General features: G+C 44.1%; 31 protein-coding genes (2 of these 31 cut by a window edge). 15 read left to right on the top strand and 16 right to left on the bottom strand.

Going from position 1 to position 57,671, the window contains the following annotated elements; translation table 11 throughout:
• A protein-coding gene (locus AB8613_RS15650) for a class III extradiol dioxygenase family protein (RefSeq protein WP_146489918.1) crosses the window boundary here: on the top strand, positions 1-743 show its 3' portion. The gene continues 97 nt to the left of window position 1, outside the view; 743 of the gene's 840 nt are visible here — the last part of the coding sequence; its start codon lies beyond the left edge, outside the window; the stop codon is at positions 741-743.
• A gap of 73 nt (positions 744-816) precedes the next feature.
• On the opposite strand, the gene AB8613_RS15645 is transcribed toward AB8613_RS15650, so the two are convergent.
• Positions 817-1,716 carry a LysR family transcriptional regulator gene (locus tag AB8613_RS15645; protein ID WP_146489917.1) on the bottom strand — a complete coding sequence of 300 codons (900 nt, stop codon included), beginning with the start codon at positions 1,714-1,716 and terminating at the stop codon, positions 817-819.
• Positions 1,717-2,026: 310 nt separating this feature from the next.
• Between AB8613_RS15645 and AB8613_RS15640 the strand changes: the two genes are divergently transcribed.
• On the top strand, positions 2,027-2,569 hold the full coding sequence (locus tag AB8613_RS15640; protein ID WP_372384103.1) for a DUF3332 family protein: 543 nt from the start codon (positions 2,027-2,029) through the stop codon (positions 2,567-2,569).
• Between the two features lie 141 nt (positions 2,570-2,710).
• Here AB8613_RS15640 and AB8613_RS15635 read toward each other — a convergent pair whose 3' ends face one another.
• Positions 2,711-4,180 carry a transglycosylase SLT domain-containing protein gene (locus tag AB8613_RS15635; protein WP_372384102.1) on the bottom strand — a complete coding sequence of 490 codons (1,470 nt, stop codon included), beginning with the start codon at positions 4,178-4,180 and terminating at the stop codon, positions 2,711-2,713.
• 616 nt (positions 4,181-4,796) lie between these two features.
• On the opposite strand from AB8613_RS15635, the gene AB8613_RS15630 reads away from it, so the two are divergent.
• Positions 4,797-6,005 carry a DUF3103 domain-containing protein gene (locus AB8613_RS15630; RefSeq protein WP_146489915.1) on the top strand — a complete coding sequence of 403 codons (1,209 nt, stop codon included), beginning with the start codon at positions 4,797-4,799 and terminating at the stop codon, positions 6,003-6,005.
• A 92-nt stretch (positions 6,006-6,097) separates the two neighbouring features.
• On the opposite strand, the gene AB8613_RS15625 is transcribed toward AB8613_RS15630, so the two are convergent.
• On the bottom strand, positions 6,098-6,415 hold the full coding sequence (locus AB8613_RS15625) for a Dabb family protein (RefSeq protein WP_371713759.1): 318 nt from the start codon (positions 6,413-6,415) through the stop codon (positions 6,098-6,100).
• A gap of 215 nt (positions 6,416-6,630) precedes the next feature.
• Positions 6,631-6,870 carry a hypothetical protein gene (locus AB8613_RS15620; protein ID WP_285954386.1) on the bottom strand — a complete coding sequence of 80 codons (240 nt, stop codon included), beginning with the start codon at positions 6,868-6,870 and terminating at the stop codon, positions 6,631-6,633.
• 282 nt (positions 6,871-7,152) lie between these two features.
• Between AB8613_RS15620 and AB8613_RS15615 the strand changes: the two genes are divergently transcribed.
• Positions 7,153-8,031, top strand: coding sequence for a LysR family transcriptional regulator (locus tag AB8613_RS15615; RefSeq protein ID WP_327783744.1), 879 nt, complete (start codon positions 7,153-7,155; stop codon positions 8,029-8,031).
• 96 nt (positions 8,032-8,127) lie between these two features.
• Here the strand turns inward: AB8613_RS15615 and tnaA are convergent, their stop codons facing one another.
• The 3 genes from tnaA to AB8613_RS15600 all read right to left on the bottom strand — a co-directional run bounded on the left by tnaA (position 8,128) and on the right by AB8613_RS15600 (position 13,125).
• The gene (tnaA, locus tag AB8613_RS15610; protein WP_146489912.1) at positions 8,128-9,600 is read right to left on the bottom strand and encodes a tryptophanase; all 1,473 of its coding nucleotides are present in this window, start codon (positions 9,598-9,600) and stop codon (positions 8,128-8,130) included.
• 752 nt (positions 9,601-10,352) lie between these two features.
• The gene (locus AB8613_RS15605; protein ID WP_372384101.1) at positions 10,353-12,026 is read right to left on the bottom strand and encodes a GTPase family protein; all 1,674 of its coding nucleotides are present in this window, start codon (positions 12,024-12,026) and stop codon (positions 10,353-10,355) included.
• Positions 12,013-13,125, bottom strand: a complete 1,113-nt coding sequence (locus AB8613_RS15600; protein WP_372384100.1) for a YcjF family protein — start codon at positions 13,123-13,125, stop codon at positions 12,013-12,015. The genes AB8613_RS15605 and AB8613_RS15600 overlap by 14 nt, the downstream gene beginning before the upstream one ends.
• A gap of 239 nt (positions 13,126-13,364) precedes the next feature.
• Here AB8613_RS15600 and AB8613_RS15595 point away from each other — a divergent pair, with 239 nt between their 5' ends.
• Positions 13,365-13,859 carry a peptide-methionine (S)-S-oxide reductase gene (locus AB8613_RS15595; RefSeq protein WP_372384099.1) on the top strand — a complete coding sequence of 165 codons (495 nt, stop codon included), beginning with the start codon at positions 13,365-13,367 and terminating at the stop codon, positions 13,857-13,859.
• A gap of 126 nt (positions 13,860-13,985) precedes the next feature.
• Here the strand turns inward: AB8613_RS15595 and AB8613_RS15590 are convergent, their stop codons facing one another.
• Positions 13,986-15,602, bottom strand: a complete 1,617-nt coding sequence (locus AB8613_RS15590; protein ID WP_372384098.1) for a polysaccharide lyase 6 family protein — start codon at positions 15,600-15,602, stop codon at positions 13,986-13,988.
• 85 nt (positions 15,603-15,687) lie between these two features.
• Positions 15,688-17,460 (bottom strand): transporter, encoded by a 1,773-nt coding sequence (locus AB8613_RS15585; RefSeq protein WP_102438880.1) that lies wholly within the window; start codon positions 17,458-17,460, stop codon positions 15,688-15,690.
• 542 nt (positions 17,461-18,002) lie between these two features.
• Between AB8613_RS15585 and AB8613_RS15580 the strand changes: the two genes are divergently transcribed.
• The 3 genes from AB8613_RS15580 (at position 18,003) to AB8613_RS15570 (ending at position 22,151) form a co-directional block, all read left to right on the top strand.
• The gene (locus AB8613_RS15580) at positions 18,003-18,614 is read left to right on the top strand and encodes a toxin-antitoxin system YwqK family antitoxin (protein WP_372384097.1); all 612 of its coding nucleotides are present in this window, start codon (positions 18,003-18,005) and stop codon (positions 18,612-18,614) included.
• 408 nt (positions 18,615-19,022) lie between these two features.
• Positions 19,023-20,576: a methyl-accepting chemotaxis protein gene (locus tag AB8613_RS15575; protein ID WP_372384096.1), complete on the top strand. Its 1,554-nt coding sequence runs from the start codon at positions 19,023-19,025 to the stop codon at positions 20,574-20,576.
• A gap of 825 nt (positions 20,577-21,401) precedes the next feature.
• The gene (locus AB8613_RS15570) at positions 21,402-22,151 is read left to right on the top strand and encodes an oligogalacturonate-specific porin KdgM family protein (protein ID WP_372384095.1); all 750 of its coding nucleotides are present in this window, start codon (positions 21,402-21,404) and stop codon (positions 22,149-22,151) included.
• A gap of 121 nt (positions 22,152-22,272) precedes the next feature.
• On the opposite strand, the gene AB8613_RS15565 is transcribed toward AB8613_RS15570, so the two are convergent.
• From AB8613_RS15565 to AB8613_RS15555, 3 genes are all read right to left on the bottom strand, one after another.
• Positions 22,273-23,016: a 3'-5' exonuclease gene (locus tag AB8613_RS15565; RefSeq protein ID WP_372384094.1), complete on the bottom strand. Its 744-nt coding sequence runs from the start codon at positions 23,014-23,016 to the stop codon at positions 22,273-22,275.
• Positions 23,016-24,878 (bottom strand): DUF294 nucleotidyltransferase-like domain-containing protein, encoded by a 1,863-nt coding sequence (locus AB8613_RS15560; RefSeq protein WP_372384093.1) that lies wholly within the window; start codon positions 24,876-24,878, stop codon positions 23,016-23,018. The genes AB8613_RS15565 and AB8613_RS15560 overlap by 1 nt, the downstream gene beginning before the upstream one ends.
• Before the next feature lie 213 nt (positions 24,879-25,091).
• Entirely contained in the window at positions 25,092-25,811 is a 720-nt protein-coding gene (locus tag AB8613_RS15555) for a FadR/GntR family transcriptional regulator (protein ID WP_372384092.1), read from the bottom strand.
• Between the two features lie 458 nt (positions 25,812-26,269).
• On the opposite strand from AB8613_RS15555, the gene AB8613_RS15550 reads away from it, so the two are divergent.
• Both AB8613_RS15550 and AB8613_RS15545 read left to right on the top strand, forming a co-directional pair.
• Positions 26,270-26,992 (top strand): FadR/GntR family transcriptional regulator, encoded by a 723-nt coding sequence (locus tag AB8613_RS15550; protein WP_086716218.1) that lies wholly within the window; start codon positions 26,270-26,272, stop codon positions 26,990-26,992.
• Between the two features lie 204 nt (positions 26,993-27,196).
• Positions 27,197-28,486: an MATE family efflux transporter gene (locus AB8613_RS15545; RefSeq protein ID WP_372384829.1), complete on the top strand. Its 1,290-nt coding sequence runs from the start codon at positions 27,197-27,199 to the stop codon at positions 28,484-28,486.
• A gap of 548 nt (positions 28,487-29,034) precedes the next feature.
• Here the strand turns inward: AB8613_RS15545 and AB8613_RS15540 are convergent.
• The 3 genes from AB8613_RS15540 to AB8613_RS15530 all read right to left on the bottom strand — a co-directional run bounded on the left by AB8613_RS15540 (position 29,035) and on the right by AB8613_RS15530 (position 35,189).
• The gene (locus tag AB8613_RS15540) at positions 29,035-29,916 is read right to left on the bottom strand and encodes an NAD(P)-dependent oxidoreductase (protein WP_048659511.1); all 882 of its coding nucleotides are present in this window, start codon (positions 29,914-29,916) and stop codon (positions 29,035-29,037) included.
• Between the two features lie 903 nt (positions 29,917-30,819).
• On the bottom strand, positions 30,820-32,988 hold the full coding sequence (locus AB8613_RS15535) for a heparinase II/III family protein (protein WP_372384091.1): 2,169 nt from the start codon (positions 32,986-32,988) through the stop codon (positions 30,820-30,822).
• 2 nt (positions 32,989-32,990) lie between these two features.
• Positions 32,991-35,189 carry a heparinase II/III family protein gene (locus AB8613_RS15530; RefSeq protein WP_372384090.1) on the bottom strand — a complete coding sequence of 733 codons (2,199 nt, stop codon included), beginning with the start codon at positions 35,187-35,189 and terminating at the stop codon, positions 32,991-32,993.
• A gap of 333 nt (positions 35,190-35,522) precedes the next feature.
• On the opposite strand from AB8613_RS15530, the gene AB8613_RS15525 reads away from it, so the two are divergent.
• The 5 genes from AB8613_RS15525 (at position 35,523) to AB8613_RS15505 (ending at position 41,134) form a co-directional block, all read left to right on the top strand.
• Positions 35,523-35,858, top strand: coding sequence for a cupin domain-containing protein (locus AB8613_RS15525; RefSeq protein ID WP_048659514.1), 336 nt, complete (start codon positions 35,523-35,525; stop codon positions 35,856-35,858).
• A gap of 34 nt (positions 35,859-35,892) precedes the next feature.
• Positions 35,893-36,825 carry a sugar kinase gene (locus AB8613_RS15520; protein WP_372384089.1) on the top strand — a complete coding sequence of 311 codons (933 nt, stop codon included), beginning with the start codon at positions 35,893-35,895 and terminating at the stop codon, positions 36,823-36,825.
• Between the two features lie 73 nt (positions 36,826-36,898).
• Complete coding sequence (locus AB8613_RS15515) at positions 36,899-37,525, top strand: bifunctional 4-hydroxy-2-oxoglutarate aldolase/2-dehydro-3-deoxy-phosphogluconate aldolase (RefSeq protein WP_017069898.1); 627 nt, start codon at positions 36,899-36,901, stop codon at positions 37,523-37,525.
• A gap of 783 nt (positions 37,526-38,308) precedes the next feature.
• Positions 38,309-40,075, top strand: a complete 1,767-nt coding sequence (locus AB8613_RS15510) for a sodium:solute symporter family protein (protein ID WP_017110888.1) — start codon at positions 38,309-38,311, stop codon at positions 40,073-40,075.
• A gap of 294 nt (positions 40,076-40,369) precedes the next feature.
• Positions 40,370-41,134 carry a transporter substrate-binding domain-containing protein gene (locus AB8613_RS15505; protein WP_372384088.1) on the top strand — a complete coding sequence of 255 codons (765 nt, stop codon included), beginning with the start codon at positions 40,370-40,372 and terminating at the stop codon, positions 41,132-41,134.
• 75 nt (positions 41,135-41,209) lie between these two features.
• Here the strand turns inward: AB8613_RS15505 and AB8613_RS15500 are convergent, their stop codons facing one another.
• A protein-coding gene (locus AB8613_RS15500; protein ID WP_372384087.1) for a retention module-containing protein crosses the window boundary here: on the bottom strand, positions 41,210-57,671 show its 3' portion. 1,481 nt of this gene lie beyond the right edge of the window; the window shows 16,462 of its 17,943 coding nt (coding positions 1,482-17,943); its start codon lies beyond the right edge, outside the window — the gene reads right to left on this strand; it ends in the stop codon at positions 41,210-41,212.

Genomic DNA, 57,671 nt, shown 5'->3' with positions numbered 1-57,671 from the left:
TTTTCAAGAACTTCCCAGGTATTCACGCTTGGTTAGAACAGGAACAACCCGACGTTGCGGTCGTTTTTTACAACGATCACGGACTCGAATTTTTCCTAGACAAGAAGCCAACATTCGCCATTGGTGCTGCAGCTAGCTACATCAACGCTGACGAAGGTTGGGGAATCCCTACCATTCCAGCAATTCCTGGTGACCCAGAGTTTTCATGGCACATTTGTAACCACTTAGTAGAGAGTGAATTCGACATCACTATCTGCCAAGAGATGAAAGTCGATCACGGTCTAACCGTGCCGATGCAGTTGATGTGGCCAAACAACAACTATTCACACATGAAAGTGATTCCAGTGTGCTTGAACGTAGAACAACACCCAATGCCATCACCAAAACGTTGTTATAACCTAGGTAAAGCCATTGGTGAAGCCATTGATTCTTACGACAAAGATCTTAAAGTTGTGGTACTGGGTACTGGCGGACTATCCCACCAGCTAGATGGCGAGCGTGCAGGCTACATCAACAAAGAGTTTGACCTTTACTGCATGGAGAAGTTAATCAGTGATCCAGACGAGCTAACTAAACTGACAATTCACGATCTTGTCGCTAATGCCGGCGCTCAAGGGCCTGAGTTCATCATGTGGATGGGCATGCGTGGCGCGCTGAATGGTGAACTAAACGTCCTGCAAAGTGACTACCATGCTCCAATATCAAACACAGGTGCGGGCACGATGTTGATTGAAAATAAGTAGTTGATCGACAACTCTAGATTTGATCACTATCGAGCTTTTTCTGCCTACTCTTTCATGAGTAGGCTTTTTTGTATCACGACGCCAACTTCAGCACTCCGCTGGTAAACAGTTCGCGCAGCCACAAGTTCACGATGTCGTCATTACGGTTGCTGTGCCAATACACGCTCAATGATGGTGTAAGGTATTCAAATGGCACTTCTAACAGCTTTATCTTGTCTTTATCAAAATACGCGTCCGCGACCCCTTTTGGGAAAGTTGCAATCCAATCACTGTTATAAATGGTGTCCGAAAAGTCAGCGATGGAATTGAGCTTTCTCGCCACCTTTCTTTCGGAAAAGATCGGGCTGTGAAGCTCGGTTAACTGGTTCACTCGATAGTTATCATGTGTCAACATCACGTGCTTTTCAGCTAAGTAGCGCTCTAAAGTTATCTGTTCTTCTATCTGCGAGTGGTTTTGGCTGCATACCACGCACAGTTCATCACCCCAAATCTCTTGGCTCTGCAGTGTTGGGTGAGCATTAGTAAGGTCGACGACAAGGTCGATCTTCTTCTCTCGAATATCTGTCACCATATCTTCTTTGATGTTCACCACTTCGATAACACAGTTGGGTGCTTCTTTTTGAATTCTATCCAAGATACGAGGCAGGATGACACTACTTGATATGCTCATCGCAGCAATTCTGAAGGTATAATTGCACTCTTTCGGGTCGAAATCGTGAGTTTCAGGGAGTGAGTGTGAAACCAGCTTGTGAGCTTGCTTGAAGATTGGGTACAGGTCGTTCGCGACTGGCGTAGGCTCGAGTGTGTATGATTTTCTAACGAAGAGCAGATCTCGATATTCGTCTCTAAGCTGCTTTAGGTGAGCACTGAGACTAGGTTGAGATATATTGAGCCTTTCTGCTGCGTACGTCAGGTTTCCTTCTTCATATATCGCGATAAAGTAATATATGAGGTTGAGGTTAAATCGTTTCATTCGAGCTCTTCAGGCAGTCATGTATTTAAATAAGCGATATAAATAATATCGTTTAAATGACTGTGAATTATCGCTTTCCATTCCCATATTTTAGTTATGGTTATGACAGAACATTGTTAAAACGCCAAACCAAAATAACGCGAACTAGTACGGTAGTATTCAAGGGGCGAGATCCAAATATAGATAACAGTCTGGTTTTTATAAAGATATAGGTTTTCCTGATATCTAGTATAGGCGTGACGTTATATTAGAAGACGCTTGAGTTTGACATAATTCCCGGCTCCTAAATATACACATATAGAAATAGAGAATGATGAACCGATTTGTAAAACCGATAATAATCTCAGCAAGCCTAGTGACTTTATTTGGCTGCGTAGGTAGCAACGCAGTAACAGGTAAACTAATGGAGTTTAACGTGAAAGCCGTTGATAACCGTTACGCTCGTGGTGGCCTAAACATGTTACTTGCCCCTGCTTACGGTATTACCGTTGCTGCCGATTACATCGTGTTTAACTCACTGGAATTTTGGACGGGTAAGAACCCAATCAACAAGAAGCCACACATCTTCGATTCTAAGGTTGATACTTACATTGATGTTAATGACCAACTGGATGACAGCTTAACGGAAGCGCCTATCGACCCATTGGCAAAGCATGTAATTGACCACAGTGAAATGAAAGTACTTAACCAAGACGAAATTGCAATTGAGCTAACCTACAACGACGGTACTCGCGCGACTCTAACAGGTCAACGTTTCGGCGATGAAGTTCATTACTCTATTGATAGCCAAGTGATTGCAAAAACAAGCTTGGAAGAGATGCAGATGTACGTCGCATCAGCTGAGCAGTCTTAAGCAAGTAAGCAACATAGCATTAACTGATACCCCCCCAATCAATTCAGTTAGTCAGTACCAATAAAAAGAGAGGTTAGCTTAGTCACTAACCTCTCTTTTTCGTTTGTAGTTTTTGTTTTGGCCAATGGCGAATAACCGCCATTAGTAAGCGAAATAAGGGGAGAAACGTTTAATGTTGAGCTGACGAGTCATATTACTTAACTGTTCTTCTCGGGTGTCTTGGAATTCATCCAATCTCTGGTAAATAGTGAAGTATCGATTGATGTTGGCGACGTATTTTACAGGCTCTTGGCTAATATTTTTTCTTGCGACCACTTCAACATGATTAAACCATTTATTTGGGTTGTAGCCTTGCTTGGCGGCAAGAACGCGCATTCGTCTGATCTTAGCTGGCCCAGCATTATAAGCGGCTAAGCTAAAATGAATCTTGTCGATATCCGAGATTTCCGGCAAATCGAAATATCGGTCATAGATAAAACGCAGATACTTGCTGCCCGCATGAATATTGCTTTCTAAGTCGTACACATTATCAATATCGACATACCAATCTTTGGCGGTTTTAGGCATCACTTGCATAATACCAACCGCACCACGATGCGATATTTTTGAGTGATCCAAACCTGATTCTTGAAAAGCCATGGCTAACAAAATGAACCAATCGATCTCGAACTTTTCCCCATAAACCATGAACAGCTTTTCTAGCTTATCCCGCTCTTTGTTTTGTATCGGGTTAGACGCTCTATTCATCCATGATGTGCTTTCGAGATAACGATTGTCGATGACATTACCCAGCAATGTACCCTGCTTTGAATCTTGCAAATATTGGTCGATTTTGGCTTTCAATTGCGGGCTATTTTTGCGAATCGCCCAAGCAATATCAGCATTGTGTCTAAAGGCAAGATTACGATGGATTCTGATGTCTTGCTCTAAGTTTCCCCATAGTTCAAGCTTGTGGCTATCCACAATGGTTGCGGTAATTTGTCCACGTTTAATCAAATCTAGCAATTCGAGGTCTTGGAGGTTGTCACTTAACAAATGGATATAGATGGGTGCTAAACCTTTCTTCTTTAACTGTTTATTCACGGCATGAACACTGCTGACGTAACTGGAATTCTGCTTTAACCAGACCTCTTTACCCTGTAACTGGGTGATGTCATTAATCAAAGGGGTAGAACGGCTTGTCACTAACAATTCATCAATGTCGCTACGAATGGGAATGCTGAAATCGACTAAGTGCTCACGCTGTTTGGTCACTGTTAAATTTGCGACTGCAATATCACCTTTCCCCTGATTCAAAGCATTGAGTAACTCGCTCCGCTCAACCGGAATCACCTTAACGCGCAGTAAAGGATCACGCAGCTTTAGCTCTTGATCAAAGTAATAAATCTGCTCAGCAAGAATCCCTTTCGGCTTACCATTTTCAATATGATAGAACCCCATATCACCAGAAACTAAAACACGCACAACGCCTTTTTCACGCAACGCAGAGAAATCACCCACATAGGATTCGAGTGCGTTGTCGGGTATTTCAAAACCAAGAGTTGATTTGGAAATAAGAGAAAGAAAAACCAACATCTTCGATAAACGTGAAGCGCGCTTAAAATTCGTCATATTCAGTATTCCTAATGCGTTTAAGCCAAAACCCTCAATAGTTCTAGGTATTGCGTGGGAGCTATCGGGCTAGAAGCGATTCAACGTAAAGGAACATTTCTTAACGTTGTACGATTGCAATGTACGTTGATGAACAAAATGCGTTGATGCGAAAAGTGTGTTTGATGTCCAGAGCAATTTGGTGAGCGTTATGGAACGTTTAGGCGTTGCTTTGATTCGTTACTTTTTATCAAGGGAGGCGAATTATACCGAAAACCATCAAGTTCGAAATAACGCAGTGGCTATAGTAGATATAGGGTGTTCCTATAGATCTCATTCCCCTCTAAAAGCTCCATCAGAAGTCACTCTTTACGATCCCGAATCCCTCCCCTAAATAGGCCATACACCACTAGGCTAGTTAATGATTTAATCAGTAAGCTATTGATTGGTTTATAAATTCGCATATATCAAGCCAACATCAGCTTGATATTTTATAAATTATTTAAATTGAGATCCTGTGCTGCACAACGAAATAAAAATAAGCTGTCTAACTTTTAAACACATTCACCTTACTGATAGGTTAATCCTTATAGGGCAAATGCTCTATTAATGATAAAAATTAAAATAAGGATTATTTATGAGACCATCTTTCTCTATCAGTATGGTGCTTGCAACAACAGTGGTTGGCTTCCAGTCCTATGCAAACAATATCGACACAACAAGCTCACTCTCTCTTTCGGAGAACGCCTCAGCACAAAAGCAGTCTTTGGCGTTGCAAATCAGTGCCCGCTACTCCGATCTTGAGCTTTCTTTAAAAGACCAAATAACAGAAAAGCAACTGTCTACACCGATAGACAAGCTTAACTCAGCTAAGCCCTACTCCGCATTTTCAAGCAAGATGCAAAAAGCCGATCTTAGCTACCGCAAGATGAAAGGGGTCAACGACTTCAGTGACTCTTTGCTAGAGATTCGCATGGCTGATGAAGCGATGATTGAAGCTTGGAAGAATGGTGAAAGCCCGCTGTTTGCCTTCGAACCCTCTGGTGACGATTCAAATTGGCAATACATCGAAGCGTACGATGTGTATGGACAAGTTCATGAATTAGACGTGTACCAAATGCCCGACGTTCCTGTGTTTGTTATTGATAGTAACGGCGCAGAAGAACTCAAAGCAGGCCTAATGGCGATGCAGACCGAGATGAACAAGCTGGGTACTGCAACTCAAATCAATGCCAACAGTGATAAAAGCAACGTCCACAAGTCTCAAAAACAGCCTTTAATGAACAAAGTTCGTCGCTCTATTTCAGAATCTGAACCTGAAGAACTGAACACCACCCAATTATCGAAGATTCGTTTGGCCATTGATAGAGAACCGTGGATCTCTGGCAAAGCTGAAATCTACGCTATTGTCACTGGAGTTAATGCAAGCCGTATAGAACCACAGATCGACTTGGTTGAGATGCCTTATCTGGACTACGACAAACAGACATACTACCCAAATCAAACGGTAATCTTCTGGCCTCGCTACCGTTGGGGCGCAGCAGATATGATTTTGATGGAGCACGATGACGGCACCGATTATAAAGCGTTAGCCAAACTGCTCGTTGAAGCCGCAGAAGAGATATTGAAGATGATTCCAGATCCTGAAGTTCAGGGTTATGCGATCATTCCTCAAATCACAAGTAAGATCATTGATGTGATTCCTGAAGGCGTATTAGTGAATGATGATGACTTCGTGGACGTGTATTACACCTTAATGCAAAACACTCCTTATGTTGATCGCCCGGGTGCTGGCGGTAATGCGGTTGCTTCGTTCACCCCTGTTACGATTTCACCGACAGAGTAAATCGTTCTTTATTGGTTAGGGCTTAGTCACACAAGCCCTAACTCTTCATTATCAAACGTTAGAAAAACATAAGAGACGAACTGAGAAGCTGATTACAGGGAGTAATCAAACACGATAATGTCATCTAACAAAGGACGAAACATATCTTTCAGCGCATCATGCTCTGGGTGTGGAAGGTAGTTCTGACGGCCGTCTTCGTCAGCGAACGTCATTAGCACCGAATGGGTATAACCTTGGTTCTTGTTTTCAGGGCTGTCATTTAACCCCCACTCGACTGAAGTCACCCCTTCAACTTTGCTTGGCATCGCTTCAAACAGTCCTTTGAGTTTCTCAATGTCAGACGCTTCAGCCTCTTCTTTAAACTTAATCAGCAAAATATGACGAATCATTCCCGTTTCTTTTCGATTCATTCCTAGTCCTTTTCGAATCTTCGTTTGCTTGTGTGTCATTCTGAGCCCACACCTAATCGCGAGTTAAAGTTAATAGAAAGACAAAATGCCACACGTTACACACCATGCCAAGGCTAGATCACTAGAGTTTATAAAATATTCCAAATCCCAAAACGAAAAATGCTGCACCTAAGGGCGCAGCATTTCTCATGACAATGGTAAGCACTGATTAAGCGTTAGTCGCGACGACCTGTTAACTGAATAGCTTGGTCTTGTGGCGTATTCGTTTCGAACTTCAGACCGCCAGTCGACGCTTCGTTTCTTCCTTCAAGCGTCAGATCAGACTCAACACGCTCAACATTCACTTGATTTTGGTGACTCGTCGTCATGTCGATAGTACCAGTGTAAGAACCGTCTGCAGCAAAAGCTGTATTCATTGAAATAGCCATTAAGCCTAATGCGATTAGTTTTTTCATACATCACCTCTTATCATTTTAATACTTTGAGTACTGAGGAATTGCTTCAGTACTGTTATTCGTTCATTGCGTTTCGCTTTGTTGAGGTAACTTTAACAACCGAACACAAGGCATTCGAGGAAAAGCAAGATTTACAAAATGGAAAATCAAGGGATTAGCGAATTTCTGACGCGGTGCTGTCTTATAAGGTTTTCATTGGCACTATGATATTAGAGTCACATAATTTCTGTGCGCCTACAGCACAGAGATTACTGCCCATAAAAGGATTCATTTGGAGAACCTGTGGACATCAATCTAGACATTCAAAATATCCTCGTCATCAAGCGTATGTATGAACTTCGCAATGTTGGATTGGTTGCGGAGTCGCTCGGGAAGACATCAGGGGCGATCAGTAAGAACCTGTCGAAGTTAAAGTTACAACTCGACGACCCACTGTTCATTCAAACCAAACACGGCTTTGAGCCAACGACTTTTGTTGAAAACAATATCGACAATTTTGAACAGATACTGAGCAGTGTCGAAGCCATCAAACACCAAGTTTTCTTACCTGAATCTTATCAGGGCGATATCAAGATTTACGCCAATACCCTGTTTTGGGAACGCTACGGATCTAAGCTCTACCTTGCTCTCAGTAAAGAAGCGCCACATGCCCATTTCTCGTTAGTGAGATGGGGTACCAATGTTAAAAACAGAATCATCGATGGTGAAGAAGCGATAGCCGTTCACTATTTTGACGAAAGCCTGCCACAATCCATCTCACAGAAAGAGCTTGGCAAAGGAAAAGTCGTGTTCTTCGTTCGAGAAGAGCATGAAGCGCAAACCTTTGAGTCTTTGGTCAACTATCCCATCATTCTGTTTAAAACCCCTGGGTGGAATGACAATAGATACCCAATTATCGATCGCCTCAAAAACGTCGGTTTCGATGTTACTCCGAAAGTCGAAGTCGACCACCCTGCAATGATCCACGATATTGTGTTGAAGTCAGACTATTTTGGTATCACTTTAGATGGCAGTGTGCCTGAAGGCTGTCGCAGTATTGATTTACCAGAAAAACTCATCATCGATGTTCGCTATGTAATGAGTTGTCGCCGTTCGCAAAAAGACGCACCGCTAAATCAATGGCTTTTCACTATTTTAAAGTCTGTTCTAAGTAGTAAGTAAACGTAGCTTCTTTCCAATACGTTTCTAATGCGTTTAATGAAAAAAAGGCTCCAACAGGAGCCTTTGCGATTGTGACTATTCGCTTATGTTTTTATTTTAAAATGCTTCTTCGAGCGTTTGTTCATTCTTTTTTCCTGCTTGTTTCTCGCTTATTTCTACCTCTTTCAAGCGCGCCGTAAAGTGTCTTAACACTGGCGGTTCATAGGTAAAGTCGAGCCCTTTCACTTTGCTTGCGTTCTCTTTCACTTTCTCAAACGCTTCAATAATAAAATCCATGTGTGTTTGTGTGTAAGTCGCGCGTGGAATAGTTAAGCGTAATAACTCAGCAGGACATGGATGCTGCTCGCCCGTTGCTGGGTCGCGACCTTGCAGTAAGGACCCGATTTCAACCGCTCTGATACCTGCCACTTTATACAATTCACACGCCAAAGCATGTGCTGGGAACTGACCTGCTGGAATATGAGGAAGCAATTTACCCGCATCGACAAACGCAGCATGACCGCCCGCTTGCTGACACACGATACCCATCGCTTCTAAGCCATCAACAAGGTATTGAACCTGACCAATGCGATACTCCAACCAATCTTGACGCATGCCGTCATAAAGACCAACCGCAAGGCGCTCCATCGCACCACCCTCTAAGCCACCATAGGTTGGGAAACCTTCCTGCACGACACACAAGGTTCGACACTCTGTATACACATCCATGAAAGAGTCGTCTTTAAAGCATAACAAGCCGCCCATTTGTACCATCGCATCTTTCTTGGCAGACATGGCTAAACCATCCGCGTATTTGTATGACTCACGCGTGATTTGTTCGATAGTCCAATCTTGATAACCGGCTTCACGCTGCTGGATGAAGTAGGCATTTTCAGCGTAGCGAGCAGAGTCCATGATCACTGGAATATCGTACTTCTGAGCGATTTCGTATACGGCTTTGAGGTTAGCGATCGAAACAGGTTGTCCACCAGCCGAGTTACAAGTAATAGTGCTCACGATGTAAGGAACGTTGGCCGCGCCCGCTTCTAAGATAGCTTCTTCCAATTTGACGATATCGAAGTTGCCTTTGAAGTCGGCATTCACTGAGGTGTCGAACGCTTCTTTGGTATAAACGTTCTTCGCCACGCAGCAATTTACTTGAGTGTGGCCTTGCGTGGTATCAAAGAAGTAGTTCGACAAGGCGACCATTTTACTACGATCCAACCCCTTCTCCATTTCACGCTTCTTGATCAGAACCGGAATGTAAATCTGCTCTGCGCCACGCCCTTGGTGAGTAGGAATAGTCAGCTCATAGCCGAAGATATCTTTCACCGCATTCGACAGTGCATAGTAACTGCGACTGCCGCTGTAGGCTTCATCACCCATCAACATCGCTGCTTGCATACGTTGTGTGATTGAACCCGTACCGCTGTCGGTCAGCAAATCGATGAACACATCATCACTGTCGAGTAGAAACGGGTTCATGCCCGCTTCGACAATGGCTTGTTCACGATAGGCGCGAGTTGTTCTTTTTACTGGCTCTACGACGCGAATACGAAACGGTTCTGGTAGATGTTTGAAATTTTCCATAATAGTACCTTTCAAAAATTCAGCCTAAGGCGAAAAAGCCAAATTCATTATTTTTAGATGTCACGAGTCATCACCATTAATTTCATTTCACGCACGATCACACTCGTGATAATTACGATAAAAATTAATAGTTAGAAATAAATTATTTAATCAATGACGTATTGATTAGACTCCAATTAATAATATCTAATAGACAAGATATCCATGCATAAAAACAAATACTAAACGCATGAGTTACGAGATGTCTTAAAGACGAAATTAATAGGATTGGGCAAAGCTCATGGGCTCTGCTGGCGCGTGACGCCTAGAGGGTACTACTCTGAAGAAAGGTGGAACGAGAGCTGATGATCTAAAGTATACCAAGCTAACAAGGTTAGCCATGTTGTTGATTGCCATTTCAGATACATGTTCACAATATATCCCTACGTTGAAATCAAGGTGATCCGAAATTTAAATATAGTGCAATTGTTTTATAAATACAGCGAAAGAAAGTATAAATGTGATCAATATTTAGAATGAAAATTAAATACGATAGCGTGTTATATAAACTGTGAATATCGTCAGTTTATATACTATTAAACTAGTTCACGGAATTAACTAGTGCCGACAAATAACTGTAGTGATACGGAGTTGCGGTAATAGAGGATTAATTATAACTAATGGTAAATAAAACAAGCTCTGATAATCACTGAGTTTCGTTAACTTCTTCTTCAGCTTCATCAGAGCTTGGTTACCAGTTCTGTTAGATCGGGTTACTTCTTCTTAACCACTTGTTTAATCGCCATTTCAGCTAACTTCGGTGTTGCGGCTTTCAATGCACTTGGTGCCACCTTCTTACCGGCTTTTACCGCCTTGTTCAGCTGTCCTTTAACCGACGTCCCTCTTTTCATTGCTTCAAAACGTTGGCGATTTCTCTGCACGTTATTTGCGTCAGCGATACGCTCGAGCAACGTCTGCCTTAAAACATCTAAACCAAACTGCGCCTTTTCAGGAGCAATCGCCAGTGGCAATGCAATATCGGTTTGCAGCAGTGTTTGATTGTATTCGAGCGCTTGAGCAATGATCTTCGCTTTGGCCGATGTTGGGCTCTCTAAGTCATACGGCGGTTGCCAATCGTCTACAGGCTTTAATCGGTCTACCTGATTAACAACCGAGACAACTATCGGCTTCTTACGTGAGATGTTCTTAGAATCGTCATAGAAAGCATCAAACTTATCTTTCAACTGCTTATCTAAATCACGTGCAGATTGATTAGCTTTAAGTACCCATAACACCACATCGGCTTGAGTCATTTCTTTAAGCATCAAGGCTTCGGTTTTGGCGTTGCCATCAAGCCCTTGAAGATCAACAATTCGAACGTCATTGTCATCGACAAACGCGTTGTAAACGGTTGAAGTATCGGTTGATGGCAGAACATCGACCTCGGCAACCAACTCTTGCTTAAGGGCGTTAATCAGTGAGGATTTGCCCGAACTTGTTTGCCCCACCAACACAATTCGTACAGGCTCTAATTCAGGAGCAAAACGCTTTTCGTCGGCTTCTGACACATCAGACGCTCGCAGAGATTCATCTTCAATGCTGAATCGCCCGCTATAGAGATCAATTGCTACAGCGGCTACTTCATCGAGTAAGGCTTGTTTGGCAGCGTATTGCATGTCATCTACCACACCTTTGGTCATGGTAGATGTCGCTTGCTCTCGACCTAAATCAGAAATCACCTTAAGTGGATTCAAATATAGGTTTTTAAGGTGGTTACCCCAGATAGCCGCTTTGAAGATCTTCTGCCCTAGCTCACCGTATTTGTCGTAGGCTTCGTAGCCCGCTTTGATGTAAGAAACCTTGAGATACTCAATGCCCGGAATGTGTTCTTTCACCACTAATTTGTAGCGGCGGCTGACCTCTTCGAAGAGTTTTAGGCCTTCAGGAATCGAAAAATCGAGTGATTTTTTATCAAACTTTTTGGCGACAAACTCAAGCACCTCTAAACCGGTTTGGTCTAGGTTGCCCCACTCTATCTCGCCACTTAATTGCTGACGCACGTAGTGTTTCGAGTCGTTCCAAATCAACAACTCAGCTTGGGACCATTCATCGGATGCTTTGACCATCGCATCATTGACTAACACATCATCAGTGTCAGCACTCTTAGGCGATGATTCAGTATCACTATCGCTTGCTGAGTTAGCAGACGCATTGCTATCAGTTAGTTGGCGAGAAGAACGGCTAGAAATGTATAAAGGAATGGTGAACACCAAGGTACTCACGGCAATAGCAATCGACATTTCCAACAGATAGCCGTATTTGACGGCCAAAAACAGACCAAAACCCATCATGATGAGGCTTGGGAAGATTGCCGAAATCAGCGCAATGCCCCAACGCCCGCTCGATAGGACGGCCAGTAATCGAAATAGGTTTCTAATTTTCTTCATAGCCCGACGCCGCCTTACCTTTTTTCAGGGATTCTTTGTAGATCTTTTGCATCTCTTGTTCAGACACTTCTTCGCCTTTGTTCTTATGATAGAAGTAAAAACAAGCCGCTCGACCTAAACCATAGCTGGTGCCGAAACTCATGGCCGCAGCTGCAACCGCGCCGACCGTTTGACCATAAACCGGAATCAACTTTATCAGCTGTCGAGTTCCGAGCTTCATGCCATATTGCACTGCAAAGCTGCTTCCCAAAGTGCCTATTAGCTCACTGAAGACTCTCTTGTTCCACGCAACCCCATATTGATTGGCTAAGCTATGAAGCATTTTCGCTTGAATCGCAGGCACCGACACCAAACCAACACCCGGAATCAGGTCACTCGCCGCGGCACTTCCTGCATACCAAAGCACTTCGTTTTCTACTTGGTCAAAGTTGGCTTCTTCTTGGGTGGAATGCTCTTTGTCTTGCACCATCATGCCAATAACAGGAAGCATATTAGTCAGCTGTTCAATCAAGGCTTCATAATTGTAGATTGAGCCTCCATTGTTGCTCACGTCATCCGTTTCGAAATCCACCGCGACGGATTCAAAGCTCTTACCCCAAATTTTTTCTACTTGGTTGATGTTGAACTGAATCTGCCTCGCACGGTCTGTTTCATTGGAAGACAGCACCGTAGTATGAACAAGCAACAAGTGTTTGATCTTCTTCCGTTTCTTAATCTGTTTTAGAGCCGCAAGCACAGCGGATTGTTCAGGTTCGTCGGCTTTCATCACAACGACTAACGCATTACCTGCCTGACCAATCTCTTCCAGATCTTCTTTCGCATCGTAATTCGCTTCACTTAGGCCTCTGGTATCGAGAAAGCGCATCACCGGTTTGTCTTGTGGGAATTCATAAGACATTGCCGTCATGGTGCACGGAGCAAAACCATTTCCAACTTCAACCGAAGAGTCACCCGTGACCGCCTGAATAAACGATGACTTACCCGCCCCCGTCTTGCCTAACAGCCACAATGTAGGAAGATGCTTGCGCTGATATTCATGGGCCTGAGTAAGGTCTGGGTTCTTACTCGGATTGATGAAGTCTTTTATTTGATCAAACATGTTTAGAGTAACGCTCACTTGATGTTGAGATTCGGGTTGATGACAAAGCAATACTGACTTATATAATCACAAATCATATTAAACTTATGTTTGTTCAGTCGCACAGGTTTACAATGCCTAAACACTTGTTTTATTTACGCGCTCCTTTTTTATAGACGATTTTTTATACGTGCGGGTATCATCGTATTGATTCATGTACCTAACGAACATCAACAAACACAGAGAGCTCAAAGAGAAGTATGGAACAAATTTATTTAGCTGGTGGCTGCTTGTGGGGCGTACAAGAATTTATTAAGTACGTTCCTGGCGTTATCAGCACAGAAGCAGGCCGTGCTAATGGAAACGCCCAGTTAGCAGAAAACTGGACGGTACAAAGCGATTACGATGGCTACGCAGAGTGCGTACAAATTGAATTTGATCCAAGCATCACGTCAGTAACGATTCTGATAGAACACTTGTTTGAGATTATTGACCCTTACAGCGTCAATAAACAAGGTGTCGATGTGGGAGAGAAATACCGCACAGGCGTATACAGCACTGATGCGAAACACTTAACAGAAGCTAAACACTATATTGCTTCAAGAAATGACGCCGACTGTATCGCTGTTGAGGTGTTGCCATTGACCAACTATGTTGCCAGCGACGACATCCACCAGCATCACCTAAGCCACTTCCCTGAAGATCACCACTTATGCCATATCCCTTGGGATCTGCTGCATAAGTACAAATCTTAGTTTGAGCTTCCAACCTAGCTTCTAAGATATTTAGCCTAGAATCTAGAACCTAAAAAGCCCCAGAACGCTGACACGATCTGGGGCTCGTTTTTATCGTTGCCAGTTAAAAACTGACTTTATTCCGCGTTACTTCTTTGTGTTTTCAAGCACGTAATCTGGACCTGCTGTTTCAGCCGTTACCACTGCCAGTTTAGACACATCTGCACCTTCACCTTGGTAAACGTTCATGCCGTTTTCTACCGCTACTTTTGGTAGTTCTACCGAGTAGCTTTCAATCAGCTCAGAGTCCGTAACTTGACCCACGTAAGTTTCATCTGTGTAAGTCGCACCCACTAATGGGAAGTCGTGAGTTGCACGCACACTTACAAACTCAGGTGATTGCGAATTATCAACCACGTTGTGTTTGAACGCCACATCAACACCAGCATAAATGCCTTCCACTTCTGCGTTGTCAAACAAACTTACACGGTGGCTTTGGTTGCCGTAGACAATGCCCCACTCAGTATCGACTAGAGAGTTGTTTTCGATGGTGATGTTTTTCGGCGTCCATTGCTTATTCAGCTCTTTGCCCTTCACTGATTGATCTAACTGCTCGCCATTCGCTACATCGATGATGCCGGTGTTAATAACGATACCGCCACGTAGGTCAGCGTTACCTTCAATCACACCATCACGGCCACGAGTGTTAGCAATGTAGTTGTTGCGGATCACATGGTCTTCATCGTAGATACGCATACCACCAGTTAGGCGTTTCTCGTTACCCAGAATCATGTTGTTCTCTACCGTATTACCTTTACCGTGACGCAGTGAAATCAGTGCCGCGCTTTGGAAGATGGTGTTGCCTGCAATCGTGTTGTCACCCGACTTAATAGAGATAAGCTCACGCTCGCCATCCATATCGATCATTAGGTTATTCAAAAACTTAGAGCTTGAATCCCACTGTGAAGATTTAGAATCGCCGATGCGAATCGCTTCCCAGCTGTTGCCGTTGTAACGAATCGCTTCTTTGATATCGAATTCATTAAACTGGTTCGGCTTTTGGTCCATGAAGATGTTATTTGCGATCAGGTGGTTATCCGCTGTGTCATCTTTTTGAACACCGATCAAAGTGCCGCGCTTCTGCTTACCTTCGAAACGGTTGTTGATCACTTTACCGTCTTTGCCCCATAGCGAAACCCAAAGGTACTTTGGATACTCAGAGCGACGCTCATCTGGCTCGTACGTGTAGTCGTGGTTGAAGTAGTAGAACGTTGAGTTTTGAAGCGTGTTGCCATTACCCATCATACGTACTGCCCCAAAACGTTCGTTTGGCCCGCCTTCAGTAAACACTAGGCCATCAAGCGTGATGTCATCACCTTTCAGTTCAAACTGGATCAAGCCAGTGATCCACGCAGAACCTGCTTGCTCAGCTTTGATGGTGATGTCATTCGCGGTAATCGTCACTTGACCTAAGTTCGCGTATTTACCGTTAGGGATAACAACTTCGTCGCCATCTTTTAGGTTTTCAAATTGTGCTTTAAGCGCAGCCACTTGTTCTTCTGATGCAACATCTAATGTATTGCCATCAACCTCAGTTAAGCGGTCACTACTTAGTAAGTAGCTACGGTCGATTTCGCTGATTGCAGGTACCGCTTTTTCAGCCACGCTGACCACGGGTGCTGATGTTTCTTGAGTCGTACAGCCTGTCGCGAAAGCTAACGTAAACGCGCTAATAATACTTACCGATAAGAGTTTTTTTTTCATCGTACATCTCACATTAAAGTTTGGATTATAAAATTGACGGCCACCCATTCAGGTGGCCGTGATGTTATTTTGGATGCGTATTAAATTAGCCTTCAGCTGGCGTTACTTCGTCTTGTTGCTCAACCTTGTCATCGACCGCTTTCACAAGCAGCAAACCAACAGAGAATACAATTAAGCCACAAAGAACAAACACCATGCGTCCCCACATTGGGTTAGGCAGTACGAACATTGTCATTACGCCCACACCCGCGACTGCGATAAGTGAACCCAACATACGACGTTGCTTGTTATCCAATTTCTTCTGTTCATTACTTTCAGCAACTAATGGTGTCGCTAGGTTGTTGAAGAACTTGTCTACGTCTTTCTCGCGGTGCTCCGGTAATGGCTTGTAGAACAGCGTTGAAAGAACAAAGAAACCAGCAGTAAATATGATGTGGCCAATAAGGCCGATAGCCACTTTTAGGTCAGACCATTCACGGCCTGTCAGTTCATTCAAACCGAACCAGTTTTGGATCATGTCAGCAGTGATAACGAAACCAACGAAGTAAGAAACCACACCACCGACAACTAGCGTGCCCCAGCCAGCCCAATCCGGTGTTTTACGGATGAAGAAGCCACAGAATGCTGGAATTGTCATTGGGAAGCCGATCAATGCGCCCACGTACATCATGGTGTCGAAAAGGCTCAGACCTTTAAGCGAGTTGATGAACAGTGCAACCAAAATGATAGCGATGCCGAAGAAAGTAGACGTGAGTTTAGAAACGACCATTAGCTCTTTCTCTGTCGCTTTAGGGCGAAGAATCGGCTCGTAGAAGTTCTTAACGAAGATACCTGAGTTACGGTTTAGACCTGAATCCATTGAAGACATGGTTGCTGCGAACATAGCGGCAATCAGAAGGCCAACCATACCTGCAGGCATGTACTCTTGAACGAAGTAAAGGTAAGCGAAGTCAGCGGCTTTGCTGCCAGCTTCAGGGTAAGCGGCTGCTAAATCAACACCTTGACCTGCCATGAACCAAGAAGGCATGAACCAAATGATTGGACCAAGCGTCATCAGTATACAAGCAAGTAAAGCGGCTTTACGTGCGTTGTTTGAGTCTTTCGCTGCAAGGTAACGGTAAGAGTTCAGCATGTTATTGGTAATACTGAACTGCTTTAAGAAGATGAACACAGCCCAGATGCTAAAGATGCTTAGGTAGTTTAGATTGTCACCCGTAATGAATGAGTCCGTTGGGAAGTCATTGATGATCTGCGTAACGCCGCCACCGTGATAAATAGCAACTACTGCACACGTTACGGTTACTGCCATGATGATAACCATCTGCATAAAGTCAGAGGCGATAACCGCCCAAGAGCCGCCCGTTACTGACATCACCAATACAACCAGACCGGTTAGGATAATCGTCGTAGTCATATCAAAGCCGAAGATACCCGATGCGATGATCGCAAGACCGTTCAACCAGATACCCGCAGAGATAACGCTGTTTGGCATACCAGACCAAGTAAATACTTGCTCATTCACCTTACCAAAACGCATACGAATCGCTTCAATTACTGTAACAACGCGCAGTTGACGGAACTTCGGAGCGAAGTAAAGGTAGTTCATTAGGTAACCGAATGCGTTAGCGATGAAGATAATCGCTACTGCAAAACCATCAGTAAAGGCTTTACCGGCTGCACCCGTAAATGTCCACGCACTGAACTGGGTCATAAATGCCGTTGCACCTACCATCCACCACAGCATGTTACCTCCCCCTCGGAAGTAATCACTTGTCGTACTTGTAAACGTTCTGAACATCCACCCTATCGCAATTAAGAATAGGAAGTAGATGCCAACTATCAGGGTATTGAGTTCCATCTTTAGACCTTTTTATTTATGTTTTTTTGTTAAGGTCACTATAGATAGATGGTAAGTATATTTGTACTACAATAATTTAAATGTGTGACGATAATCTTACAGCCCAACACTCAAATAATCATACAAGTGATCAAGTTCAAATTTGCACCACTCACGAGCGTAGCTCATAAACTTAGTGCAAACATCCGCAACATAAACTCACCAAAGCCCCGACAAACATGAAAAAATCACTAAAAAACTGGTAATTATCGCTAAGAATCCGATCAGAATCGCTAAAAATGGTTAATCGTGACGAATAGATCTCACTGATAAACAATCAAAACGTCGCTAAGCATAGCTTATAATAATGAATTAACTCAATATATTTGTATTACAAATATCACAAAGCTTTAGTCTAAAATTGCTTAAAAAAGTTCCCTTCATTAGACCGCTAATAATGAAAACTTGAAAACCACTAATAGGTACTGACAGTGGCTCATGGAAATGAAATGCTTTTAACACACCGGTTACACTTTCCCCCTGTCCAATAAAAAGGTGTCATTATGAAGAAATACATCCCTATATTGATTGCTCTTAGTACGATGTCTTCTATGAGTTATGCCGCTTCACCGCGTGAAGATGCTGTCGACTATTTACAGATGCGTAAAGGCGTAGCTTACCAAGTAAACCATTCAAAACCCTTTACTGGTCAGTTTGAAGAGAAGTTCGATAACGGCCAAGTCGCGACCCAAGCTCAATTTTCTGACGGCCTAGAACTGGGTCAAGAAACCAATTGGTATCCGAATGGCCAAATGGCCTCTAAAGTGAATTACGTTAAAGGTGAATTACAAGGCAAGGCAGAAACCTGGTATCCCAACGGCCAGAAAAAAGCCGAGCTCAACTATAAAGACAACGAACTATCGGGTGTTGCCTCTCGATGGTATCCAAATGGCGAACAAAGCCTGACCGCTGAATACAACGACGGACAAAAGGATGGTCTGGTAACGGACTACTACCCTAACGGCAATAAGGCAAGCCAAGCGAAATTCAATGAAGGTGAAGTGGCGAACGGAAAATTAACGCGCTGGAACCTTAACGGAGACAAGGTTGAAGAGCTGACCTTTAAAGAGCACAAAATCACGTCTAAACAAGTTTGGATGCCGACAGAAAGTTAAACCTCAAGAGCAGCTCTCACTGAGTTTGATACAGCTAAGCGACTACCGCTAAAATCTGCAGCTACACGACAAGAGAAACGAACATTCATGTGACTAAGCATGAATGTTCGTAGCCTTTAGTCATTTCTTTTCACGACCTCTCTCCTCGTCACTTTCGTCCAACTTTACCTCTCTCACTTCCACTACTATTTACAGCACCCCACCTAGTGACAAAACAATCACCAATAGTCATTGAAAATAATAAATATTTAACTTGCGCATAACCTTTCCATAAAATACCGTAAGCAAACGTTTCCGTTGCGAGTCAGATCTCAGTTATCCGCTCGTAAGCGACTTATCACGCAAATAAGAGAAACGAGATTCCTAAATACGTTGTTGAGTCATATTATTTTGCTTTGGTGCCCGCCTATGAAAATTAAAACCTCCCTTTTTAGCCTTGCTTGTTTATCCATCGTGTCTTTGTTGGTTGTTGTGTCATTCACTGAACTGGCCAACCTGAAATTGATCAAGCTTGAAAAAACGCTGATCAAAGTAAAGTCACTCGAAGTCTCTATGCTTCAGCTCAATCGAACGGAATTAGAGTTTCTAATAAGCCACGAGAAAGCGCTCAAGCCAGTATTCGCCAAAGAGTACTCACACTTTCAACAGTTGATGGGTAGCTTTTCCATCTTGCTCAAAGAGTCTGACATTGCAGTCCCTGAGCTGGAAAAACTGACACTTGAAGTAAAGCAATACGACAAAGACTTCTCTTTGATAGTGGACGCGATTGATCGCAATCCGGCAAAGGTCGCGGAACTGAAATCTGAAATGAAGATGCTGTTTGAAGACATCATCTCGATATTCATCAGCCTTGAAGGCCGCTTAGAACAACAGGTCGAATCAATTCAACAAACCATTACGACCTTTATTGTTGGCTCTATTGTTACCGTCGCTGCATTACTGATGGCACTATCTTTTGGCATTTCATCTCGTGTCGCGAAGAAAATAGCCTCGTTGAACTCAACCATGTTGCTGGTCGCACAACAACGTGACTTTACCGTAAAAGCGGAAGACAGCGGAACGGACGAGATATCCGATATCGCAAAAGCGTTTAATACCGTACTCACCGATATTCGTCAGTTGGTTGGTCAAGTTCAGGGCTCTATTCAAGAGCTCGGTAACATCTCTAACCAGCTTCAACACGATGGTATGGAAGTTGAAAGCGCGCTGAACAAACAACAACGACAAACCGAGAATATTGCGACCGCGATAAACCAGATGGGCAGCAATATTCAAAATGTGGCAACCAACAGCGAAAATGCTTCATCCAATGCACAAACCAGCTTCGCCACTGCGAACGATGGCCTTAACGACGTGGCATTCACCAGAGATACCATCAATACACTTTCGACTGACCTAGTGAGCGCGAGTGAAGAAGTAAACCGCCTCTCTGTTCACTCCGAGAAAATTAATACCGTATTAGAAGTGATTAAAGGCATTGCAGATCAAACCAACCTGCTTGCTCTGAATGCAGCGATAGAAGCAGCACGCGCTGGCGAACAAGGTCGTGGCTTTGCGGTGGTTGCTGACGAAGTAAGAACCCTAGCGGGCAGAACTCAGCTTTCAACCGAAGAGATTTCAACGATTATTCAAGGCGTTCAAGACCAGACCCAAACGGTAGTAAATACCATTAAAAACTGTTGTGAGAAAGGCAACAGCAGTGTCGACTCTTGTGAAAATGCGCATTCAAGAATCACTTCGGTTATCGCCGATATGGAAACGATTCTAAACAACAGTTTGGAAGTGACGAATGCGATGAAAGAACAAAGCGCTGTCACCTCAGAGATCATCGAAAACGTAGATGCCATTAAACAGCTGACACTGACGAATGTAACGAGCGCTTCAAAAAACGCAGCTTCTGCAACTTCAGTGGTAGAACAGACAAACTCACTTGAACGCGCTGTCATCAACCTAAAAGCCTAACTCTTAAGCCGTGGCTTACACGCTTATTGCGCTTCAAACGACTCTCTAGTGAAATTTCAGATAAAAAAACGCTCATGTTGCCTGTATCAACATGAGCGCAAGGGCAGCTCTTCGACTACCGTCTCCTACCTTTCTAAACGAAAGCAGAAGTTATAATTAGAATAGTTGGGAGCAATAATCAAAATGCTTTCGCAAGCACTTCAACGATTTCTTCTTTTTCACTGGTTTACAGAGACGTTATCCGTCCGGACTAAACCCATCTCTATATAGCAGGCTGTGTTACTGCCTTGCCCACTACATTTCAAACCTTCTCTGATTGAAGCTTTTATCACCTCAAGCAAATGCCTCGTCCTTTGAACTATCCGTTCATCTATCGACTTTACTTCACCACTTAACGCCTCTTTGTTGAATGTACATATATTCAACGAACGAAAGATAAGTGCTGCTACATAAGGTTAGTAAACAATAATGTATTACAAATAAAAGTAACATCTAAAGGTTAAATTTTTTGCTGTAGCGCACATTTATTAACAATAACAAGAACTTTACAAGCATACTCCCAAGACAAATAGTTAAATAAAAACAATTGCTTACCGCAAGTATCGACTTTGTAACCCTTTGTAAATAGTAGTTTTGTCACTACAACACGATCTAATTCACAGATCATCAAGCCTCGGATCGCTACCATATTTGTATTATTTAAATGCAAATTAAGTTGAGTGACCAAGTAATAATCTCAACCACTGAATGTAATGAAAGCTAGAACTACTCTATTTGGCTTGAGACTTAGGCCATTACTAAACCTATAAATATGGAACTAATACCATGAATAAAACTAAAATCGTGATTGCTGTGGCATCTGTACTAACTGCGGGCTCTGTATCTGCGGCGTCTTTCGATGTAAGACACGAATACAAAAGCCATACAGATCAACACGCTACTCGTGTAAAGCTTGGCGATAGCATTGGTAACTTCCTTGTCGATATCGAAGCAAAATTCAAGGGAGAAGACGGTAAATTCATGGAAGATCTGAAGAACAATGGTTGGGAGCTTGGTCTAAACTACCGCCACGTACTTAACGACAATTGGACGATGACTTACGGTATGCCAATTGAAGGTCGTGAATCTGGTGTTACGTACAAACCTCAAGTTCGTGCAACATATAAACTGGATAGCATTGACGGTTTAAGCCTAAGTGCACGTTACCGTTACGATATGAGACAAAACACGAGCAGTTCAGAGTACCAGTTCGATAATAATGGCGACGTTATCGTTGATAGTGATGGTGTTCCAATCACGGTCGATCAGAATGTTTCTAACCAACGCCGTCACCGTCTAACGGCAAACGTTAACTACTCAGTGGAAAACTGGCGCTTTGGTTTTGAAGGTAACTACTACAAAGCTGATGGCTACGATATTTATGACAACGATGATACAAACTACGAGCTAAATGCAAGTATTCGCCACATTATGGGTCAATGGGCACCGTATGTAGAATTTGGTGACGTGAGCACTTCATCAACAAAAGCAACTCGTGAACTGCGTAGCCGTGTTGGTCTAACTTACAGCTTCTAAGCAGCACGCTACATGAAAAACCTAAGATAATTACTGTCCTAATTTTCTAAGACCTAAACAAAAGCCAGCTTAATCGCTGGCTTTTTATGTTTTCGAATACGGGAAACGACTGCGCCTTTCCCTAATGACTGATCCGATATAAAAAGGAAAGCGTCACTTCATCATTAGGTACTACTCGCTTCTGCTGAGCTAATAGCAATTCTGCTGTTGAGACTGCATCCGCTAACGCATTATGGCTATTGTACTCGGGAAGCCCATACCTGCGTCGCGTACCCGCTAGAGTTAAGTCCACCTCTTCATGGTTGCTGATCGCTTTCTCCATACTCTTCTCAATACACAGTGTATCTAGCCAAAGTAAAGGCAGCTGCCTTAAGCCATAGCATCTCAAGAGATACTGGCTAATGAACTTCTCTTCGACCACACAAGCGTGCGCGACGATGATCTTACCTTTTGCGGCTTCGAAAAACGTCAGCATCGCATCATGAATTGAAGCGCCCTCTTCCAGCATTTGAGGTGTGATGTGGTTGATAACCGCGGTTTCAGCATTGATCTGCGAGTCGTTATTGAGATAGATATGCTTGGCCGAGGCTAAGTCTATTCGCCCCTTGACCACATCGACCCAACCCATGGACAAAATCATATCTTGCTCACTGTCTAAGCCCGTGGTCTCAAGATCCAACACGATATAGTCACTGTCTTTAGCCAAGTCCGTCATTTCAGGGCAAGGTTGCTCCACAAGATCGTGTAACGCTTCTGGTAACTTAACCGTATTCAAATACTGCTTACGCTTACGTTTAATTCGCTCAAGCGGATGAAAGTAATTTAGCATTCGTTCTAAACATTTATTCGTTGAACATGGCTTCATTAGCGCGCTCCGAAGCGAATTTTCGCCGCTTCTTGAAGGTCGGCAATGATCCTAAAGGCATCTTTCAAGTGCTTACGTTCAAAGCTACCAAAACTGTCTGGGTTGATGTTGTTGTCTGGCACTTCACCGTTCTTCAGGGCTTCTAACTGATGACCGAAACGGAAAGACAGAATGAACTGATACGCACCAAGGATGTTCTTAAACGCGTCATCACTCAACATACCTTTTTCATTGGCTGCGGCAAAGCGTTCATCGGTTGCCGACAAGTCGCACTCCACAGCAAGGCCATAAATACGCGCTAAGTCGATAATCAAGTTGATCGCGTACTTCTTCACGTTCAACGTTTTCTTGTTTTCACCTGACTTCTCTAATACCAAACTATTGAAGATGCCAAGTGGCGGATTGGTGTTCACCGCATCTTTCACTAGTGTGCTTAAGAACTCACGGTTACCGCGAATATTGGAATGCAGCTCATCGCGAAGAATGCCTTCGAACTCACTGTTTCCATAGATAGTACGAATCTCTAAGAACACGCTGATGTTGAGTAAGCGTTCGTACTCAGGGTTTGCGACCCACTTTTTATAGTAGTGCTTCCATACGCTTAGCGGTTGACACCATTTTGGCGTCGCAGCCATGAATTTACCCGGGCAGAGTGGGTAGTCACAGCTCGCTAAACCATTAGTCACCATCATCGCTAAGTGCTTGAAGTAAATACGGTCACTGTCGGTTGCATCGTCTGCCAGTACGATCGCACTGTCTTGATCAGACAACATGTGAACTTCGTTACGAGCATGCGAACCTGCAACAATCCATGAGAAATCACACGGCGGCGGACCTAACTTATCAATTGCTATCTGAATCAATCGGCGCGTGTAGGCATCCATAATCATGGTCATTACCTTGCCGACCGTTTCCGGTGCAACCTTACCTTCCACCAACGCTTCAAAAATAGCTTGTCGCTCTGAAGTGAAGGAAGACATGGTTTTCACGCTGCCCGCGTATTTGATTTTCTCGATCAAGAAGATCGCTTGAACACGGTGATTTTGAACCAAGTGAGACGTAGTCAGCAGGCCAACAACCTTGTTCTCTTTCACGACAGGCAAGTTACGGATGTTGAATTGCATCATGAGAGAAGCTGCATGCAACACAAGATCATCCGGTTTAACCGTCAGTGGAGAGTGTGTCATCACCTCTGAGATCAGGTTATCGGTACTGACACCATGAGCGATCACTCGCTTGGTCATGTCACGGTCAGTGATCAAGCCTACAATCGTTTCACCTTCGTAAATCACTGCACAGGGTGAGCGTTGATGCAGCATTTCAACCGCGACCGATTGAATAGTTTGCTCAGACTTAACGATGGCCACCTGCCCGCTTGCCACTTCTTCAACCTTACGAATGAACAAGCCTTTCTCTTTATTTGACCACACCACATCAAGAGCCGACTTCAAACGAACCTGAGCCTGTGATGCAAAGTGTTCTGCGCAGCTTGGAAATGCCTTGAACAACGCTTGAAGTGCCGAGTGTGGAATCACATAAAGTAAGGTGTTTTCGATTGCGATCGCTCTGTAGCCTTTCTCGTCGTTAACTTCAGAGTCTAAGAACGTAAAGCCGAACAAATCTTCACTGCCTAAACGCGCACGAAGTACACCGTCTGACTTTCTTTGTTCCATAGAGCCGGTTCGAATGATGTAGAGCGACTTTTCTTTACCCGACTCACACAAATCAACCACATCCCCTTTGCCGAGATAAGTGATCTGAACATTAGAGGCAAGTTCACGAAGCGCTTGTTTAGGGATCTTATCGAAAGGGTCTATCTGACCGATAAATTGAAGAATATTTGGCAAAAGGGATTGGGGCATAACCATACTCACACTTATTTAATTAGTATTATTATATAACCAATAGGACGAGTTGCGAATAGATTTTCAGTTTCGGAGTAATAATTGCTTAACTATTAGAGATCAATACGTCGTTAAAGCGATTAGAGCAGTAAAAATATAAGATTGAGATACAAAAAAGCACGCTAAATGCGTGCTTTAAAGTTGAGAAGAGCACTCTATGTACCCTCTTGATTAGCTTGCTGCAGGCAATCGGTGATTTGACTCTTGCAGATGGCTTGCCGAAGCTTGGCGTGCTTTATCGCTATTGCCAGCCATAATTGCTTCGTATATTGCGCGGTGCTCGTTAATGCATGTGCTGCCTTCTTCAGAAGAGTGCACAATAAAGTTCACAAACATCGTCGTCAATATGTTGCCAAACGGTAAGTAGAAGTCATTACCTGTCGCATTGAAAATCAAACTATGGAACTTAGTATCGATATCTAACCAACGTTCTTTATCAAGCGTTTCTTCACTAGAAATCTCAACCATCTTTTGGAAAATCTCTGATAATTCAATACGTTGCTCAGCAGTTGCAAAAGTCGCAGCTAACGCACAAGCTTCTGGCTCAATCGCACGACGTAAGCCTAGGAATTGATGACAAAACTGGTCTGTGTCAGTTAGGCCATCCATCCATTCAATAAGCTGAGGATCTAGGAAGTTCCAGAATGCACGGTCAACAACACGTGTACCAATCTTAGGACGAGACTCTAGCAGACCTTTTGAAGTCAGAAGCTTAACCGCTTCTCGTAATGCTGTTCTACTAATGCCAAATTGTTCACACAGAGCCATCTCGCCAGGAATAATTGACCCTTGAGCTAAATCACCCGACAAAATACCACGAGCGATTTCACGTGCAACTTGCACATGAAGGCTTCGCTTAGAGCCTGAAATAGAATTAAAAGTGCCTGCCATGTGTTTGATTACTTATTTGATATGTATTATTTAAATCGCACTATAGCACTGAAAGTATAATGCACCAAATCAAGTCATTAATTACGTGAACTCCCTTTATAGTCTACGTTTTTTCGCTCTCGGCCACATAACTCAAGCAGACCACCATTCGAATAACATCTAATTAATACATACAAATAGTTCGTATTTACGCCCACTAATTCTATGCAATTTGTCACAAAACAGCTCTTAACCAACCTATAAAGCGCGACCACACAACATTTTGGCCTTAATTCACTTGAACATATAATATGTTATTGTATTATTTATTGTACAATGTGTGAGGCGTGGGTGTAGTGACAAAGTGATCAGGCGAACCATAATGAACGAAATAACCGCCTTTACTAAGGCTGTCCAGCAAACACCTAAGCCGAGTATTTTCCTACTTCTATATTAAAACGTCAGCCTCAGGTGGTTATATGGCTATATTTTCATTGGTGGAAGATTCAAGCCGCCGAATTCATGTTCAAGTCGCACGACAAATCGCGCGAAAAATCCTATCTGGTGAGATAAAGGAAAACGAAAAGCTACCCAGTGAGATAGAGTTATGCGAAGTTTTCGGTGTCAGCCGAACCGCACTAAGGGAGTCGACTAAGCTACTGTCAGCTAAAGGGCTTATCGAGTCCAAACCCAAAGTTGGGACCCATATAAAACCTCGCTCTCATTGGCACTTTCTAGATCCTCAATTACTCTATTGGATTCAAGATCTAGAAGACACTCAGCCCTTTCTTTCTCAATTCCTTGGTCTAAGAAAAGCCATTGATCCAGAAGCATGTGCACTGGCAGCAACCAATGCGACTATCGAGCAACGCAAACAACTTTCTATTCTTTTTCAGAAGATGACCCTAGCAGCGAACAGCTTTAATTATGAAGAATGGACAACTAACGATCACTTGTTTCATCAAACCATTTTCTTATCAACAGGTAATCAGTTTTACATACCGTTCGCCAACATTTTATCGACGATCTTTAAACAGTTTATCGATCATTCTGCGGTAGGTGGACGCTTTTGTTTAGAAGAACATAAGGCGATTTACGACGCGATAATGTCTGGCAATGCAAAACAAGCACGTATTGCGTCAGCAATTCTACTTGATGATGAAAACCAGAAGCTTTCAAGGGCTTCACTAGCAAGTGCGTAACATAGACACCACGCAATTCTGGCGTACTTATTCAATCGCTGATAGCCACATCACTTAACCGGAGTGTACCTGTAGTCAGGCACACTCGTTTACCTCTGCCCATTACACTCTAGCTAAATCAACAAGGTATAACTTGTGTCTTCCAAATCGTACGTTAGAAAGAACTTTTCGTTAGCTTGGCCCTTAGCCTTAAACGCTCTCTTGATGCAGTCGATGCTGATGATCGACACTCTACTGGTCTCACCGCTTGGTGAAATTCCTCTTGCAGCTATGGGGATTGCCACCACCATTATCGCGTTTGTATTGGGTATTCAAATGGCGTTGGCAAATGGTACACAGCTAGTTCTAAGCCGCGCGGTTGGTTCTGGAATCACGTCTTCGTTATCTAAAGCATTTTGGGCAGGTCTGTTCATCAACCTGGCCGTAGCGTCGATGTTTTGGATTCTGCTCACCTTTTTTGAACAACCTTTGATTCAAGCCTTAACCGACGACAAATCGCTTCACCTTGAAATCAGCCACTATTTAAATATCTCCAAATATCTCGTGATTTTTACGGCATTAACTCAGGTGGTCATTGCCCTCTTTAACGGGTTAGGCAGAACCAAGGTTCCGTTTAAAGGCTACTTAATTGAACTACCGATTAACGCCGCACTCTCTTATATGCTGATACATGGCTTCTCGAATTTCGACGGTATTGGTGTACAAGGTGCTGCGCTGGGTAGCCTTATTGCTATAGTCATTCGCCTTCTCTACCTAGCGCTATGTGTGCATTACGACTCATCTGTGTCACTCAAATTAGATGCAGAAAAGTCCGAGTTCTTCACTAACATCCGTCGCCACTTCATTGAGATATTTCCAGTCGCCGCCAATGTCACCATGCTGTCTATTGGCGCGACGATCTATCAGTTACTGTACTCACAGCTCAACATCAATGCTTATGTAGCAATCACCTTGGTAATGCCGTGGCTACGCGCGGGTACCCAATTCATCACAGCCTGGGCCCACTCTTCAGCTATTACCATTAGCCAAGCGATAGGCTCTAAGAAAATGGATGATCTGACCAAAAATGTGGACACCAGTATTGATGTTGCTGTCGGAATTTCTGTTGTTTGCGCACTGATGTTTGCAGGCTTAAGCTTCATCATTGGTGATATTTACCCCGACCTTGATGCGTCTACGTATCACGCTCTCGCGGTAATCGCACCTCTTTATATATTCTTACCGATCGTACGTGGTTACAACACAGTTCATGGCCATGTGCTGAGAGCCTTAGGGCATACCACCGACGTATTCAAAATCAACTTCACAGGCCAATGGGTTATCTCAATTCCTTTGTGCGCTCTCATTATTTTTGGTTTTGATGGTTCGATTTTCTGGGCTTTTGCAATTCAACCTTTCGAAGAAATCATCAAAGCACTGCCTTTCAGGCACCTCGCTCGTAGATCTTTGCGAGAGTTCAACGCCAGTAAAGCCGATAAATTGATGTATGATTAAACACTCAAGCGAGTAGACGTAACAAGCCACATTTGTGTTTTACAAGATGAATGTGGCTATTGGCGTTAACTGCCCTCCCTTCTCTTTGCTCTATCACCACTCCATGACATCACATTCGATGAGCCAACTAGAAACCATTCTCGGCTAACCACTCTGTTAGGTAATGGCTAGTTCAATAAACTGTGGTTCACACTCAATCAAATGCCTCACGTCGCTACAAACAACTACCCCACGCAGCTGTGATTGAATTTAGCTTATCTCTTAGCTTCGTTCATATGTCTTCTCCGTTTTACCAACAACACCCTCTTAGTAGGGATCGCATCACTACAGCTAAAGCGTCTGGCACTATTCATACTGCTAAACAATTCGAAAACCGTTACACACGAAAGCAATCACATTTCGAAATCAATCACATACAAAAATAACCACATACGAAAAAGCCCACTCAAATGAGTGGGCTTGTTGTAATAATCTTGAGGCTAGCGTTGATAGATTACCAATCAGGTCGAGAGTTCTTAAACCTAACTTGCGCCATCAACGTCTCGAGCCTACTTCTCTAATTTAGCGAAGTAATCGAAGATAACTGGTACGTCGTTTTGACCAAGACCAGCATCAACAGCAGCTTGTAGGCTTTTAGAAGTACCTTCAGCAATTAGAGATTCAGTACCTAAGTCTGAAACCATCTCTAGGAAGTAACCAAGGTCTTTGTTCGCATTTGCAACAGAAAAACCTAGCTTCTCTTCGCCGTCTACAGCGTAGAACTTACAGAACTGCATGAACGGAGAGTTTGATGGGCCTGCAGACATGATGTCAAACAGTTGCTGACCATCAACACCAGCGCGTTGAGCGACAGCAAAAGCTTGAGACATAGTCGCAACCGTTGTCATGCCCATAAAGTTGTTCACAAGCTTAGTCACGTGACCTGAACCTAAAGCACCTAGGTGGAATACGTTTTCGCCTTGCTCATCAAGAACTGGTTTAACTTTGTTGAAAGTATCCATGTCACCCGCAGCCATGATGTTCAAAAGACCATCTTTGGCATGTGCAGGAGTACGACCTAGAGGAGCATCGATCATACCAGCACCTTTAGCCGCTAGATCTTCACCAATCTTACGAGTAGATGCTGGAATTGACGTACCGAAGTCAACAACAACAGCACCTTCTTTGATACCCGCTAGAACACCATCTTCACCGTAAACAATTTTCTCGACAACAGCTGAAGTTGTTAGACAAAACTGAACAATGTCACTTGCTGCTGCAAGCTCTTTTGCTGAAGTGAACGCTGTAGCATTACCACGATCTGTAACGCGAGCCATAGCTTCTTCACTTAGATCCATTACGTTTACGTGGTAACCACGAGTTTGTAAGTTCTCAACCATGTTTCCGCCCATAAGACCTAGACCAATGAAACCAATTACAGGTTTAGTCATGCTTAACTCCAAATATGTTATTGTATGATTATATGCTCATTATAGTAACTAGCCATAGCTCTTAAGGCAACCGTTTTAAGGTTTCTATTAGTGATCCAGCGCATGAATTTCAAATACGAATACCACCATAAATCGGGGAATCGACTTGATATAATCCACAGCGATAGGTTTTGTCAGCTAGTAGCAATAAAATCGATAGCTACTCAGCGAAATCCCTTCTTATCCCAACCTAAAAGGAGAACCTAAGTAAGTGTGGAAACAATCGATAACAAGCTGTCTCTGACTAATCTGATACGTTGAAACCCGTTAAGACGGGCTAACTTCAACAACGAAACACAACCTCTCACTCTGGTATTTCACTACTTCATCAAGATTCTAGTGGTTGTGCTCGAGACTATGAATACCGCCTATTGTATTACTTATTAGCTTTAACTACGTCATTAATATGTCATGGATGTAATGAGTATAGGCCCTGATAAACCATAATTACTGTGCGGCACCCTCCGAGCGTGAATTTCAAGCTAGCCTTATCTAACACGCATCCTCACAGCCAAACTCACGCATAAAAAAACCGAGCAACTCACGGTGAGCTACTCGGTTTGACTTATTCCCGATGTTTCAGTCGTTGTTGGTTTCAACGAACGATTTTTCAATCACGACTGAATTGCAATGTGATGCTTCGTTCCCGCAAAGCGCCACATCAATACATGCCATCGTTAAACGGCATGTATGTTATACCAATCGTAGTAAATAACTGGTCATCCTAGCTTGTTAAAAAGCTCGACAACTTCGTTAGAATTTTTGATTGTAGAATAACTACTTATCGAAAAATTCCGCCTTGTTCTCAAGCTTTTTTCCTGCACTATTTCTGATCACTTACTTACTGTGATTGGTATTAATCATTTACAGTTGAGCAAATGATCCTTCCCACGAGTATGTCTCACCCGCGAACTCAACAGTGTGAGTTGCTTGCTGCGTGTCTTCAGCTTGGTTTGAGATACCGTAGTGGTAAGTGTTGCCAGAAGTAGTCTGAATGCGAACAACAGTCCCGACACTGTTATGGCCCACAACAGACACTGATTTAACCAGACCACGAGCGCCTACAGAGGCTTCGATAGACTCGTTAAAGTAACCATGCGTTTCTAGTACAGAAGCAAACACGTGGTTTTGACCAGACTGACGTAAGATAAGCGCAGGCTCACTCTTAAGGTTAAAGTCTGGATCGTTAGCACCAGTGCGAGCAAAGATTACTTCACTGCCCGCATTCGCGCTGGTTACTAGGCTGTAGTAGCTGCTGTCATGTAGCCAGCTCACCAGAGAGCCCTCTTCGTTCACTTTGCCTGAAGCAACGTTCCATAGGTGCTGGTAACCGTTGTCTTCACCTAATGGCTTAAGCGTAGTTTCGATGTTGTAATCGAAGTCAGTACGGATGATTTGACCCGAGTGGTGAACGGGTAGGTCGTACTGGTGTTCAGCGTCAGCTTCGATGCGGTATACATCGATGACTAGTGGCTTCTCGAACTCAGGAAGTTCAGCAAGAATCACGCTGCGTTGCATGTCTACGCCGGTGTAGTACTCAGAAATTGTGCCGCTCATGCCTTGCAGAGGCTGGTCGTCTGCTACGAAGAAATGCTTCTGACCAAACTTAGATTCAGCCAATGCCGTATCGAAGTTGTTCTGTGTTTTCTGATCAACCGTTACTGTGTTGTGAGCAACTGTCTGCTTACAGTAAGACTTGTTCTCTGGAATGTAACGACCGCCAAACTTAGGCTCAACGTTTACCCAGCGACCGAAGCCGTAGTCATGCAGCACTTCGTGGCCGCGGTTGAATACACTTAGGTGCAGGCCATCGTAGTGACCGTGGTCTAGTGCAGAGTGGTACTGGTGATCGCTGCCGTGCTGACCAAACCAGATCAACGCCATTGTATCTGCGGTCTTAGGGTCGTCGTCTTGCTCATCACGGTGACGAAGGATGCTTACGCCGCCTTTTTCGCCTTCAGGTCCGTCAGTTACAAACAAACTACCCCAGTTAAATGCTTTGATGTCGTCTGCAGCATCAACAGCGTCAGACAGTGTTTTACCAGAAGCGTGAACCCAAACATCTTGTTGGTGATTAGCCATACCAAGTAACGTTTTAGTCTGTTCGTAACGGTGGTAACACACAGACGTTGCCATGATAACGCCTTCATCGTTGATAGAAATCGTCTTCGATGAATCGTTCAGAGCTGGCAATGTGCCGTCTGGGAATGCCGTCTTGAATACCGCGTAAGACGTTGTCTTGATCACTGAATCGTTGAATTCGTAAATTCCAAGCTCAGGCTGACGACGTTCAATCGCTTCTGCGAACAGGTAGATTGGACGTAGTGAGAAACGGTGGTAATAAGGACCTTCCATGTAGTAGCCGTCTGGCGAGAACAGTTGGTCAAGTTGCGCTAGGAAACCGCCGCTTACTTTGTCCAATTTCAGGCCGTAAAGCGCTTTGTCTACAGATTCTTGGTCGTTGATCGCGTAACCACAGATACCTACCGCGGCTACTGCCCATAGGCCGTGGTTGTGTACGATATCGAAGTCATGTGCGTAAGTCACAACGAACATTTCGATCATTTGCTTAAGAAGATCATCTTCGATAAGACGCTTTTGCTCTTCTGAGATGGTGTGGTAAATGCAGCTGTACGCACAAGAAGCGTAAAGCATCCACATGTTCTCGTTCAACGTTTGGTGGAACAGCTTACCTGGAGGGTTAGAGTCACGGCTTACGTTACTTTCAAGTGTTGGGTACACCGTTGCGTACGCTGTTAGCATATCAACGATGTAATCACGGTACTTTGTTTCCTCAGTGATCAGGAACAAACGGCCCGCTAGATCCATATGGATGTAGTTTTGCTTGTGACGGTTGTGCTCGTAACCGCCGCCTTCACCGTGACCTGGTACTTCAATGCCAACTTCAGCCATGTAAGCGTCAGTTTGTTTAATATCGCGAGTCAGCGCGTTACCTAAAAGGCTATCCTTGCCAAGTTCTTTACGAAGCTCTGCTGCTTCCTCAAAGTTAAGTAAAAGTGGTTGATAGCTCATTATTATTTCCCCTGCTCTGCAGTGTTTGCTAATTCTGGGTTTAAAATTGTTTCTACTGAGTAGAAGCCTGTCCAGCTGTATACTTTGCCGTCCAGTTCTACTTTGTGTTCAGTGCTTTCAGTCGCACCAAGCTGGTTGCTGATCATCACTGTCACACTTGATTTTTCTGTCGTAATCTCTACTACTGAACCGATATTCGTGTGAGCGACTACTTTGATGTCCTTCACAACACCACGTGCACTTACCGATTGCTCGAACTCTTCGTTGAAGTAACCGTGCGTTTCAAGAACAGAAGCAAACAGTGTGGTTTCGCCTTTGCTACGTAAGATGAAGGCAGGCTCTGAACGCAGGTTGAAGCTTGGATCGTTAGCGCCAGTGCGAGTAAAGATAACTTCAGCCTTGTCGTTAGACGTTGCGCCTAGCCACGTGTAATACGTGTTGTTTTGTAGCCAGCTAACAAGTGCCGTGCCATTCACATCACCGCTTGCTACGTTCCAAAGGTGCTGATAACCAAAATCATTGCCCAGCGTATTCAGCTCTTTATTTGCTTGGTATTCGAAGTTAGTACGAACAATCTGACCTTCAAATTGGTGTGAGTAGTCATATTGGTGCTCGCCTTCGCCGCCTTTTGTAGAATCTAAGCGGTAAAGGTCTAATAGTAGCGGAGATTCCAACTCTTCAAGGTTTAGCATGAACACGCTACGTTGCATGTCAAAGCCTTCATAGTGATCATTAGCAAATGCACTCATACCATTGATTTTTTTGTCTTCTACCTTAAAGAAATGAGGTAAACCGTGTACTGAATCTGCACGTTCAACGTCAAAATTGTTCTGACATTTTTCATCAATCGTAACTGCGTTGTGAGCAATTGTTTGGCGAGCATAAGATTTGTTTTCATCCAGGTAACGGCCACCGAATTTTGGCTCTACGTTAACCCAACGACAGAAACCGTATTCACGTAGTACTTCTTGACCGCGGTTGAAGAAAGAAATACCCAGCGTATCGAAGTTGCCGTGCCCCATGCCGTGTTGACCGTAGTTCATCACAAGCTGAGAAACATCGCCTTTCTTATCCTGCATACGGATAAAGCCTTGCGCGCCGTTGTGACCTTCAGGGCCTTCGTTCAATTCAACACTTGGCCAGAAAGGCATGCCAATTTCTTGCTCAGCAGACGCCGCTTCATAAGCTTTAGATAGCTCAAGACCACATGGGTGCATCCATACTGCGTCTTGAATCTTCGCCATACCAAGAATGTTTTGGTCAACACCCTCAGCTGAAGAGTAGTGCTTACTGTAAACACTGACTGCAACCTGAACACCCATGTCTGTGATACCCATTGTACGAGAAGCATCATTCAGAGCCGGGAACTCACCGTTCGGATAAGCCGTCGCAAGCATGGCTTGTACCGTGTTACCAATCACGCCGCCTTTGTAGTTGTAGATATCAACTTCAGGCATATGACGGTGAATCACTTCAGCGAACACACACGTTGGGTGAATCGCGTAACGGTGGTAGTAAGGGCCTTCCATGTAGTAACCAGAAGGTGCAAACAGCTGAGAAATTTGAGCTAGAAAGCCGCCAGTATCGTTACGGTCGATGCCGTACACTGACATTTCAAGGTACTCGCGCTTGCCTAGAGCAAGACCACAGATACCCACAGCGGCTACTGCCCAAATACCGTGGTTGTGAATGCGGTCGAAGTCGTGTGCGTATTTAACCGTGAACATTTCTAGCATTGGTTCGAAAATACGAGACTCAATGTTGTCACGTTGCTCTTGTGTCAATGTAGAAGCAACACAAGAGTAAGCTAAGCTTGAAAACATTAACCAACAATGTTCATTCAGGATTTGGTGGAACAAACGACCTGTTGGATTCGTATTTTTCTGCACGTGGTAATCAAACGTTAGATATTTGTCTGCGTACTCTTCTAGTAACTCTGTAACAAAGTCAGCGTACTTTTGCTCTTTAGTGATCAAGAACATGCGACCAGCTAAGTTCATGTACGTGTAATTTTGCTTGTGGCGGTTATGTTCGTAACCACCCGCTTCTCCGTGACCAGGAACATCAATAGCTAAGCGCATGAACGCTTCTAGGTCTTTCGCGTTCGCTGCAATGGTTTTACCCATTAAGCTCGAACGGCCCACTTCAAGATGAAGTTGCTCTATTTCTGCTTCAGTCAACAATACTGGTTTAGTCGTCATATTCTTTGTCACCCTCAATAAAGAGTTTATCTATTTAAACTTTGATTAAATTTTCAAACTCCGGATAAAGTAATACAATATGAGCTTTAATCATACCTATTCGTAACGAAATGATGAGCAGAATCACATAATTGACCGTAAGTCATTGATATAAATAGCTAATGGTAAATAACAGGCATTTGTTAAGTTGTTGATTTATTTACGTTATATAAAGTGTCACTTGATCAATATCACACAATTCTAGATATATTGTATTACAATTAAACCTATTCCCTTATGATAAACGCAAGTTAGGTAACACTTAATAGATTTAAACAAATTAGGAGATACACAATGAACTCTTTCTTTATTCTAGATGAAAACCCATGGGAAGAATTGGGCGACGGTATTAAGCGTAAAATCGTTGCTTACACTGACGATCTTATGGCTGTACACCTATGTTTTGATAAGGGCGCGATTGGCCATCCTCATACTCACGAAATTCACGACCAAATCGGTTATGTTGTTCGTGGTAGCTTCGAAGCTGAAATCGAAGGCGAAAAGAAAGTGCTTAAAGAAGGCGATGCTTACTTCGCTCGTAAACACATGATGCATGGTGCAATTGCACTAGAGCAAGACAGCATCCTTCTTGATATCTTCAACCCTGCGCGTGAAGATTTCCTAAAATAATTAATAGCGCAACCTCAGTTGCTAAGGTAAGCATATGAAATCATTAAACATCGCGGTCATTGGCGAGTGCATGGTTGAGCTACAAAAGAAACAAGACGGGCTTAAGCAAAGTTTTGGTGGCGATACGCTGAATACTGCACTTTACTTGTCACGCTTAACAAAACAGCAAGATATCCAAACAAGCTATGTAACAGCGTTAGGTACTGATCCATTCAGTATCGACATGTTGAAAAAGTGGCAAGCAGAAGGTATCGACACCAGCCTAGTGGCTCAGCTTGATCACAAACAACCAGGGCTTTACTACATCGAGACCGATGAAACGGGTGAACGCAGTTTCCATTACTGGCGTAGTAACGCTGCCGCGAAATTCATGTTTGATCAGCCAGACACCCCTGCTCTACTTGATAAGCTATTCTCTTTTGACGCGGTTTACCTAAGTGGTATTACGCTTGCTATCTTGACTGAGAACGGGCGTGCGCAGCTATTCAACTTCTTAGACAGGTTCAAAGCTCAAGGCGGCCAAGTATTCTTCGACAATAACTACCGTCCTAAACTTTGGGAAAGCCAACAAGAAGCGATTTCTTGGTACTTGAAAATGCTTAAGTACACTGACACGGCTCTACTCACGTTCGATGACGAACAAGAGCTGTACGGCGACGAAAGTATTGAACAGTGCATTGCACGTACGTCTGAGTCTGGTGTGAAAGAGATCATCATTAAACGTGGTGCAAAAGATTGTTTAGTAGTCGAAAGCCAAAGTGCTCGATACGTTGCACCGAACCCTGTAGACAACATCGTTGATACTACCGCAGCAGGTGATTCATTCAGTGCTGGCTTCTTAGCTAAACGCTTAAGTGGTGGTAACGCTAGCGATGCAGCATTAGCAGGTCATATTGTGGCAGGGACCGTGATTCAGCATCCAGGTGCTATCATACCTCTAGAAGCGACGCCTGATTTGTCTCTATAATTACGTACTTTATATATTAATCAAGGATTTGCTTAGTTGAAAGCAAGCCCATAATTAACGTGAGAAAGAATTCATGACTACATTAAATGAACAACTAGCCAACCTAAAAGTAATTCCTGTTATCGCAATCAATCGCGCTGAAGACGCAATTCCTCTAGGCAAGGCTCTAGTTGAAAACGGCATGCCATGTGCAGAAATCACACTACGTACAGAGTGTGCAATCGAAGCGATTCGCATCATGCGTAAAGAATTCCCAGACATGCTAATCGGTTCAGGTACGGTACTGACTAACGAGCAAGTTGACGCATCTATCGAAGCAGGCGTTGATTTCATCGTAAGCCCAGGTTTCAACCCTCGTACTGTTCAATACTGTATCGACAAAGGTGTTGCAATTGTACCGGGCGTAAACAACCCAAGCCTCGTTGAACAAGCAATGGAAATGGGTCTTCGCACGTTGAAGTTCTTCCCTGCTGAGCCTTCTGGCGGTACTGGTATGCTTAAAGCACTAACCGCGGTTTACCCTGTTAAATTCATGCCAACTGGCGGCGTAAGTTTGAAGAATGTAGACGAATATCTATCTATCCCTTCTGTACTTGCGTGTGGCGGAACTTGGATGGTTCCAACTAACCTTATCGACGAAGGTAAGTGGGACGAACTAGGCAAGCTGGTTCGTGACGCAGTTGATCACGTTAACGCTTAATCTGTTTTAGATTTCGTGATAAAGCCTCACTTCGGTGGGGCTTTTTGTTATCTATGCTTTAGCTAACGCCCCCCTCTTGGCGTTATATGGTCGCCTCTGGTTGGCAGTATACATAAATGCCAATTCTCCAACCATTTACACTCTCGATCTCTTAATTTTTGTCATACAAATCAATACGAGTTTAATTTACCACGAACCACTTTAGCTTTCGCCTAAGCGCTCCATAATTCGCTCTGCTTGTTGACCGCTTTATTCACTATTATAAGGAGCCAAATCTTAACTAATGGGCTAGCTTGCATTTTAAGAGCACTATTCGAGCAAAATATTACTCACCTTCACTTACATTGATATCAAATAAATCTAGGGACAATACACCCGCTCATAAAAATTAAATAAGTACTTAAAAACAATAAGCTACCTCAACAGTAACAACGTGATGATTGCTAGTTTTATCGTAATTTTAATCATGAAAGGTGTCGCAAAGTTGAGCTCACTTGTAGCACATTTGTTACGGTTATAACTAAAATCTTATGGGTGACACTTCTTATTAGCTTTGACTTATATTGTCATACATATATACATTTACAAGGTCGATAAACTTCAAACAAGAATAAAACCAGATACCAATTAAATTTATTTAAAACAAAAACTTAAGTTGAAAGCTAATGTTCCATAAAAAATCAATGCGACCTAGATCATACTAAAGGCATATTGTAGTACAAATAAACCTTTGAACGCGTTAATCTAAGCCCAGTTAATTATGATATTTAAAAGGCTGAAAAGATGACTATTGATACTTTTGTTGTTCTCGCCTACTTCTTCTTTTTAATCGCTATTGGTTGGATGTTCCGTAAGTTCACCACGTCGACTAGTGATTACTTCAGAGGGGGCGGCAAAATGTTGTGGTGGATGGTTGGTGCAACTGCCTTCATGACACAGTTTTCAGCATGGACGTTTACAGGTGCCGCAGGACGCGCGTTCAATGACGGTTTTGTTATTGTAATCCTATTCTTAGCCAACGCATTTGGCTACTTCATGAACTATATGTACTTCGCTCCAAAGTTCCGCCAACTTCGTGTGGTAACGGCGATCGAAGCTATTCGTCAGCGCTTTGGTAAAACGTCTGAACAGTTCTTCACATGGGCAGGTATGCCTGACAGCCTTATCTCTGCGGGTATTTGGCTAAATGGTCTCGCTATCTTCGTAGCAGCGGTATTCAACATCCCGATGGAAGCAACCATTGTGGTAACGGGTATGGTTCTAGTATTGATGGCAGTAACCGGCGGCTCTTGGGCGGTTGTTGCTTCTGATTTCATGCAGATGCTTGTAATCATGGCCGTGACAATCACTTGTGCGGTTGCAGCTTACTTCCACGGTGGTGGCTTAACTAACATCGTTGCTAACTTCGACGGCGACTTCATGTTAGGTAACAACCTAAACTACATGAGCATCTTCGTTCTTTGGGTTGTGTTCATCTTCGTGAAGCAGTTCGGTGTAATGAACAACAGCATCAACGCTTACCGTTACCTATGTGCGAAAGACAGTGAAAACGCACGTAAAGCGGCAGGCCTAGCATGTATCCTTATGGTTGTTGGCCCACTAATCTGGTTCCTACCACCTTGGTACGTAAGTGCATTCATGCCTGATTTCGCATTGGAGTACGCTTCAATGGGTGATAAAGCGGGTGATGCTGCTTACCTAGCATTCGTACAGAATGTAATGCCAGCAGGTATGGTTGGTCTTCTTATGTCAGCAATGTTCGCTGCAACAATGTCTTCTATGGATTCAGGTTTGAACCGTAACGCTGGCATCTTTGTAATGAACTTCTACAGCCCAATTCTTCGTCAAAACGCGACTCAGAAAGAGCTGGTTATTGTAAGTAAGCTAACCACTATCATGATGGGTGTTATCATCATCGCGATTGGCTTGTTCATTAACTCTCTACGTCACTTGAGCTTGTTCGATATCGTAATGAACGTAGGTGCGTTAATTGGCTTCCCAATGCTTATCCCTGTACTACTTGGTATGTGGATTCGTAAGACGCCTGACTGGGCTGGTTGGTCTACGCTAATCGTTGGTGGCTTCGTTTCTTACATCTTCGGTATCTCGCTTCAAGCAGAAGACATCGAGCACCTATTCGGTATGGAAACAGCGCTTACTGGCCGTGAATGGAGCGACTTGAAAGTTGGTCTTAGCCTAGCGGCTCACGTAGTGTTCACTGGTGGTTACTTCATCCTAACTTCTCGCTTCTACAAAGGCCTATCGCCTGAACGTGAGAAAGAAGTTGACCAACTATTCACTAACTGGAATACGCCGCTAGTAGCGGAGGGTGAAGAGCAACAAAACCTAGATACTAAACAGCGTTCAATGCTTGGTAAACTTATCAGCACAGCAGGTTTCGGTATCCTAGCAATGGCTCTGATTCCAAACGAACCAACAGGACGCTTGTTGTTCCTACTATGTGGTTCAATGGTACTAACCGTTGGTATCCTACTGGTTAACGCATCTAAAGCTCCGGCTAAGATGAACAACGAGTCAGTTGCTAAATAGCTAAATTAGCAGTACAAGTTAAACCAATAATGAAGCCCATGTTATTCGATAACATGGGCTTTTTGTTTGCTACTCAAACTTGCTGTTACTTTAAAATCTGAATAGCACTTTAATGTGTCTTCTCCCCTTCCCTAAACCTTTCCATTACGCCCGTTACACCCTTCTTTCAGACAGAGTGTTCTTACCTCTATTTTTTGTAATCTCACTTTCTTTTAAACTTTCCAATGGTTTGATCTCTTTCTGCTTTTCTTTCTGTTACTTTTAACAACTAGACAAACACAACAGATAATTACAATGAAAAAAACATCACTATTACTTGCTTCCATTGCTCTGGCTCTTTCTGGTGTCGCACAAGCTGACCAGCTAGAAGACATCCAAAAATCAGGCACACTTCGTGTCGGCACCACCGGCGACTACAAACCTTTTTCTTACTTTGACGGCAAAACCTACTCTGGTTATGACATTGACGTAGCCAAGCATGTTGCTGAGCAGTTGGGCGTTGAATTACAGATTGTTCGTACCACATGGAAAGATCTGCTAACCGACCTAGACAGCGATAAATACGACATCGCGATGGGCGGTATCACACGTAAAATGCAGCGCCAGTTAAACGCAGAACAAACTCAGGGCTACATGACCTTTGGTAAGTGTTTCTTAGTTGCGAAAGGCAAAGCAGAACAATACAACAGCATTGAGAAAGTGAACCTCTCTTCTGTTCGTGTTGGCGTGAATATTGGCGGCACTAACGAGATTTTTGCGGATGCTAACTTGCAAGACGCGAGCTTCACACGTTACGAGAACAACCTAGACGTTCCGCAAGCCGTTGCGGAAGGTAAAGTTGATGTAATGGTGACAGAAACTCCTGAAGGTCTGTTCTATCAAGTGACTGACGAACGTCTTGAAGCGGCACGCTGTGAAACACCATTTACCAACAGCCAATTCGGTTACCTGATTCCAAAAGGTGAACAACGTTTGTTGAACACCGTGAACTTCATTATGGATGAAATGAAATTGAAAGGCGTTGAAGAAGAGTTCCTGATCCACAACTCTCTTAAGTAACTCTTTTCGATTTATACAGTGACAAAAAAGAGGCCAGCAATGCTGGCCTCTTTCATTATGGTTTAATGGTTCGCTTTAACCGTGAGTGATCACATTCTGCTGTACTAGTGCATCCAGAATATCCGAAGGCATAGTGCCACTTAAGGTTAGCTGAGGAGCAAGGTCTTCAACCACAATCACTTGCTCTGCGGTGCCCAAACCATCAGGGGTGATGGTTAGCTCTACATCATTTCCATCCACTTTTGCATCAATATGTTGTAACAGCGTCGTCATGTTTACAGTGGCATCTTTCAGTTCCGGCAACACCTCTCGTAGGTCAATCTGATCGCCTTCAGATAGATTGAAATCGGTAATGGTGTCTTCAACGCCATCTTCAATATTGAGCCATACAAACGAATCCATACCATTGCCACCGGTTAGAATATCGGAACCGCCGCCACCAATGAGTGTGTCGTTACCATCACCGCCAACCAGCGTATCGTCACCCGCTCCACCTACAAGTCGGTCATTTCCAGTACCGCCAGTGAGGTTGGTATCAAAGTTACTCGCTAAAAGTTGCACATCGTCTGTTTCAGAAGACAGATCGAGATCTATTGGATTGGCAACAATATTGAGATTCAGATCGATGTTTTGAGATATCGCAATATCGTTGTTGTCCGCCTCTTCAGATACCGCCTCAACTTTCAAGGTGTAATTACCCGGGGTTAACGGTTTACCTAATGATGACTGCTCGACGAGTCTTAGACTATCAATCGCATCAGCGGTCGCTATCCAAGTATCACCCACCAGCGAAACCGTACCCACATCACTGGTTACATCAACACCATCCGGAACATCACTGATCTTCAACGTTAACTCTTCAGTAATGTCCGTCAATGCAGCGACAATTCCAACTAAAGCGACTCCACTATTAGCGACCACAGATGAGCTGGTCGTAATATTTCTCACATAGTTGAATGCCGGATCAATAGACAAGGTTGGCGCATTCGCCACTGGTGTCACCGCGATGTTATAAACCACTGGCGCAGTTTCAATCGCGATACCAGAAGGGTTACCGCTGTCTTTGGCGATGACTTCCAATCCAATGCTATTGGTTGGAGACAAGCTCGCATCGAGGTAAACACCACTTGGACTGGTTGGCGTATCAATCAGAGCATTCAAATCGTTAAGAGTACCGACTAAGATGATCGAACCGGTGTTGTTGCCGTTAACCATCACAGTCGTCCCTGCTGGGAGTGCTACATTCAATGTGCCGTAATCCACTGTCAGCGTGACTGTCATTAAGTCATTAGCATAGGAATCAACATAATCGGGGTCAGTGACATTAATGCCACTCAACAACTGACCGGCGTCTTCGTCAATTAAATTAGTGACGTTGTCACCATTAACAATAGGCGTATCGTTAACGCCTTGCACCACAACACTGATTTCTGCTGTATCCGTTAGGAAGTCATCAGCCCCGTTGGTTGTGCCATTGTCTTCCACGGTGTAAATGAATTTAACGTCGCCATTGTAATCATCGGCTGCTGTGAATACCCAATATGGGCCGTTGATCGAGTTGTCATCCGCACCACCGGCATTTTCGAACTTCTGAATCTGTCCCTGACCTTGGTCGATAACGACTCCAGTCACGGTAATGGCATCGCCCTCAGGATCAGTCGTCGCTGCAATCAGGTCTTCAGCTTTGATGATCAATTGGCCTTCTTCAAGCATGGTACCCAAGTCAACATTGGTTGCCACTGGCTGATCATTCACTTCTGTCACCACAACGCTGATTTCTGCAGTATCCGTTAAGAAGTCATCAGCACCGTTAGTCGTGCCATTGTCTTCTACGGTATAAGTGAACTTAACGTCCCCGTTATAATCATCTGCAGCCGTAAATACCCAGTATGGGCCATTAATCGAGTTGTCGTCCGCACCACCGACATTTTCGAACTTCTGAAGCTGCCCCTGACCTTGGTCGATAACGACTCCAGTCACGGTGATGGCATCGCCCTCAGGATCGGTCGTCGCTGCAATCAGGTCTTCAGCTTTGATGATCAACTGACCTTCTTCAAGCATGGTACCCAAGTCAACATTGGTTGCTACCGGTTGGTCATTGACTTCTGTTACTACAAGGCTGATTTCCGCATTGTCTGTTAGGAAGTCATCCACACCGTTGGTGGTACCATCATCGATGATGCTGTAATCGAATTTAACGTCACCGTTGAAATCATCAGCAGCCGTAAATATCCAAAATGGGCCCGTAATCGCAGCGTTATCAGCACCACCAGCGTTTTCAAAGCGCTGTAATTGACCTTGGCCTTGAGTAAGGGTCACACCCGTTACGGTGAGGTTATGATTTTCAAGGTCAGAGCTTGCTGTAATTAAATCACCTTCAACGATAACAAGCTGGCCTTCCTCGGCAATCGAGCCCAGATCAACGTTGTTTGCCACCGGAGCATCATTCACTTCCATCACCTTAATGGTGAAGGTAGTTTGATTGGTTTGAGCGGTATTCGGATCACCCGCGTCAATCAGACCGTTATTACCACCGTCATCGAGCGTTGCATTGATCGTCACTAACCCACCCTGACTAAGGTAATTCTGGTCTGGGTCTGGTTTGAAGGTCACCGCTCCATTGGTCAATGCCGTATTGATGTCGGCCTCTTTACCCGTAATCACCAGCGAGCCATCAGGTTGCAATACAAACGTCACATCTGGAGAGCTTGTAAACTCAAATACGCCCTGTGCTCCCGGCAATGTTTGGTCAATTTCCAACGTCAGTACATACGGTGCATCCGGATTATCAAAATTAGCGTCTACGTCGTAGATGCTAAAGTTGTCAATCGCCACACCATTTGAGTCTTCTTGCGTTTCAAGATTGGTGACATTCACAAACGTTGGTTGATCGTTAATAGGATCAATCACTAAATCAACATCAAAGCTCGTTGGAGTACCTAAGTATTCCGTGTTGTCAGCGTCTGTATCCACAGAGCGAACCGTAATTTGCAATGGCCCATTGATACCAAGCGCATTGCCTGTATCACTATTATGTTCCCCAGAATTGAATACGATCTTATCGAGTGACTGAGCAGGAACATCAAGTGTCCAAAGCTGCGTCGCCGGATCGTAGCTAGCCAATGTCGTGCCATCTGGATAGAAAATAGAAGCATCTTGAGGCACACCCGCCACTTCAACTCGAAGTGTTTCAGGAGCATTTTCAGTAAACGTCCCACTTCCTGTTGCAGACAGTTCTTTGTCCAAAATAGTCGCATTGATTTCGATATCAATGTTTTGACCTTCATTGCCTGTCACAGAATCGGTTGGGTTGGTATCTACATCATCGCCCACAGGTACCACATGCAGTTTGAAGCTTGGTAGATTTGCCGCCGCAGTAGGCACACCCAACAAAGATTCTTGAGTGAAGACCTCAACGCCAAACTCAGCGGTACCACTGAAATTTTTAGGAGGTAAAATCGACAACTCACTCAAGTCAAATGACAGCCCTGAGGCTTGCGGTAGTTGAACACTCCATTCACCTCCACCGTTGTTCTTTATCGTGTAAGCTGAACCCGAGTCTGCACTCATCAAGAAGCCGTCTGGCACACCTGTAAACTTAACCGAAACAAACTGCTCAGAGCCATCGAGGTCAGTCAATGCAATAGATACTGGCCCTGTTCCAGACAGTGAAATAGGCTGATCTTCATTACCCGTAATCTCAATCACATCAGGGTCACTGCCCGGCCCTGTGACAAGTACATCATCGACAACCGGAACAACATCAAAACTAACACTCGTATTGAAAGTGTCTGAGTCTGCTGCAGTGCCTACAGGAGAAGCAGGATCATTATAGGATGCTGTATCTGTCACTGTGCCGCTGACATTAATCTGCACTTGGTTAATATCATTTCCAGTTGGATAATTCGCTATTGCCCTAAAGAGCACGTTATCGAGTGCACCAGCCGCGATTTCAGCTTGATTAAACGTCACAGTTGTTCCTAATGACGCGCCCGTATCGTCATAGAATGCCCCTACCGAAGGATCATCCAAGGTCAAGGTAATGGACGTAAACTCTTCTTGACCACCTTCTAAACCTGAAACTTGATCCGAAATGGTCGAGTTGAAGTCGAGCTGAATATAGGTGTCTTCGTAACCTACTGGATCTTGTCCAGCCTGGCCGTCGTTATCAACAGGATTGAAGAGATCATCAAGAGAGCCTACAACATTAACTTCAATTGTTGGGTCCGTTTCTGCATCTGGTGCTACCTTAATAACCACCTCTGTGTCTAACGTCTTCTCATCACCCGATAGAAGGTCTTTAGTCACGATCGAGATTGGCAACCTAAAGTCACCAGAATAGTCTGCAGGTAAATTGAGCAGCAACCCAGCAAAGTCTGTTGAAACACCCTGTTCTACGGTTGTCTCAAATACATATTTTCCGTTAACGAAATCAATATCACTATTGCCAGATACGCTGATTGAGAATGTAACTTCATTTGGCGTTCCTGGATTTATAGTGATGCTGTCGTCGATAACAATCGTTACTTGGTCAGTCGAGTCGTCTTCACCCGAGAAGGTAATCAAGCTATTTAATGCTATACCAAGATCGAGTTGTGTATCTTCAATGGCATCAATAACACTGTCTGGCACTAGAGCAATGTCAGCAGCAACTTTATCTGGGGCTGTCAGCACTTCAGGATAAGAAAGCGTGACCTCTCCCGTACGTTGCACTTGAGCAGACGTCTCATTGTTAGCATCACCAGGATCTGATACCAAGGTGAAAATTGTCATCTTGATATCATTGAAATCAGTAACGACATCATCTGCATCATTGGCAGGGGTGAAATCTAGCCCACGAGGAGCACTGACGCTGAAGGCATCTTCATTGGTTACAACCCAACGGCCACCACCTTCGTATGCAGCCCCGTTAACGACGAGTTGTCCCAACACTTCATCAGACAGCGCACTTCCGTCGGTATTAGTTAACTGGACTATCACTTCATCGACTTGTTCTTCTACTGTGCTTAAATCTGTTTCTTGGTATCGGACAACGTATTCATCCGAAATTGATGTGTTATCACTGTTCGTTGTAAATTTAATTACGCCATTAGCATCAGCCGTAATCGTAGTGAGATCTCCAGTGCCATTTTCGTTTGAAACAACAATCTTGTTGTCGGCATCTCCAGGTTCAACAACCGGTCTTACACGCACATCAATCGAGCCCGTGATTGTGGCTGTTGCAATCCCCTGACCAGGATCAGTTGCATCAACATACTCATGATCTCTTTCTTCAATCATGACAACCGTATTAAGCGTAAAGTCGGTGCTCGAATCTTGAGCTGGCGTTATCTGGATAAAGTTATTGTTCAGCGCGATCTGAGTAAAGTCTTCTGCCGTCTGACCACTCTTCGGAGTGATGGTTAAAGTACCTGCAGCGGCATCGTAAACCCATGTAACATCGCCATTAACCACAACACTTTCAACATCATTCGGAATGTCACTGATGACTATCGAGGTGAAATGTTCATCATCATCAATATAATCAGTGCCCTCTGGATGCCAATCAATGTTGATCGCGGTATCTTCATCACCATTAGTAACCGTGTTGTACGTCGCAGAAGTATCGATTTTAGGTTCGACTAGCACTCGAATTTCTTGATCGAACGTAAGCGTGTGACCATCGTTCTCAGTCACAATCACTTTACCTTGAATATGAATATTCTCAGTTGAAGAGTCCACAGGTCTGATACGGATCCCTGACGTTTTACCCGCCTCAGTAATATTAGCTTCATAGATAGGTTTAGATAAGTCAGGGCTACCACCCGGCCCGGTTTCGTAACCGACAAAGTTAAGGTCAATAACCGTACCGTCCCCATCCTCCAGAATTACGCCATCAGGAATACCCGAAAGGATAACGGTTATGGATTCTGAACCATCGTCCGGTAATGGTGTGGTGCCAGTCTCCGGTTTTCTCTCACCCGACAATACGGTGAAATCAAGCTCGGCATAGCTATCGCCATTTTGGCTCTCTTGAATCGTCGTTTGCACACCATTTACAGAGCCGTCTGTAATAGCACTCCAAGCCGTGCCATTCGTTCCGCCATAAGGAGTATCAGCAACACCTTTCACCTCAACATTAACCGTTTTAGTCCCCAGGATTTCTTCATCGACTTGAGCACCCGTTGATAGGTTTGCAGTGTCTTTGACTACGCCCGTTACATCGAAGGTGAAATCTACATTGCTGTGTTTGGTTGGAACAACCTCAACGTTTGCTAAATCGGAATACGCTATTTCTTGGTAATCGATACCATTAATAGTGACCGTCGGAACGACATTCGTGGTCCCTAGGAAATAGAGCACCGCACCTTCAGTAATATTGCTGATACGAACAAACAACTCTTCAGAGCCGTCAGCGTCCACCGAGCCGTTCATGGTGATCACTTCGTCCAGCGTGAAGGCATCTTTGTTAGCCAGAGGACCGATATAATCTGGATCATCAATGTTGTCTTCGTTAATACGAATCCTGTTAACACTGAAGGTTCCCGGATCGGCATCGGCAGTCACATCAATGATAATATTCTGTTCGACAGAGCGAGCAGTTGTCTTATCGTTTGCTCCACCATTCGCCGAGTCATCGTATGGGTTGAGTGCCTCTTCTGTAATGGCTGTCGCTTTGAATTCAATTTGCCCAGAGAAGTTATCGATTGGGTTAACCACAGTGCTATTAATATCTGCAGCAGCGATAACGTAAACACCATTAACTGGTGTTAAAACATTGCCGCTTTGATCAAGTAATTCAAACTTGCCGTCGCCTTGAACAGCTTCAAGCTCATAAGTGATGGTTTCCGTTTGGCTATTGTCTTGTGACTCTGCATTCAACTGCAGCGTGACATTGTCTTCATCTTCATTCACTTGATATTGATACGTGCTATTGGCGTCATCCCAAGTCGCGATGTCCGCCACCGCTTCAATTTCGATTCTGAAGTTTGAATTGATAGTGTGATCCAGTGAACCATTGTTATCAATTTCGAGTTCATAGCGAACTCGGCCACCAGTTTCATCTGAACTAGCGTGTTGATCAGGGACGAAAAATAGGTTTTCTATCGTCGCGATAGTTTGTCTTGGTTCATTCGGATTTGGAGCAAAGCTTTGTTCGAGTTGAGGAGGACCAAATATAATGCTCCCATTTGGCTGAGGCACTAATTCAATGTACTTCGAGCTAACACTATCAAAGTAATAAAAAGTACCTTGGTGACTGTCACCTCCATTCGGGCTTTTAATCGTCAACTGCCCAATAGATTCATTGTTATCTTGGTCGTATAAGTTAACTTGCAGAGCAACTTGCGCTGGCGCATTAGGCAGACCACTTTGGTTATCTTGATCATTCTCAAAAGCGGGTTCGTCACCCGATGCGTAAGGTATCGTTAAATCTCTACCCGCATCCTCAAACGTAGTCACTTTCAGCGAGATAGCTGACGAATTTCGATCTGTAATAGTGATATCTAATGGTGTTTCTGATGTATCTAAATCCCCATCTGTTGCAATCACATTAATAGAGAAATCTATTGTCTCACCGTTATGCTCTAGATAACTGTTAGCTCTAAACTCAACCTCACCATTTGAGTTAATACGCAATCGACCAAGTTCACGGGTATCAACACCTCCATTGGTCTGCTCGTATACTCGAACCTCTTGACTACCATTGTTTAAATCGAAACCATCACTGTAAGGCCCACTATTTCCTGTACGGAAAACGATATCAGCGCCATTGCTAGTAATACCTTCAATTCGACTCAGAACAGCACCATCAGCACCCACATCCGTCGCATTGGCAAACATGTCGACTTTGGAGTTACCATAGCCCTGACCTTCAAGACGAGTAATCGACTGGGTTGTCACCAGTGGAACATCATCAGTCACGGTAATTTTCAAATCGATAGCATTCGACTGGTCTTGGTCGAAATCTTCGGCCACGACAGAGAAATCAAGCTCTATGGTGTTTTCATCCGTGCCATCAGGGTGTTTAAGTGGTTTGAACAACTCAAATTGATAACTGTTATTTGAGGTATCAAAAATGATTTCAAACACAGGCTGATTGCTGGTTACCGTCTGAGCAACATAAGTGAAGGTTGTGCCGCTTTGTGAAACAGGCAGCCACTCTAAGCTTTCTCCATCAGAGGTTAAGCCCGCGATAACTAAGTCTTCATCGACCAGTTCATACTTAACAACGCCATCGGCACCTTCATCAACCGTGAATAGTCCGTTAATAAAGGTATCTTCGGATTGATCCGAACCAATCCCAGCAAGATCATCTTCATCAACAACCGTTTCACCTGTTGGCGCACTCATTACTGGCACATCATCGAGCACTTCGATTGGCAATACATATTGATTAGAGTCATCACCGTCACCATCAACCGCAACGACATCGAATGGAATCGTTAAGGTATTGGAATTCGGGCTTGTTGGATGGTTTAGAGGACCTAACAACGTAAACGTATAAGAGCCGTCATTCGCTAACGCGAGCGTGAAGATAGGAGTACCGCTTGTCGTCGTACCTTGATAGGTGGTTGTGTTCGCGGCTCCTGTGACTTCTGTAATAGAAATCGCTTCAGTTCCAGAGGTCAATGTCGCTTCAAGCGCAGAGATATTGCGCAGTTCGTAAACCTCTACTTGGTCAGCACCTTCTGTGGTAACAAATGCACCTGTCGCTTGTGAAACCACAGAGCCCAAGTCATCTTCATCAACCACAAACGTACTCGCAACCGTCGTATCAGTTATGACTGGCACGTCATCAGTAATAGTAACCGTAAGAGGTTTCATCACAGAATCGGTATTGTCTTGGTCGACTGCGATCACTGGTAAAGTGAAGATTTGATCGTTGTTGCCTTGCACAGGCAGATGATCGAGCTCTTCCAATAAAGTGAACGTGTATTCGCCTAGCACCACACTACTAAAAGTGATAGTGAAAATATCGGTTTGGACACCACCACTTTCAACGTAACCAATATAATGATCGCTATTTAGAGGATCTTCTTTTAACTGAACCACCAAACCATCCGCTTTCAAATCGCCCGACGTGTTGAACTGGGTGGTATCAATACGGAAATGACTCACATCATCACTTCCCGCTGTGAAAGTAATCGTTTCAGTTTGGCTCACAGGTAAGCTCGGAGATGAGCCATCCACAAGATTCGCTTCTTCCAATGCAACCGTTGGTACCGTATCAATTACCGGTGGAGCACCATCTGAAATCGTCAGTGTCACAGTCGAAGTGACAATATCGCCGTCTTTATCTTCTGATGTCACGGTAATGGTCTTAACGATGTCACCACCGGAATGATCCAGATTTCGATTCGGCTCAAAGCGCATATCACCTTCAAGCGTGATAAACAGCGAACCTTCCGTAAATACGAACTCTTGCTCACCAGTATTGCTTTGCACCAGAGATTCTTCAGGCTGACTACCATAAGTAAATTTGGTTATGGTGGCGCCATCGGCACTTTGTGCAGGCATCACATCAAATGTCGTTGTGGTAGGCGTGCCCGTACTTGGCTCTGTGATGCTAAGAGCACCAGATTGCATCAATTGAACGTCATCACTGATGGTCACAGAAAGCGGTTTAGACGTTGAAATATCGCCATCGGTGTCTTGTGCATACACAGACAAATCAAAGCTGAGATCGTTGTTTCCTAATCCGTCGACATGATCCAAACGCTCTAACAAAGTAAACGTGTACTCACTCGGGTTGGTGTTATCAAATTCTAGAGTGAAGATAACTTTCTCAATACCCGAGCCATCCGTTGTGAATGCTATGTAGTCACCTGAACCAGCAGGCTCTTCACGCAAGCTCAACTCAAGGCCATCAGACTTCAATACACCGCTGTTATTAAACAACCCTACTTCGACGACAATTTTCTCGATGTCATCACTGCTTGCAAGTGAAGTAATGGTTTGGGTCACGCTGACTGGGCTGCCACTCGGCGTTGAACCATCAGCCAGTAAGCTTTCAGACAAGCTAACACTCGGCACTACATTCAACGTTGGTCCATCACCATCAACGATAGTGAGTGTGACCGTTGAAGAGGAAATATCCTTATCAAAATCAGATGAAGTAAATTCAATCAGCTTAACAATGTCGCCTGCAGAGTGGTCAAGATTACGATTTGGTTCAAACCTCACATCGCCATCCAAAGTGACAAACAGCGAGCCTTCAGTGAAAACAAATTCCTGCTCACCGCTGATGTTTTGATTCAAAGTAATCGCAGCTCCACCGTCATAGGTGAACTGTGTAATGGTTGCCCCATCAGCACTTGGCGTAGGCAAGACATCAACGGTCGAGGTAGTTGGTGTGCCAGTATTTGGCTCTGTGATGGTTAACGTGCCATCTTGCATTTGTTGGAGGTCATCTTGAATGATGACAACAACATCACGCTTAACTGAGTCATCACCATCAGTATCAACTGCATAAACAGGCAAGTTGAAGTTAAGGTCGTTATTGAGAGCGCCATCAACGTGATCGAGTGCCTCAATCAGCGTGAAGGTGAACTGACCTTTATTGACACTATCAAAATCAATGGTGAATACATTGGTTACGTTACCCGCCCCATCATCAGTAAATCCGATGTAATCGCCAGGTGAAGCAGGATCTTCTTTTAGCTGAACAACAAGACCATTTGATTTCAGTACATCACCAGGGTTGAATTCATTGGTCGCAATTCTAAAGTGGCTTAAGTCATCACTACCCACGGTGTAGGTAATGGTTTGTGTTGAACTCACCGCAGAACCACTCGGCGTTGAGCCATCTGCTAGGTTCACTTCCGATAAGTTCACGCTAGGAACAACATCGATTACCGGATCAATACCATCTTGGATCGTTAATGTGACATCCGCGGTATCAGTATCGTTGTCAAAGTCGCTGGTCGTTACAACAATCGTTCTAACAATATCACCCGCTGAATGATCCAGATTTCGATTTGGCTCAAAACGAACTTCGCCTTCAATCGTGATGTACAGTAAACCATCGGTTACGGTAAACACCTGCTCTGTCGATACATTCGGATCTAACGTGACAGCTGTACCACCATCGTAAATAAATTGGGTGACCTTTGCGCCATCAGCACTTTGAGTCGGCATAACATCGATGATTGACGTAGTTGGTGTGCCCGCCACGAGATCAGCCAGTGAAGGCTCAACAATATTCAATGACCCGTCTTGTACACCTTGTACATCATCAGTAATGGTCACTGTCATTGGTGACATTGCAGACTCATCACCATCGGTATCCACTGCTAAAACAGGTACATCGAAGTTTAAAGTGTTGTTCTGCAAGCCATCCGCATGGTCTAACGCTTCAAGCAGTGTAAACGTGTATTGACCTAAATTGGTGCTTGAGAAACTGATCGTGAAGACGTTGGTTTCTACATTAGCACCATCTTTTACAAAGCCAATGTAGTTACCAGAGTTCGCTGGCTGCTCTTTAATCTCAACCTCTAAGCCATTCGACTTCAAAGCCCCCGAAGTATTGAACTGAGCAGGGTCAATTCTGAAATGACTAACATCATCACTACCCTCGGTATAGGTAATCACTTGAGTCATCGATACTGGATTGCCCGTTGGCGCAGAGCCATCAGCCAGATCGACCTCAGAAAGACTCACACCAGGAATGACGTTGATGATTGGTAGATCGCCATCGGTAATGGTTAGCGTTACTGTCGAAGTCACCACATCACTATCAGAGTCGCTTGAACTGACGACTATCGACTTGACGATATCCCCGCCCGAGTGATTAAGGTCGCGGTTCGGTTCAAAGCGCACATCGCCTTGCAGCGTGATATAGAGCGAGCCTTCAGCAACCACAAACTTCTGCTCTCCCGTATTACTCTGGTCAAGCATAAACACTGTGCCGTTGTCGTAATTGATTTGGGTGATGGTCGTACCGTCTGCGCCTTCTTGATCAAGAACATTCACAGTCGTGGTTGTCGGTGTGCCCGAGGCTAAATCAGCCACAGTCGGCTCTTCAATGCTGAGAGCGCCATCCACCATGACTTGAATGTCATCGGTAATCGTTACAGCCAGAGGCGACATCAGAGAGTCATCACCATCACTATCGACCGCGTACACAGGCAAGTTGAACGTTAGGTCGTTATTACCTTGAATTGGTGTGTGGTCAATCGCTTCTAAAAGAGTGAAGGTGTATTCACCTAAAGTCGTGCTGCTAAATGAAAGTGTGAAGACCGTGGTTTCTACATTTGAATTGTCGGTGGTGAAGCCAATGTAATTACCCGATCCCGCAGGCTCTTCTCGAATCTCAATCACAAAGCCATCAGATGTCAGGGTACCGCCAGTATTAAACTCACTCGGCTCTAAGCGGAACTTTTCAACATCATCACTTTGATTCGTGAACGTGATGGTTTCTGTTTGGCTAACCGCACTACCACTTGGTGATGAGCCATCAGCCAGATCCGCTTCTTCAAGTGCCACACTCGGAACAGCATCGATAGTCGGGTTATCGCCATCGGTTATGGTCAAAGTAACGGTTGCTGTCACCGGATCGTTATCAAAGTCATTGGATGTCACGACTATCGACTTAACAATGTCTTCACTAACGGAATGGTCTAAGTTACGGTTGGGCTCAAAGCGCATCTCACCTTGAAGGGTGATGTACAACTCACCTTCTGTGAAACTGAATTGCTGTTCGCCTACGATGCTCTGATCCAACGTTTTAACGATGCCACCAAAAGAAAACTCAGTAACCGTTGCACCATCAGCACTTTGGTTTGGCATTACATCAATGGTATTGGTTGTTACCGTGCCATCAACCAGATTTGGCTCAACGATATCTAGAGTGCCATCTTGCATGATTTGAACATCATCACCGATGGTTACATTAAGTTGAGACACCAAAGAATCATCGCCATCGCTGTCTACCGCATAAACCGGAAGATCAAAGCTCAGATCATTGTTTGCTAGGCCATCCACATGGTCTAACGCTTCCAATAAAGTAAAGGTGTATTCACCAAGGTTCGTGGTCGAGAAGCTAATCGTGAACACCGGAATTTCAGCATTTGAACCATCAGTAATGAAGCCGATATAAGTGCCAGGATTAGCAGAATCTTCTTTTATCTCTACCGCAAACCCATTCGATTTGAGAGCACCGCCGGCATTGAACTCGGTTGGTTCAATGCGGAAACTGGTCACATCATCACTTTGACTAGTAAAGGTAATCGTCTCAGTTTGACTTACAGCACTACCACTTGACGCTGAGCCATCAGCAAGGTTGCTTTCAGACAGAGTAACGCTTGGCACCGTATCAATGGTCGGGATATCACCATCGGTAATCGTCAGTGTGACGGTAGAGGTCACTGTATCCTTATCGAAATCGCTTGAGGTGACCTCGATCTGTTTAACGATATCTCCACCAGTATGGTCGAGATTACGATTCGGCTCGAAGCGAACGTCACCTTGGATAGTGATATACAGTGAACCTTCAGCAACAACGAACTTCTGCTCACCAGTATTGTTCTGGTCAAGCGTTAATACAGCCCCGCCATCATAAGTGAATTGCGTGATGGTCGCACCGTCTGCCCCTTCTTCATCAAACACATTAACGATCGTTGTTGTCGGTGTTCCCGCCGCTAAATCAGCAACCGTCGGCTCGACAATATTTAGAGCCCCATCTTGCATGATTTGAACATCATCACCGATGGTCACATTCAACTGTGACACCAATGAATCATCGCCGTCGCTGTCTACCGCATAAACAGGAAGGTCAAAGCTCAGATCGTTGTTCGCTAAACCATCCACATGGTCTAACGCTTCCAATAAAGTGAAAGTGTATTGGCCTAGGTTAGCACTAGAGAAACTGATCGTGAACACGTTGGTTTCGACGTTCGAACCATCAGTCACAAAACCGATATAGCTACCTGGTGTGCTTGGGTCTGCTTTTAGCTCAACCACCAGCCCATTTGATTTGAGCGCCCCACCAACATTGAACTCTGTCGGTTCAATACGGAAACTCGCCACATCATCACTTTGATTAGTGAAGGTAATCGTCTCTGTTTGACTTACTGCAGCACCGCTTGGCGTAGAACCATCACTCAAATTAGTTTCGGATAAAGTAACACTCGGGACATTATCAATCGTTGGGATGTCACCATCAGCAATAGTCAACGTGACCGTAGAAGTAACAACATCATTATCTGAGTCGCTTGAAGTCACAACTATCGACTTAACGATGTCTCCACTTGTATGGTCGAGATTACGGTTTGGTTCAAAGCGCACATCACCTTGCAGCGTGACATAGAGCGAACCTTCAGCAACCACAAATTTCTGCTCTCCCGTATTGCTCTGGTCAAGCGTAAACACTGTGCCGTTGTCATAATTGATTTGGGTGATGGTCGTGCCGTCAGCCCCTTCTTGATCAAGAACATTCACGGTCGTGGTTGTCGGTGTGCCCGTGGCTAAATCAGCCACAGTCGGCTCTTCAATCGTAAACGCGCTATCTACCATGACCTGGATATCATCGGTGATCGTCACTGCAAGAGGCGACATTAGAGAATCATCGCCATCGCTATCGACTGCGTACACTGGCAAGTTAAACGTTAGGTCGTTGTTACCTTGAATTGGTGTGTGGTCAATCGCTTCTATCAGCGTAAAGGTGTATTCGCCTAATGTCGTGCTACTAAATGCTAGTGTGAAGACTGTGGTCTCGACATTTGAATTGTCGGTGGTGAAGCCAATGTAGTTACCCGATCCCGCTGGCTCTTCTCGAATCTCAATAACTAAACCATCAGATTTTAGAGTACTGCCAGTATTAAACTCACTCGGCTCCAAGCGGAATTTTTCAACATCATCACTTTGGTTGGTAAAAGTGATGGTTTCTGTCTGGCTAACCGCACTACCATTCGGGTTCGAACCATCACTCAGATGAGTTTCAGATAAGCTAACCGTTGGAATAACATCAATGGTTGGGATATCGCCATCAGTGATGGTCAGTGTAACCGTTGAAGTAACCGAATCTTTATCGAAGTCACTTGAGGTCACCACAATCGACTTCACGATGTCTTCGCTCGTGGTATGGTCGAGATCGCGGTTTGGTTCAAATCGCACCTCACCTTGCAGCGTGATGAACAACTCGCCTTCAGTGAAACTAAACTGTTGCTCGCCAGTATCATTCTGGTCAAGCGTTCGAAGTTGACCGTCATAGGTGAACTGAGTAATCGTCGCGCCATCTGCACTTTGATCCGGCATTACATCGATAGTATTCGTTGTAACCTTACCGTCAGCCAGATTAGGCTCAACAATATCTAATGTGCCATCTTGCATGATTTGAACATCATCACCGATAGTCACATTAAGTTGCGAGACCAATGAGTCATCGCCATCGCTGTCTACCGCATAAACTGGAAGATCAAAGCTTAGATCGTTTTTATCTAGGCCATCCACATGGTCCAACGCTTCCAACAAAGTAAAGGTGTATTCACCAAGAGTGGTGGCCGAGAAGCTAATCGTAAACACTGGTATTTCAGTATTTGAACCATCGGTAATGAAGCCGATGTATGTGCCCGGATTCGCTGAATCTTCTTTTATCTCTACCACAAAACCATTCGATTTGAGTGTACCACCTACATTGAACTCGGTTGGCTCAATGCGGAAATTCGCCACATCATCACTACCAGCGGTAAAGGTAATCGTATTGGTTGTGTTTACTGTGCTTCCACTTGGTGCAGAACCATCAGCTAGATTCGTTTCAGATAAAGTAACAGGCGGAATCAGATTAATCGCCGGGTTTTGACCATCGGTAATGCTTAACTCAAGCGTTGAAGTATCAGTGTCCCCATCGCCGTCTTCTGCTAAGAATGAAAACTGTTTTACTATAGTTTCACTACTTGAGTGGTCGATATCACGAGCGACTTCAAAATTGAAATCACCGTTTAATGAGATAGTGACGACACCCTCAGTAAAACCGAAAGTTTGAGTAGCATCGAGGAGCAGGCTTTGATCTAGCGAGTAATCAACACCATCATAATTAAACGATTGAATTGTAGAGCCATCTGCACCTTCAAAGTTGAATAGGTTATACGAAACCACGGTATCGCCCGCTAAAGTCGGCTCAGTGACAGATTCAACCTTATCGACTAACTCAACAACATCATCTGTGACATTAACGAGAATCTCAGCAGCTTCTGGTGTGTTCGAACCTCCAGATAGTGCAGAGCGGTCGCCATCTGCATCAACGGCATAAATTGGCAATGCAAAGGTCAACAACGCGTCTTCAGCGCCTTGGTGAGAAAGCTCTTCATACAGATTAAATTCGTAGCTGCCTAATGAAGGGCTATCGACTTTAACGTCAAAGACTGTAATTCTCGAACCATTGACCTCAACATAACCTTCGTAAGTTCTTACACCGTTGGTTTCATCAATCAACTCAAGTAGCACAGCCTCGCCATTTGAAACCAAGCTGCCACCAGTATTAAACTCTGCTGGTTCAAGTTCATAATGGTCAATGATATCACTTTCAAAAATGTCCGCGGTGATACTGCCGCTGCCTGAA

This window comes from Vibrio sp. BS-M-Sm-2, assembly GCF_041504345.1.
Taxonomy (GTDB): domain Bacteria; phylum Pseudomonadota; class Gammaproteobacteria; order Enterobacterales; family Vibrionaceae; genus Vibrio; species Vibrio satsumensis.
Note: the sequence above shows the minus strand (reverse complement) of the source record. Positions and strands in the feature narration are given on the sequence as shown.

Bases quoted from the DNA above. Each gene is read 5' to 3' on its own strand.
- AB8613_RS15565 (WP_372384094.1), bottom strand. From the start codon at position 23,016: ATGAAGCCATGTTCAACGAATAAATGTTTAGAACGAATGCTAAATTAC.
- AB8613_RS15635 (WP_372384102.1), bottom strand. From the start codon at position 4,180: ATGACGAATTTTAAGCGCGCTTCACGTTTATCGAAGATGTTGGTTTTT.
- AB8613_RS15560 (WP_372384093.1), bottom strand. From the start codon at position 24,878: ATGCCCCAATCCCTTTTGCCAAATATTCTTCAATTTATCGGTCAGATA.
- AB8613_RS15590 (WP_372384098.1), bottom strand. From the start codon at position 15,602: ATGAAAAAAAAACTCTTATCGGTAAGTATTATTAGCGCGTTTACGTTA.
- AB8613_RS15515 (WP_017069898.1), top strand. From the start codon at position 36,899: ATGACTACATTAAATGAACAACTAGCCAACCTAAAAGTAATTCCTGTT.
- AB8613_RS15595 (WP_372384099.1), top strand. From the start codon at position 13,365: ATGGAACAAATTTATTTAGCTGGTGGCTGCTTGTGGGGCGTACAAGAA.
- AB8613_RS15630 (WP_146489915.1), top strand. From the start codon at position 4,797: ATGAGACCATCTTTCTCTATCAGTATGGTGCTTGCAACAACAGTGGTT.
- tnaA (WP_146489912.1), bottom strand. From the start codon at position 9,600: ATGGAAAATTTCAAACATCTACCAGAACCGTTTCGTATTCGCGTCGTA.
- AB8613_RS15550 (WP_086716218.1), top strand. From the start codon at position 26,270: ATGGCTATATTTTCATTGGTGGAAGATTCAAGCCGCCGAATTCATGTT.
- AB8613_RS15540 (WP_048659511.1), bottom strand. From the start codon at position 29,916: ATGACTAAACCTGTAATTGGTTTCATTGGTCTAGGTCTTATGGGCGGA.
- AB8613_RS15575 (WP_372384096.1), top strand. From the start codon at position 19,023: ATGAAAATTAAAACCTCCCTTTTTAGCCTTGCTTGTTTATCCATCGTG.
- AB8613_RS15570 (WP_372384095.1), top strand. From the start codon at position 21,402: ATGAATAAAACTAAAATCGTGATTGCTGTGGCATCTGTACTAACTGCG.
- AB8613_RS15640 (WP_372384103.1), top strand. From the start codon at position 2,027: ATGATGAACCGATTTGTAAAACCGATAATAATCTCAGCAAGCCTAGTG.
- AB8613_RS15625 (WP_371713759.1), bottom strand. From the start codon at position 6,415: ATGAATCGAAAAGAAACGGGAATGATTCGTCATATTTTGCTGATTAAG.
- AB8613_RS15605 (WP_372384101.1), bottom strand. From the start codon at position 12,026: ATGAAGAAAATTAGAAACCTATTTCGATTACTGGCCGTCCTATCGAGC.
- AB8613_RS15620 (WP_285954386.1), bottom strand. From the start codon at position 6,870: ATGAAAAAACTAATCGCATTAGGCTTAATGGCTATTTCAATGAATACA.
- AB8613_RS15535 (WP_372384091.1), bottom strand. From the start codon at position 32,988: ATGAGCTATCAACCACTTTTACTTAACTTTGAGGAAGCAGCAGAGCTT.
- AB8613_RS15555 (WP_372384092.1), bottom strand. From the start codon at position 25,811: ATGGCAGGCACTTTTAATTCTATTTCAGGCTCTAAGCGAAGCCTTCAT.
- AB8613_RS15510 (WP_017110888.1), top strand. From the start codon at position 38,309: ATGACTATTGATACTTTTGTTGTTCTCGCCTACTTCTTCTTTTTAATC.
- AB8613_RS15580 (WP_372384097.1), top strand. From the start codon at position 18,003: ATGAAGAAATACATCCCTATATTGATTGCTCTTAGTACGATGTCTTCT.
- AB8613_RS15505 (WP_372384088.1), top strand. From the start codon at position 40,370: ATGAAAAAAACATCACTATTACTTGCTTCCATTGCTCTGGCTCTTTCT.
- AB8613_RS15645 (WP_146489917.1), bottom strand. From the start codon at position 1,716: ATGAAACGATTTAACCTCAACCTCATATATTACTTTATCGCGATATAT.
- AB8613_RS15600 (WP_372384100.1), bottom strand. From the start codon at position 13,125: ATGTTTGATCAAATAAAAGACTTCATCAATCCGAGTAAGAACCCAGAC.
- AB8613_RS15520 (WP_372384089.1), top strand. From the start codon at position 35,893: ATGAAATCATTAAACATCGCGGTCATTGGCGAGTGCATGGTTGAGCTA.
- AB8613_RS15525 (WP_048659514.1), top strand. From the start codon at position 35,523: ATGAACTCTTTCTTTATTCTAGATGAAAACCCATGGGAAGAATTGGGC.
- AB8613_RS15530 (WP_372384090.1), bottom strand. From the start codon at position 35,189: ATGACGACTAAACCAGTATTGTTGACTGAAGCAGAAATAGAGCAACTT.
- AB8613_RS15545 (WP_372384829.1), top strand. From the start codon at position 27,197: ATGCAGTCGATGCTGATGATCGACACTCTACTGGTCTCACCGCTTGGT.
- AB8613_RS15585 (WP_102438880.1), bottom strand. From the start codon at position 17,460: ATGGAACTCAATACCCTGATAGTTGGCATCTACTTCCTATTCTTAATT.